The 57,671-nt window shown below is 37.2% G+C and carries 53 protein-coding genes and 5 pseudogenes; 11 read left to right on the top strand and 47 right to left on the bottom strand.

Features of this window, described 5'->3' with window-relative positions:
* Nucleotides 1-511: 511 nt before the first annotated feature.
* Nucleotides 512-1,405 (top strand): type II toxin-antitoxin system PemK/MazF family toxin, encoded by an 894-nt coding sequence (locus PPM_RS27850; protein WP_014600320.1) that lies wholly within the window; start codon nucleotides 512-514, stop codon nucleotides 1,403-1,405.
* Nucleotides 1,406-2,691: 1,286 nt separating this feature from the next.
* On the opposite strand, the gene PPM_RS29500 is transcribed toward PPM_RS27850, so the two are convergent.
* The 5 genes from PPM_RS29500 to PPM_RS27835 form a co-directional block, all read right to left on the bottom strand.
* Nucleotides 2,692-2,829, bottom strand: a complete 138-nt coding sequence (locus tag PPM_RS29500) for a hypothetical protein (protein ID WP_155252330.1) — start codon at nucleotides 2,827-2,829, stop codon at nucleotides 2,692-2,694.
* Entirely contained in the window at nucleotides 2,819-3,184 is a 366-nt protein-coding gene (locus tag PPM_RS27845) for a hypothetical protein (RefSeq protein ID WP_419185414.1), read from the bottom strand. Before PPM_RS27845 ends, PPM_RS29500 begins: the two co-directional genes overlap by 11 nt.
* A gap of 244 nt (nucleotides 3,185-3,428) precedes the next feature.
* Nucleotides 3,429-3,551, bottom strand: coding sequence for a hypothetical protein (locus PPM_RS30465; protein WP_268988055.1), 123 nt, complete (start codon nucleotides 3,549-3,551; stop codon nucleotides 3,429-3,431).
* Nucleotides 3,552-3,720: 169 nt separating this feature from the next.
* Nucleotides 3,721-3,984: a hypothetical protein gene (locus PPM_RS27840; RefSeq protein ID WP_231860500.1), complete on the bottom strand. Its 264-nt coding sequence runs from the start codon at nucleotides 3,982-3,984 to the stop codon at nucleotides 3,721-3,723.
* Nucleotides 3,985-4,616: 632 nt separating this feature from the next.
* Nucleotides 4,617-4,823: a zinc ribbon domain-containing protein gene (locus tag PPM_RS27835; RefSeq protein ID WP_014600317.1), complete on the bottom strand. Its 207-nt coding sequence runs from the start codon at nucleotides 4,821-4,823 to the stop codon at nucleotides 4,617-4,619.
* A 316-nt stretch (nucleotides 4,824-5,139) separates the two neighbouring features.
* Between PPM_RS27835 and PPM_RS27830 the strand changes: the two genes are divergently transcribed.
* Nucleotides 5,140-5,697, top strand: coding sequence for a DMT family transporter (locus PPM_RS27830; RefSeq protein ID WP_025674048.1), 558 nt, complete (start codon nucleotides 5,140-5,142; stop codon nucleotides 5,695-5,697).
* Nucleotides 5,698-6,216: 519 nt separating this feature from the next.
* Here the strand turns inward: PPM_RS27830 and PPM_RS27825 are convergent.
* From PPM_RS27825 to PPM_RS27805, 4 genes are all read right to left on the bottom strand, one after another.
* Nucleotides 6,217-6,639, bottom strand: coding sequence for a hypothetical protein (locus tag PPM_RS27825; RefSeq protein ID WP_043921470.1), 423 nt, complete (start codon nucleotides 6,637-6,639; stop codon nucleotides 6,217-6,219).
* Between the two features lie 465 nt (nucleotides 6,640-7,104).
* A complete protein-coding gene (locus PPM_RS27820; RefSeq protein WP_014600314.1) occupies nucleotides 7,105-7,524 on the bottom strand; it encodes a hypothetical protein in 420 nt (139 codons plus the stop codon).
* Between the two features lie 190 nt (nucleotides 7,525-7,714).
* On the bottom strand, nucleotides 7,715-7,948 hold the full coding sequence (locus tag PPM_RS27815; protein WP_014600313.1) for a hypothetical protein: 234 nt from the start codon (nucleotides 7,946-7,948) through the stop codon (nucleotides 7,715-7,717).
* Nucleotides 7,949-8,818: 870 nt separating this feature from the next.
* Complete coding sequence (locus PPM_RS27805; RefSeq protein WP_014600312.1) at nucleotides 8,819-9,700, bottom strand: hypothetical protein; 882 nt, start codon at nucleotides 9,698-9,700, stop codon at nucleotides 8,819-8,821.
* A gap of 452 nt (nucleotides 9,701-10,152) precedes the next feature.
* Between PPM_RS27805 and PPM_RS27800 the strand changes: the two genes are divergently transcribed.
* Together PPM_RS27800 and PPM_RS27795 are read left to right on the top strand one after the other, a co-directional pair.
* Nucleotides 10,153-10,482 carry a helix-turn-helix domain-containing protein gene (locus PPM_RS27800; protein ID WP_014600311.1) on the top strand — a complete coding sequence of 110 codons (330 nt, stop codon included), beginning with the start codon at nucleotides 10,153-10,155 and terminating at the stop codon, nucleotides 10,480-10,482.
* A 759-nt stretch (nucleotides 10,483-11,241) separates the two neighbouring features.
* Nucleotides 11,242-11,804: pseudogene (locus PPM_RS27795) on the top strand (IS3 family transposase); the annotation flags it as partial.
* 124 nt (nucleotides 11,805-11,928) lie between these two features.
* Here the strand turns inward: PPM_RS27795 and PPM_RS27790 are convergent.
* The 23 genes and pseudogenes from PPM_RS27790 to PPM_RS27690 form a co-directional block, all read right to left on the bottom strand.
* A complete protein-coding gene (locus tag PPM_RS27790; protein WP_014600309.1) occupies nucleotides 11,929-13,341 on the bottom strand; it encodes a helix-turn-helix domain-containing protein in 1,413 nt (470 codons plus the stop codon).
* Between the two features lie 160 nt (nucleotides 13,342-13,501).
* Nucleotides 13,502-13,783, bottom strand: coding sequence for a hypothetical protein (locus PPM_RS27785; RefSeq protein ID WP_014600308.1), 282 nt, complete (start codon nucleotides 13,781-13,783; stop codon nucleotides 13,502-13,504).
* 215 nt (nucleotides 13,784-13,998) lie between these two features.
* The gene (locus PPM_RS27780) at nucleotides 13,999-15,381 is read right to left on the bottom strand and encodes an SMI1/KNR4 family protein (RefSeq protein WP_014600307.1); all 1,383 of its coding nucleotides are present in this window, start codon (nucleotides 15,379-15,381) and stop codon (nucleotides 13,999-14,001) included.
* A 77-nt stretch (nucleotides 15,382-15,458) separates the two neighbouring features.
* Nucleotides 15,459-15,908 carry a NucA/NucB deoxyribonuclease domain-containing protein gene (locus PPM_RS27775; RefSeq protein ID WP_014600306.1) on the bottom strand — a complete coding sequence of 150 codons (450 nt, stop codon included), beginning with the start codon at nucleotides 15,906-15,908 and terminating at the stop codon, nucleotides 15,459-15,461.
* A gap of 799 nt (nucleotides 15,909-16,707) precedes the next feature.
* Nucleotides 16,708-17,010, bottom strand: coding sequence for a hypothetical protein (locus PPM_RS27770; RefSeq protein ID WP_014600305.1), 303 nt, complete (start codon nucleotides 17,008-17,010; stop codon nucleotides 16,708-16,710).
* 80 nt (nucleotides 17,011-17,090) lie between these two features.
* Nucleotides 17,091-18,278: a hypothetical protein gene (locus PPM_RS27765; RefSeq protein ID WP_014600304.1), complete on the bottom strand. Its 1,188-nt coding sequence runs from the start codon at nucleotides 18,276-18,278 to the stop codon at nucleotides 17,091-17,093.
* Between the two features lie 144 nt (nucleotides 18,279-18,422).
* Complete coding sequence (locus tag PPM_RS27760) at nucleotides 18,423-18,620, bottom strand: helix-turn-helix transcriptional regulator (RefSeq protein WP_025677264.1); 198 nt, start codon at nucleotides 18,618-18,620, stop codon at nucleotides 18,423-18,425.
* 873 nt (nucleotides 18,621-19,493) lie between these two features.
* Entirely contained in the window at nucleotides 19,494-19,907 is a 414-nt protein-coding gene (locus PPM_RS29010; protein WP_014600303.1) for a hypothetical protein, read from the bottom strand.
* A 135-nt stretch (nucleotides 19,908-20,042) separates the two neighbouring features.
* Nucleotides 20,043-20,264 (bottom strand): hypothetical protein, encoded by a 222-nt coding sequence (locus tag PPM_RS27750; protein WP_014600302.1) that lies wholly within the window; start codon nucleotides 20,262-20,264, stop codon nucleotides 20,043-20,045.
* A 110-nt stretch (nucleotides 20,265-20,374) separates the two neighbouring features.
* Nucleotides 20,375-20,797 carry an HNH endonuclease gene (locus PPM_RS27745; protein ID WP_148266433.1) on the bottom strand — a complete coding sequence of 141 codons (423 nt, stop codon included), beginning with the start codon at nucleotides 20,795-20,797 and terminating at the stop codon, nucleotides 20,375-20,377.
* Nucleotides 20,798-20,890: 93 nt separating this feature from the next.
* Nucleotides 20,891-21,025 carry a hypothetical protein gene (locus tag PPM_RS30460; RefSeq protein ID WP_014600300.1) on the bottom strand — a complete coding sequence of 45 codons (135 nt, stop codon included), beginning with the start codon at nucleotides 21,023-21,025 and terminating at the stop codon, nucleotides 20,891-20,893.
* 93 nt (nucleotides 21,026-21,118) lie between these two features.
* On the bottom strand, nucleotides 21,119-22,009 hold the full coding sequence (locus PPM_RS27740) for a hypothetical protein (RefSeq protein ID WP_014600299.1): 891 nt from the start codon (nucleotides 22,007-22,009) through the stop codon (nucleotides 21,119-21,121).
* Nucleotides 21,999-22,262, bottom strand: a pseudogene (locus tag PPM_RS27735) (hypothetical protein); the annotation flags it as partial. The pseudogene PPM_RS27735 and the gene PPM_RS27740, both read right to left, overlap by 11 nt.
* Before the next feature lie 235 nt (nucleotides 22,263-22,497).
* The gene (locus PPM_RS27730; RefSeq protein ID WP_014600298.1) at nucleotides 22,498-22,893 is read right to left on the bottom strand and encodes a hypothetical protein; all 396 of its coding nucleotides are present in this window, start codon (nucleotides 22,891-22,893) and stop codon (nucleotides 22,498-22,500) included.
* An 856-nt stretch (nucleotides 22,894-23,749) separates the two neighbouring features.
* A complete protein-coding gene (locus tag PPM_RS30455; RefSeq protein ID WP_268988042.1) occupies nucleotides 23,750-23,884 on the bottom strand; it encodes a hypothetical protein in 135 nt (44 codons plus the stop codon).
* Nucleotides 23,885-23,987: 103 nt separating this feature from the next.
* The gene (locus PPM_RS27725) at nucleotides 23,988-24,173 is read right to left on the bottom strand and encodes a hypothetical protein (protein WP_014600297.1); all 186 of its coding nucleotides are present in this window, start codon (nucleotides 24,171-24,173) and stop codon (nucleotides 23,988-23,990) included.
* Nucleotides 24,157-25,287 (bottom strand): hypothetical protein, encoded by a 1,131-nt coding sequence (locus PPM_RS27720; protein WP_014600296.1) that lies wholly within the window; start codon nucleotides 25,285-25,287, stop codon nucleotides 24,157-24,159. The genes PPM_RS27725 and PPM_RS27720 overlap by 17 nt, the downstream gene beginning before the upstream one ends.
* Before the next feature lie 619 nt (nucleotides 25,288-25,906).
* On the bottom strand, nucleotides 25,907-26,773 hold the full coding sequence (locus tag PPM_RS27715; protein WP_014600295.1) for a hypothetical protein: 867 nt from the start codon (nucleotides 26,771-26,773) through the stop codon (nucleotides 25,907-25,909).
* Between the two features lie 353 nt (nucleotides 26,774-27,126).
* Nucleotides 27,127-27,759, bottom strand: a complete 633-nt coding sequence (locus PPM_RS27710; RefSeq protein WP_025677253.1) for a hypothetical protein — start codon at nucleotides 27,757-27,759, stop codon at nucleotides 27,127-27,129.
* Between the two features lie 173 nt (nucleotides 27,760-27,932).
* The gene (locus tag PPM_RS27705) at nucleotides 27,933-29,111 is read right to left on the bottom strand and encodes a hypothetical protein (protein WP_014600293.1); all 1,179 of its coding nucleotides are present in this window, start codon (nucleotides 29,109-29,111) and stop codon (nucleotides 27,933-27,935) included.
* Between the two features lie 5 nt (nucleotides 29,112-29,116).
* The gene (locus PPM_RS27700) at nucleotides 29,117-29,776 is read right to left on the bottom strand and encodes a hypothetical protein (protein WP_014600292.1); all 660 of its coding nucleotides are present in this window, start codon (nucleotides 29,774-29,776) and stop codon (nucleotides 29,117-29,119) included.
* The gene (locus PPM_RS27695) at nucleotides 29,724-30,269 is read right to left on the bottom strand and encodes a hypothetical protein (protein WP_014600291.1); all 546 of its coding nucleotides are present in this window, start codon (nucleotides 30,267-30,269) and stop codon (nucleotides 29,724-29,726) included. The genes PPM_RS27700 and PPM_RS27695 overlap by 53 nt, the downstream gene beginning before the upstream one ends.
* An 85-nt stretch (nucleotides 30,270-30,354) precedes the next feature.
* Nucleotides 30,355-32,610 (bottom strand): ATP-binding protein, encoded by a 2,256-nt coding sequence (locus tag PPM_RS27690; protein ID WP_014600290.1) that lies wholly within the window; start codon nucleotides 32,608-32,610, stop codon nucleotides 30,355-30,357.
* 440 nt (nucleotides 32,611-33,050) lie between these two features.
* On the opposite strand from PPM_RS27690, the pseudogene PPM_RS30545 reads away from it, so the two are divergent.
* A pseudogene (locus tag PPM_RS30545) lies at nucleotides 33,051-33,509 on the top strand (restriction endonuclease).
* Nucleotides 33,510-33,642: 133 nt separating this feature from the next.
* Here PPM_RS30545 and PPM_RS30730 read toward each other — a convergent pair.
* From PPM_RS30730 to PPM_RS27670, 4 genes and pseudogenes are all read right to left on the bottom strand, one after another.
* A pseudogene (locus tag PPM_RS30730) lies at nucleotides 33,643-33,730 on the bottom strand (STAS/SEC14 domain-containing protein); the annotation flags it as partial.
* A gap of 92 nt (nucleotides 33,731-33,822) precedes the next feature.
* Nucleotides 33,823-34,041, bottom strand: coding sequence for a hypothetical protein (locus PPM_RS27680; RefSeq protein ID WP_014600288.1), 219 nt, complete (start codon nucleotides 34,039-34,041; stop codon nucleotides 33,823-33,825).
* 81 nt (nucleotides 34,042-34,122) lie between these two features.
* Nucleotides 34,123-34,663 (bottom strand): annotated as a pseudogene (locus PPM_RS27675) (site-specific integrase).
* A gap of 54 nt (nucleotides 34,664-34,717) precedes the next feature.
* Nucleotides 34,718-35,008 carry a hypothetical protein gene (locus PPM_RS27670; RefSeq protein ID WP_014600287.1) on the bottom strand — a complete coding sequence of 97 codons (291 nt, stop codon included), beginning with the start codon at nucleotides 35,006-35,008 and terminating at the stop codon, nucleotides 34,718-34,720.
* Nucleotides 35,009-35,822: 814 nt separating this feature from the next.
* Here PPM_RS27670 and PPM_RS27665 point away from each other — a divergent pair.
* Entirely contained in the window at nucleotides 35,823-36,350 is a 528-nt protein-coding gene (locus tag PPM_RS27665) for a hypothetical protein (protein WP_014600286.1), read from the top strand.
* Nucleotides 36,351-36,569: 219 nt separating this feature from the next.
* Here the strand turns inward: PPM_RS27665 and PPM_RS30340 are convergent, their stop codons facing one another.
* The 8 genes from PPM_RS30340 to PPM_RS27630 form a co-directional block, all read right to left on the bottom strand.
* A complete protein-coding gene (locus tag PPM_RS30340) occupies nucleotides 36,570-37,124 on the bottom strand; it encodes an ankyrin repeat domain-containing protein (RefSeq protein ID WP_230493823.1) in 555 nt (184 codons plus the stop codon).
* A complete protein-coding gene (locus PPM_RS30335; protein ID WP_230493822.1) occupies nucleotides 37,105-37,221 on the bottom strand; it encodes an ankyrin repeat domain-containing protein in 117 nt (38 codons plus the stop codon). Before PPM_RS30335 ends, PPM_RS30340 begins: the two co-directional genes overlap by 20 nt.
* Nucleotides 37,222-37,827: 606 nt before the next feature.
* Nucleotides 37,828-38,298 carry a hypothetical protein gene (locus tag PPM_RS27655; protein WP_014600284.1) on the bottom strand — a complete coding sequence of 157 codons (471 nt, stop codon included), beginning with the start codon at nucleotides 38,296-38,298 and terminating at the stop codon, nucleotides 37,828-37,830.
* Between the two features lie 684 nt (nucleotides 38,299-38,982).
* The gene (locus PPM_RS29495) at nucleotides 38,983-39,318 is read right to left on the bottom strand and encodes a hypothetical protein (RefSeq protein WP_014600283.1); all 336 of its coding nucleotides are present in this window, start codon (nucleotides 39,316-39,318) and stop codon (nucleotides 38,983-38,985) included.
* Nucleotides 39,319-39,715: 397 nt separating this feature from the next.
* Nucleotides 39,716-40,003: a hypothetical protein gene (locus PPM_RS27645; protein WP_173364610.1), complete on the bottom strand. Its 288-nt coding sequence runs from the start codon at nucleotides 40,001-40,003 to the stop codon at nucleotides 39,716-39,718.
* A 227-nt stretch (nucleotides 40,004-40,230) separates the two neighbouring features.
* Nucleotides 40,231-41,178 (bottom strand): DUF4046 domain-containing protein, encoded by a 948-nt coding sequence (locus PPM_RS28150; protein ID WP_014600282.1) that lies wholly within the window; start codon nucleotides 41,176-41,178, stop codon nucleotides 40,231-40,233.
* A gap of 312 nt (nucleotides 41,179-41,490) precedes the next feature.
* Entirely contained in the window at nucleotides 41,491-42,141 is a 651-nt protein-coding gene (locus tag PPM_RS29000; protein WP_014600281.1) for a hypothetical protein, read from the bottom strand.
* Between the two features lie 113 nt (nucleotides 42,142-42,254).
* On the bottom strand, nucleotides 42,255-43,346 hold the full coding sequence (locus tag PPM_RS27630; protein WP_014600280.1) for a hypothetical protein: 1,092 nt from the start codon (nucleotides 43,344-43,346) through the stop codon (nucleotides 42,255-42,257).
* Between the two features lie 892 nt (nucleotides 43,347-44,238).
* On the opposite strand from PPM_RS27630, the gene PPM_RS27625 reads away from it, so the two are divergent.
* Together PPM_RS27625 and PPM_RS27620 are read left to right on the top strand one after the other, a co-directional pair.
* Nucleotides 44,239-44,421, top strand: a complete 183-nt coding sequence (locus PPM_RS27625; protein WP_025677250.1) for a hypothetical protein — start codon at nucleotides 44,239-44,241, stop codon at nucleotides 44,419-44,421.
* 312 nt (nucleotides 44,422-44,733) lie between these two features.
* Entirely contained in the window at nucleotides 44,734-45,624 is an 891-nt protein-coding gene (locus tag PPM_RS27620) for a DNA ligase (RefSeq protein ID WP_014600278.1), read from the top strand.
* A gap of 815 nt (nucleotides 45,625-46,439) precedes the next feature.
* On the opposite strand, the gene PPM_RS27610 is transcribed toward PPM_RS27620, so the two are convergent.
* The gene (locus PPM_RS27610) at nucleotides 46,440-46,658 is read right to left on the bottom strand and encodes an aspartyl-phosphate phosphatase Spo0E family protein (RefSeq protein WP_014600277.1); all 219 of its coding nucleotides are present in this window, start codon (nucleotides 46,656-46,658) and stop codon (nucleotides 46,440-46,442) included.
* Between the two features lie 523 nt (nucleotides 46,659-47,181).
* Nucleotides 47,182-48,579: a helix-turn-helix domain-containing protein gene (locus PPM_RS27605; RefSeq protein WP_014600276.1), complete on the bottom strand. Its 1,398-nt coding sequence runs from the start codon at nucleotides 48,577-48,579 to the stop codon at nucleotides 47,182-47,184.
* A gap of 641 nt (nucleotides 48,580-49,220) precedes the next feature.
* On the opposite strand from PPM_RS27605, the gene PPM_RS27600 reads away from it, so the two are divergent.
* Nucleotides 49,221-49,667 carry an AbrB/MazE/SpoVT family DNA-binding domain-containing protein gene (locus PPM_RS27600; RefSeq protein ID WP_014600275.1) on the top strand — a complete coding sequence of 149 codons (447 nt, stop codon included), beginning with the start codon at nucleotides 49,221-49,223 and terminating at the stop codon, nucleotides 49,665-49,667.
* Between the two features lie 82 nt (nucleotides 49,668-49,749).
* Nucleotides 49,750-50,190 (top strand): AbrB/MazE/SpoVT family DNA-binding domain-containing protein, encoded by a 441-nt coding sequence (locus PPM_RS27595; RefSeq protein ID WP_014600274.1) that lies wholly within the window; start codon nucleotides 49,750-49,752, stop codon nucleotides 50,188-50,190.
* A 1,253-nt stretch (nucleotides 50,191-51,443) separates the two neighbouring features.
* On the opposite strand, the gene PPM_RS27590 is transcribed toward PPM_RS27595, so the two are convergent.
* The gene (locus tag PPM_RS27590) at nucleotides 51,444-56,807 is read right to left on the bottom strand and encodes an OmpL47-type beta-barrel domain-containing protein (RefSeq protein ID WP_014600272.1); all 5,364 of its coding nucleotides are present in this window, start codon (nucleotides 56,805-56,807) and stop codon (nucleotides 51,444-51,446) included.
* A gap of 277 nt (nucleotides 56,808-57,084) precedes the next feature.
* Here PPM_RS27590 and PPM_RS27585 point away from each other — a divergent pair, with 277 nt between their 5' ends.
* A complete protein-coding gene (locus PPM_RS27585; RefSeq protein WP_014600271.1) occupies nucleotides 57,085-57,657 on the top strand; it encodes a hypothetical protein in 573 nt (190 codons plus the stop codon).
* Nucleotides 57,658-57,671: the final 14 nt, after the last annotated feature.

Below are 57,671 nucleotides of genomic sequence, written 5' to 3'. Positions count from 1 at the left end.
AAGTCACTAAAAGTACGATTAAACTACTAAAGTAGGGAACTTTGTGTCGATGTACACGACAGTATATAGTTCCCGCCAAAATAACTTTCCAAAATTACTGCGAAAGTAAAAAAGTCTTTTTTTAACAGTACATTGGACATCAGTAAAGCCATATCTCACGAGATTTTCGAAAAATCTACTTTGCGGTATTTTTCATATGCACAGTGACAACAAGTAATAATTTGCACATTCCTGATATCATCCTTTTTGAAAGGTATAAACTTGTTGTCACTGTACAGCTAGCGCACTTTATCCAGCCAGCACAACATTTACCTGGTCACCGATCCCGGCGGGCCGTATCATGGACTGTAACCTTACCTTCTCATCTACAATTCCGTAAACAATCTGATAAGAACCTCATCTTACAGCTCAATGAAGATATTGATTTTAAACGTTCAAACTGACGAGAGGCTCAATTCATGGTATAATATACAAACTATCGTTCGTATGCAATATCGAAAGGTTGGAAATAATGGCAAAAATTTGGGAGCGTTTTAGAGATCGAGTTCGCGATCTGCCAAGTACTACGCAGACATTACTTATCGAGAAGTTCAGCCGTAATATGGTAGAAGAGCGCGAAAGGCTTTTAAACTCAGAAATTAAAGCAAGAGCATGGGATCAACATGCAAGGATAATAGAAATTGAATTGAATCAAGTAACCCAAGACCCCAAGACAAAGGTTTTTGCACAGCCTCTTGTCAAAGGCCAGGTTGTATTTGTGAATTTTATAGGGCTCGGCCAGGTTCTAGACGAACCGCACCCTGCTATTATTTGGGATTTCAACTCAACTCTGGGGCATGTTGTTGTCATTCCTTTGTCTAGTAAGAAAAAAATTGGCTTTGATAAATCAAGTATTGGTGTGATTAAAGGATTGAATCCTAATCCAAGTCATCCTCCAAAGGAAAGCCTTGTAAAAATAGGTCAAATGACAAGTGTATCAAGAAAAAGCATCAAGATTGTTCCTGATCAGACTCATGCCAAGGTTACGCCTTTATCCCTATCACCGTTACAATTATCTAAGGTAGAAGATATGTTCCGGTTACATTATCTGAAAGAAAAGCTTTTAAGAGATGTTATTTTTAACGTTCCACAATTAATCCCCATCAAGCTCAATGCTGGAGATCGTACTGCCCTTTACCGACCAGTAACACATGTAGTAATAGAAGATAAACTTTACTACAAATGTCATGACCATGTAACTATGCAATGTATCGATATGATCCAGCTGCCAGTGCCTTTAGGAGTTAGAAAGAAACTGTTAAGAGATCTCCTTTCTAATACAGAAGTAACATGGAAACCGGCTGAGGAAAGTATTCAGCAGGAAATTGCAAAGATTTCGCAGGCAGCTGCAACCAGTGCAGTTTAAGTCTCAGCCTTGATTTTTTGAAGAATTCGTTGACAGAATAAATATAAAGATGTAATATAATAATATAAGTTATAGCTCTAATTGAGACCCCGTCCGGGGCAAATCGCTGTAACATACGGTTCGTACATATGTCCGTCCGGACAGGCAAAAGACTCCCGATGATCACGGGAGTCTTTTGTTTTTAATTTTTGAATAATATTACTCTGTTTTTCGCGCAGCTCCGCAAAATCAATCGGGACATGCCACTGATTCCTCTTCCGGATTTAGTTGCGCTGCTGATCCGGCCATGAGCTGAAAAGCCAACCGGTATATCCCTGCTCCTCCTTATCCGGAAGATTCACCAATGTGCATGAGCATGATTACCTTCATCATTTCTTTATAAATTTCATCAATCTCCAGCCACTCTAGAATTCCCTTCTTTCCAAGTTGTATGAAGTATGAGTTTTCTTTCCTGGCAGAGGCATTTTGCTTATAATGTTTGGTTAAAATAAAGTGTTAGACTGGTGTCGTTGAATTACCGCAGGTTTTAAAGAGAAGAATCGTCAGCTATTAGAAAATAAGTAAAAGAAGCAGCGGCAGACCAAAGACTTGAAAAATAAAGTCTAAGACTGCCGCTGTTGTTATTCAACTAACCCAACGTACCACTGAGAATGACTATAGTGGCTAAAATGTCATATTCAGCTTGTTCAAACCTTCCTAGTTTTAAAAAGTGCCTTGCTCGTCGTAGTCGCCTATTTGCAACATTCAACATGCGTATATTCCAGTGAAGGTTCATCGATTACTCCCCCTTTGGAGAATTTGTGAACTATCATGCATAAATTTGACCGTATCTTTCCAGATATCACAACATTCTATGGGAAGGCCTACTAATATTCAACGCAGTATTAGCCTATCTTTAATATTTGTTTCTATGATATTCAAAAAATGGCTCCTGCTCCTGCAGATGCAGGAGCTGCTTTTTTCGTTCGCATCGATCATTCAGTTGGCGCGTCTCTGATCACGGACCAACGCCGAGAAAATCCAGTGATATTCTGGATTCTCCCGGCGTTGGTCTTGCTCACATAAACTGCCTGGTATTACAAGTACAAAGAATACACTACATTTTATTGAATAATAATTCATTGTGAGGTGTGGGAAATAGTTTTGCATAGAAGCTACCTATATAAAAATAAAAAGACCAGCTAAAAAGCTGGTCAAGGAAACTATAAATGCGTATGCCTGACTTATGCCCCACCAATATAACCTTGCATCTTTTTTTTCATTTCTTTCCCACACCTCCTGAAATATCAGAATCCACCGACATGGCCTTGAGTCGAAATTGTACCAGGAGATTGATGGTGTTCAAATGGAGCAAATGCTGATGCTCCAGACACCAGTACAAAACCAAAACTAACTGCTAAAAAGAAAACCATCTTATTTCTCATTTTTCCACACCTCCAGAAGCATACTTTGATACTGAACCAGTGTTTCAGGGTCTGCATGAACCCTGAAACGTTCTAACAAACCTGAGCAGTTGGAAATTAGTAGTACATTATTTATTTTAACGGATTTTTCAAAAGCGTGTATAAGACATTTAAAACCGTATGGGTATTTTTCTCTGAACAGATTGTACTTAGCGAGTTTGTACCAAAAACGAGCATATTCATCTGATAATACCTGCTGAGTGTAAATATCTGTAGCTTCGGGTTCACGGTATGCTGTGATATGAGATTCAAATCGGTCTAAAATATCGTCAATATCTAAATTGTAACCTACGGAAGCTAATACGTAAGCATCCAGAAGCCAAGCAAAGTCAATATGCCGAATGGCTTGGCGTGTCACAAGGCCGTATCTCCCAGCTTAAAAAGTTATTATAGGTAACGTTGGGATTTTAAATTTACTATTCGATTGGCCATAACATGAATATTTGTATTTTAAAGCAAATACCTGGATGGCCGTGAGCTGTTAAAAGATCCAGTTAGCTTAATAGCTTGTACCTTTACCATTATGGAAGCTTATCCCGTTAGTGTAAAGACCAACTGATTTAATAAATTCGAGAACTTACCCATGCACCAGTTGTTATTGCAATTGATGCCGCCATCAAAACAAATAAAATATAACCGGCTTTAGTTTTCACACTGCTTCGGTTATCTTTGATCAGCTTCATGTTACAACGCTCCTTGTCCCAGCAATTGTTCTCGAATCGATTCCTTCTAAATAATACCACGTATTGGCTCTAACCTGCCGTTACTTCAATGAAAAAAAGCAGCCCCTCTGAGCTGCCCTACTGCTAGTCACTTCAACAATAGGATGAGTTCATCCAAGGGCTACCTCATTTACCAAGTAATCCAACCACTTGTTCGTTTGTAACTGTGTAGGAGCTCGTATTTCTCACTACGCATCAGTCGTTTCATTTTTGTTCTATACAGACGATAATCATCTTTTCTTGCTACTTTACATTCTTTGTTGTAATGAACACTCTTGATTCCTTTACGGAAATCCTTAAGCTTCTCTCTTCTTGGATCTTTGAGCTTAATGTTGATCTCCAGACTACGTTGTTTCTCTTCTTCCCAGGACTGAATCTCTTCCCGTATAAACATCTTCATCCCCGTTGTGCCGGGTTAGATTTTGGCATTTGAAGCCATGGCCTTAGACACAACTAATAGAAGAAGACATTCGGATTAAACATTAAATCACCTCAAATTTTATTCACCCTTATTTTAACATATTTATGACTATCCTGCCCGTTAGCTTAATGGGGCGTTTGCCAGTCTAATACTTTATTTTCTTTAAACAGCATGTGTTTCGTTTCTAAATAATCGCTCGCGAGGGTAAAGCAAAAATTTGATTCCAACCATCGCTTGTGAGTTGTGACCCCGTTTATAGTTTTTATGACTCAAGTAGAGTTGGTGTTCTTATAGTCACCCTAGTCATTTTGATTTCAATTCTTCCAAGACTGAATTAGTTTGATTAGCCAAAAGACGTTATAAACACACTTACCCGTTATTTAAAGCAGGGATACATAGAGTTTTTATAAAAATTAACTGAAAATGGCATTCATACGTTAGTTGGAGAGTTAGCGATATCGGTAGTGGGATTCATCATAAAGGCGGGTATGGATGATCTTTCATTGAAGTGGGAAAATATTAAAAGCAAAATAATAAGATGCGATGTAAATTTTAAGGATGTCCCTGATGAATGGGTCAAGGAGTGGAGGACGCGCCTCCACAGCTTAACCAAAGAATAGGTCGAGAATATTTGATCCCATCGACGATTGCTTGTTGTAAAATTCGGAATAACCACAATTTTCGCAATAAACGACGACAAATTGGTTGTGCTGAATATCAAACATTTTAGAGAGGCCGGTGCCAGTCATGGCCACCTCTTTCGTCTTGGCGTTTCGGCTGCCGCATTTCACGCATCCCTTTTGTTCATTCATCACTAATTACCTCCATATTTGTGTTCGCGTTTTGTATTATAATACGGATCGTGTTCAGTCATGGTTGCAAAATAGGGGAATGGTTTTGTTACCCAGCCCTTATTTTCTTAGAATCCTTCGAAGGCTAGGTGTAGTTATGTCAAGGATTCACTGTATATATAAATAATAAAGAAAAATTTGAAAGAGTCTAATCCAGCCTGCATATGTTAAGAACAACCACTTACGATTAAAAATTTATGTTAATCCATCCGTTAAAGTAAATATAATGGGTAGACTGGACTGATTATAAAGCCAGTAGCATTATGAAATATGAATAATGCCAGCTCGTTATGAAATTGTATCCGTGATGCTCGTGATCCTTGGAATCTTTATTACGGCGACTCATGGCAATATCTCCTCTCTGCACGTTTCAGGAGAATCCTTGTTTTTGGCGATATTATCTGCTTTATGTTTTGCTGTTTATAGCATTCAATCACAACCGTTAATGGAAAAATTCGACACCCTAATCATGACAGCATGGGGGATGCTTCTAGGCGAAGGGATTTTATTCATTGTCTTTAAACCCTGGGAATTGAAGCGCACAATTAGTCTTAACGCATATGTTGCTCTGGGTGTCGTTATTTTATTTGGTACAATTCTGGCCTATATCTTATTTTTGGAGGGAATCAAGCGAATTGGTGCTACGAAAAGCAGTCTTTTAGCTTCGATTGAACCAGTAGTAGCCACGGTACTATCTGTTGTATGGTTGAACGATAAGTTTCAAATGATTGATTTATTGGGCTTTGTTCTGATTCTCTCAACAGTCTTTGTCATATCCAGAGTTGCAAAGCGTGAACCAGAAGTGCAGACGGATCAACTAAAGAAGGATACTTAGAGAAAATAGTCAGGGAGCCACTTCGACTCTCTGATATTTCCCTTGACCAAGTAGGAGCTTGCTTCCAAAAATGTCTTTCTCCTTGCGGTATAGTTCACTGCTCATGAACTTAAACTATTCTGCCAGTTAGCTTAATGAAACATCGTTAGTCTAATACTTTATTTTCTCAGTCTACAACTTTATTTTCCGAGTCTAACACTTTATGTTTGTTTCAAAACTATACATAACATCAAGCACACGATAGAGTTGATTATTCCATAAAATCATTTCTCCTTTCCTAGGAACAAAAGATAGTGCAACCAGGTCAAATTGTCCTCTTTACCATTTAATACAATTGCTAATTCAATTGCTTTCAATCTTCACCTCTCTGCTGCTCTAATTGGCTGAATATTTGCATTGAAGTATCTGATTCAATTTGATCCTTCATTACTTAGCTCTCTCAAGGTCCTTATATCGGCTACAAGCTAATAAAAAACACGCCCTACAAGGACGTGTCTAACAAAGGAAGCTAGTATTAGTTCATTTAGAGGTTTCGGGCTTTGAGCCAGCTACTCCCCATGTTTCCCCGTCAACTTTATAATCACCGCCCCTCCATTGAAGTATGTAGTCTCCAGAACGTAAACCATCGCTGAAACCTTGGTCGTTAGAATTCCAAGCCACTGTATCGTGAGGAGCGATTACTAAACTTTCGAAATATAGTTTGTTTGAACCGCTGTGAGTTAAACTTACCTTTACTGGATGATCAGAATGATTCTTCAAACAAAGTTTAACATGCCCCCAGCCTTTAGGGACACTAAACGCTTCTCTTACTGTTGCGCTTCCGCCCGATCTTTGAGAAATAATGTTGTTTCCGCTAGTTTTACTTGGTGAGGCTGAAGTTACACCTACTGTGGTAGCTATAGCTAAAGAAATAATAGACAACGAAAATATTTTTTTCTTCATGGTTTTCCACTCCTATTCTTGATATGGTCTACCCATTAGGGCCTAGTGAATACAATCTGGTGACCCTTTTCATATCTACTCTATATTCAACTGCCTAACTTTCTAGACAGAAACGTTAAGGATAATAAATGCGATTTTTGATGGTCAGAATACCACTTTTAAACTTTTTGAAACGCACAAATAGATCACTCTGAGCCCAGGGTGACCTATTTGTTAAACAGTTTTATACCAGACGATCTTATATAATTATAGTCGTCTAAGCCAAAAAATATACCATACGTATCAATAGAAATTATTTAGTCTACCTACGCTAAATAATGCTTTCCTAATAATTTAACAACACTTACTGTTGGAACCAACCTTTAACCTCTTTACTAAGCTATATGATCGAATAACCGTAGCCCCAACTATATAAAAAGCGGCAACCCTGGACGAGAAAATATTCGAATTTCAATTACGTTCTTATTATGTTGCATTAAGAATGAATTGTCCTTCTTCAGCTTTAATTTCAAAGAAGTACTTTGTATCTTTAATTAGGCCATCTAAATGCTTGCTAGTCCCAGGAGATACTTGGAATTCCTCAATAACAATATCCCCTTTTGCATCTTTAACTCTCAATAACACGTTTCGGTCACTATTTGCATCATTAATAATGGTCTTGTCCCAGAAAATAGTATCGTAATTAATTGAGTCATTACCATCAAATATTATAGGGTTCCATTCGTCTGTGGTGTCTTCAGCATCAATAACAGATGTTAATTTTGGCGAAAAATAATTATGGACAATTCCTACATTGAGATAAATCTGATAAGAACAAACAAAAACTATTGTTACAATTAGCACTAAACCAATAAAGCCAATTATCTTAGATTTCCCATTAACCATTTCTTGATTCCTCCTTGTTAATTGTGTTGTTAATCGTAAAAGGAGTGCAATTGCTCAAGAAGTTAATTTACTCTATCTTACATTATATACAACTTAGATAAATCCTTTTTTCAACGGAACTCATCTGCCCGTTAGCGTAATGAAGCACCCGCCAGTCTAATACTTTATTTTCTTTGGACACCCTACTGGGTTACATACCAGCGGAGTCCTCGTTCACCTCTATTCTAAATTCAAATTGATTCCGTATGTAATACGCTCCAGCAATCTTAACCGAATTAGGCGAAAACATTTCTATAGTGCCACCATAGTCTATAACCGATATAAAATCCTCGCCCAACGACTGAACAACATACACCTTTACCTGGCTTAATGCAGCTGCAAATAGTTCGACATCCGACTTTAACACTTTATATGTATGGTTCATGCAAATCACCTCAGATAGTTATTCTGCCATATGTGTGGTAATTCCTCACAAAAGAAAGCCCTACCAACCATAAGGTTAGCAGAGCTTTAGCTTTAAAATCCTCCTATGGTAACTTTATGCTGAATATTATGGTGATGGTTAAAGGCTTGATCCGGCACAGTAACAATCAACAAAAAATTAGCCGCAATGATTAATAACACCATTTTTTTGAACATTGTTTTCCCATACCCTTTAAATAAGATTGAAATACTAAGCTTTAGTTTCAGGAATTGTATGGGCTTGAAACGAACAAACAACCCCATATAGTTTATAAAACGACTCGGTACTATTGAGGTACATGTAAGCCACTGGCCGCCCATAAATTCAGTAAATAGAAGACAAAAAGGACACCCACTATAATTCCAACTATGCTTAATATTTTCTTTTTCATATTCATTAAACACCCAATCTTCAAGTGATCCGTATTTGTTGGACATATATCGTAAAGTTATGGGTGGCTAATTTAGGATGCATGAATGAAGTCGTGAAGACTTTGTATCGCAAGACCGCTTGAGTTAACATACCCTTTGTCGTCTTTGACATCCATCCGCCCCATCGGAATCAAATACTTGTTTACTACTCGCCACCGTTAATGTTATAGTTCGTTAGCGTACTCTTAACCATTATACCACAATATATGAGAATATTTGTGTGATTATATAATAATACTGGAAAATAATTCTTAGGTACCATTTTTCCAAATATAAACCCCCTCCATTGTGGAAGGGGTTGCAAGATGATTGGAATTAACTATTCGCTCCATGATTGTTAGGTTGAAAGCTATTCGCTCCATGATTGTTCGGAGCGACTAACGCTCCTATGTTGCTCACGCTACCGAGCAGAAACAAAGCTACTGCCATCATACATAATGCCTTTTTCATCTTTGAGCACCCTCCCCAAGATTTTATTGTTCAATACATTGTATGCTTCCAGTTGATCTTTAGTTGCATGAACACTAAAAGAAACAAATAGTGCATTGAGTTTTTTATAGCCTGTATCATCTTTAAGTTTATCAGACATTCCTAAAGCCTTGAGGGATATATTTAGTGCATAAGAATAATTTGCATTTTTGAGGTTATATAGAGCCATTAGATAGAGATGGTCTATATAATAACGTATATTGGCATCTGTTTCGTAGTTTCCGTCTAAGGAATCCAGAGTAGGTTGAAACTCTTTTAATGCCCAATCAACGTTATAGTCGTATTTTATAGCTGCCTCCAAGATCGTTATGATTCCCGGCAACAACTCTTCTTCTTCACTTTGATGTATAAAATGAACATATTCAGGAAGTGTATCCATCTTTCCTTCCAACAAGTCAAGAACGTATGTATTTGCTCGTGCAAGCTTCCTGAAATGAGCCACATCAGCTTGTCCATCCTTGTCCAATCCGTATATCCAGCCCAATTCAGTGTACTTTTCGATGCAATCTCTGGCTGCTGCGTAATCGCCCATCTTCTGTAAAGCAATACCTTTCATAACCATTGCATACCCAAAGTAGAAGACGATACTTCGTTTAAGTTTTTTGGTATCAATCTGCTGTTGACCCTTTGCTTGCCGAAGTTGGTTTTCTTCGTACAATCCTCTAATCGACGTATAAAGCTTGTCCGCAATATGCACCATAGCTTCCCAATCATCTAGCGAAAATTCTGCTTGTAACATGTCTGTCAAAAGGTTTATGTCAGTTATTGATTCTAAAACAGATGAATTTAACATATAGAACCTCCATATTACATTTTTAACCATGCTATAACATTTTTGAACATTGGTCAATTTCGCAAATAATTAGTTTGTCCAAATTTAGAATAGTTTGTTACTAGATTGTGAAATCTTACCTGTCTACCATACCAAGGTATGTACGTGTTCAGAGAACAAATAAATTTCTTCTTCTGTTTTTAAACGGTTTTCCATCATTAAACCTCCGAATTATAATGGAGCCTTTTTAGGTACTACCATCAAAAATAAGCCTACCTCTTTTTTACAACGTTCATTTTCGAGAAAATCAAATCACAAAACTAAATTGGGTAAAACATCATTTCTTTTGAAGATATTTACAGTATACATCATAAAACTTTTAGGGACAATAATTAAAAATTTTGAATCTTTTAGTGACTCCAATTCATTTGGTCTTTTGTCTACACTTTTTAATAAGAGGAGTAGATAACTATATGCAAACCATTTCCGAACAAATTGGTGCAATAATAAGAACCCTAAGGAAAGAAAAGGGATTAACACAGCAAACTCTCGCTGATGAAATTGGCTCATCGTTCTCATATATAGGCAGGGTTGAACGCGGAGAGGGAAACGTAACTATAGAAACCATTATTAAAATTGCTGCTGCCTTAAATATAGGATTTTTCGAATTAATGAGCTTAGGTGGAAAACAGGACAATGAGACTATATTAGCTTTACATGCATTCCTCTTAAATAAAAGTGAGAAAGAGCATAGAAAAGCCCTAAACATCCTGAAGGAAGTATTTGACGATAATAAGTTTTAGTACAATCGGCAACCTCACATTACTATAGGCTGCCAATTGTTATATAATGTCCCTGAAAATTGTTGCACTGTTTTTAGCGGTTTTCACCTTCTGGCCATTACTTAGGTGACCATTAAGCAATGTAACCAGAGGTTGGGTCGGCTTACTAGATGAATCCGCTTAAGTGGGCGTCATGTTAAAACTGGTTCCGCTGCTTTGATAACCAACCCGTTACTGAAAGGTGATCGTTCTGATCTATTTTAAAAAATATATTTGAGTTACAATAAAAGCCACAATACGAAACTATATCGCATTGTGGCTAAATGTTTAAATCCTGTTTAGTGAAGACGCTGTAACCTCTGTCTTCTTGATTTCTTTTCTGAATCCTCTACTCATGAACTTTTGTAGTTCCTCGGTGTGATCGTTGTCTTCTAGCAGGATGACCTCGTGTAATTCAAATAGCTATTACACGAAACGGTTGCGTCAATCCAGAAGCCAATCCGGTAGCTCACTGATCTGCTTCTTGTTAAGGAAAGAATACAGGCCCAGCTTTAACCCGGGTGCTGTCGTTCATCCCTGTTTTACGTTTGCTCTGCGACCAAAATCGCATAGCAAATCCGTACTCATCTAATGTCGTTAAGTAATTGCTCAGTGTCACCGTACTGATTCCCATCATTTCAGCGATATGTTCGAGGGAAAAAGTGGAACAAGCCTGATAAGTACGCCGGAGTGAAAACAGAAATGCAGCGTATTTTAATGATGAATTAAAGTGTCAAGAAGGGATACCGAGCCATGATCAGGGAAATTCGCAAAATGACTCCAATCAATCATAAGACAGTTCAGCGCTTAATGAAGGAGTTAGGGCTTCATTGTATGGTTCTTAGGAAGAAATTCCGTGCATACAAAGGAGCCGAAGGAAAAATAGCTCCAAATGTCTTGAAGAGAGATTTTAATGCGATGGTGCCTAATGAGAAATGGGTTACTGATGTGACGGATTCCACTTGTATAGACAAAAGATATATCTGTTTCCAATTATGGATCTATATAACCGTGAAATCATCAGCTATACCATTTTTCAGAAGACCGACTCTCTCTATGCTCTCTGAGAAAGGAGTCACACAAAGTATGTCACGCCGAGGAAACTGCCTGGATAACTCCGTGGTAGAGAATTCTTTGGAATCTTAAAGACGGAACTGCTGTATATTCAAGAATTCCAATCCATTGAACATATCATTCAAGAACTACATCAATATATTCACTACTACAACTATCGAAGACCCAAACAAAAGCTCAGAGGACTGTCGCCGGTAGAATACCGCATTCAGTCCTCTGTAGCAGCCTAAGTCTGTCTGTGTCTAACTTTTTAGGGTTAATTCAATTAAGGTCAGGGGCGTTTAAAATCCTCCATGTTGTACTTGAGGCTCTATACCATGCGAGTGAATAGGTACATTAACAATTAACAAAAAGCTAGCTGCGACGATCAACAGTGCCATTTTTTTTAACATTGTTCATCCACACCTTTTCAAAAAGATTTAAAAAATTTGCTTTGGTTTCAGGAGTAGCATGTTCTCGAAAATGTAAAAATAGCCCCATACAATTTATGAAATAAGTCTCATTATTTAGTGTATGATAACTTACCATTGAATACATCAAATGTTTAAAGCCATCATCGTAAGAATTTCTATGTAAATAATAATGAGCCAACTCGTAACCACACCATGCAAAATAATCTGGCACCACTTGTTGAGTATACATATCACTTGGTGAGTGTTGCGATAATGTTACAATGTCTGCTTCAAAGCGTTTAATTATGTGATTAACATCAATGTCATATCGGTTAGCCGCTATCATAATATTCAGCAGTTGGATGACCTTATCTTCTTGAGTTGTATCCCCCGCTGTATCGATGTATTCAATATATTCTTGCAGCACCATTATGTCTCCGGATAAAAGCTTATTGACAATAATATTAGCTTTTGCCCAGTGCTTAAACAAGCCAATCCAGTGCTGAGTATCTTTGTCTGTCTCTTTAACCCAATCTAAATTAGCATAGGCGTATGTATATTGTAGAGCTTGGTGGTAATCGCCTTGTGCTTCGTAGACACCTGCACACAATAAGTCAGCATAAGCAATATATCCAAATAGCGGACCTCTTGTTCTCTTTTCAATATCTCGTGACACACGTTTTTCTTGGTGTTTTAAACTATACTGGATTTCCGCTTTAGCTCTCATCTGTCTTGCCATTTCGTTTACCTTATCCCATTTCCGCAGAGACCTATACACGTTAGCTAAATCCTTCAACGCGTCAAGCTGGTCTATTTCATCTAGGCGTTCCACGAAGGGTTCAAATAGTGTAGCAGCCTTGAGATTCTCGCTTTGATCATCTCCGATTTGAATCGTGAATTTACGATATTGACAGACTGCCAAGCGTTCAGAATGTTGATATCTCTCTGCTTCAGCTACCCCCTCATAGAGCAGCAATGCAGCCTCATGTCGTCCCTTCGCCAACAATCCTTCTGCAACTTCGAATAGCTTGGGTGAATACAGTAGATTGTCCATGATGGCTCCCACCACTCGACGGATCGCATCCAACCTATCCAACTCCGCACACCGAAACAAAAACGGCTCGATTCGCCTCATATTCGGGGGGTGGTCGATGATGAAGTTTTCTATAAATAGATCGTAAAACTCCCCTTCTGGCAAACCCATAGCCTCAGTGATTCGGTCAAGTTGGTTAACTGACATAGACTTATTCCCTGACACAATAGCACTTATTATTCCCCTATTCATGCCTGAAAGTTGTCCGAATTGCGCTAAGCTCAACCCTTTTTGTTGTAAGTATCTATCTAATTCTGCTCGAATCGTAGGTGTATGTTCCATGCCATAGCCACCCTTCGCATAAATATTCCAGTATTTTATAATCAATTACTATTTTTGTCCAATAATAAACTAGTTGTCAATAACTTTTTTTGCGAAACATGTGAAGAATCAGCGTTTGTCATAGTATCAATTCTTGTAATAAAAAAATACCCTGCTAGACTTAATCCAACAGGGTGCTACTTTTCAGCTTATAGAGACTTTGATTGACTGCACGAATCCAATGCTCTTTGTCCTTTACTTGCCCCGAGGCTGCTTTTGTATATGCGACAAGTTCACCAACAATATTACTTTGTGGAGCTCCTATGTTTAATGTTACTCTCATAAATTCTAGCCGTTTAATGAATGGGTCAGCAGCTTCTTTATTAAGAGCGTAAATGGCCTTATTGACAAGCTTTTCGATTTCTTGAAATTCTTCGAAAGTTAAAATTCTTTTAGTATCCATCCTTCCACCCTCTTCAAGTAAATTCTGAATATCTTTCGGCCACTTGGGCAACAGTCGCTTTTCTATATTAGTTTCAAACCAGGTTGAGGCTATCTTCTTTTCCCAGTCCCCAAACTTCCGGTAATCTGTAATACTAAACCCTTTTTAAAATAGACTACATAAAAATACATTAACACTACTTCATAATGTGAAGAATCATCACTACCCTTACCCATTCAGCCTTGCATCACATAATTGTGATAAATGAGCCTCTCTTCTTCACTCATTTCTCCACTGATGCTATAGCTTATTTTTCTTTGTAATATGTCCTTTGTTAGTAGAAATACTTCAAACTCCGCTGTTATAAATTCAATCGAAGTTAAATCACAAAACACTTTGTAGTCACTATCGCCACTTTTGCTTATCCGTAGATCTTTAAGATTTATGAGAGTCTTCAGAAATTGTAAATCATTCAATGGCACATATAAGAGATCCAGTTCTACCAATTGTGAGAGACGGCCGATAGGATCAAGATTCTCAGATCGAATGTGAGATAAATCCAATATCTTTATCTTTTTACAGTCAACCAACGGACCTAAGTCTGCAATCTTTAGGTTTGCCAGCGATACCTCCTGTAAATTAGCAAGGTGCGGTAGCAAGTGAATATCTTGTACATTTGTCTTTCCGATAAAAAGACGTTTTAGATTCTGTATGGGTAATAAAGTGGATAAATCTGAAAACGGCGTTTTGGCTAAAAAAAGCTCCGTTAATTCCGTCAATTGGGAAAGAGGAGTGAAATCCGTTATATTTAATCCACTTGCTACTAGCTTTCTTAGATGGCGAAAACCAGTTAGAGGGAAAAGATCTGTTATATTCGATTTCAGTAAATTTAATGATTTAATCTTGGCCAGATCAGTGAAGGAGTCGGGTTGTCTGCCCACATTTTCAGTAATAGCTGACTTCCATTCTTCAGTCAAGGTGTTCCAGTACAAATTAAACTCCTCTTTCGTACCTTCTATAGAAGTTATCAAAGGAATAACTTCTTTAAGGTCATTAAAGAAATGTCCTTCCTTCCTCCATGCAATATAGAAATCCCCTTCTTCGTCAGGTTCAACCGTACAATTCCCGTTCTCAAATTGCATAAGGACAAAGTCTAAAAAAACGTCAAAACTACGACTGATCACAAAAAGTTCCTCTTCATCTCGACCAAAGTTGATGATTTGTCCTAATGTACCCAGTTTATCTGGAGCAAAATCGATACCGATATAATTGCCCCCGTGGTCAAAAGCGATTGGAAGCCAGTTTGCATGATAAGACTGTTCCTTGATCGTGTCCTTTTCAAAAGAAATTACGCCGTTGCTTACATGCTCAACATACTGCTGATTGTCTCTCCAGTGCCGTAACATTTCCTCAATCGATAAGCACTGTAACCCGAGGAATATACCTACTGTTCCTTTCTCACCATTATGTACAGAGTAGAATTGCTTAAAGGAAGCGGGCAAAGAATATCCGATCTCTGCTTCCAACATCGCAAGAACCTCAGACTTAACTGGTTCATTCATCCAGTCATGAGCATTTGGGAAATATTCCTGAAGTTTTGTTATAAACGAATGACTCATATATTCGAATTTCCTCCTTGAATTTTTGAGGCTGTGCTTTGGGATCGGTTCAGGTTTTAGGTTAGCGGGGATTATTACTATTTAATGATAAACTCAATCTTTGTTCCGTCCGGATAGTCATCCAGCTTGTGACCTACCCATGATCCAGCCCCACGGTTATCCTTTGGTGATATGTATCTAATGTCCGCTCCATCTCCGCCTTCGGCACACATCGCCATAGGCCATTCATCTCGGTCTTTGCCCTTGCGTGTGGGTACACCTTTAAGTGATAGTTCACGGTTATGATCAGCTCCGTCACGATCAATGGTGCATGTATTGGAATGTCCGGCTGCTATGGCATCCTTGATGTGCTGCGCTGTTTCCGGGTACTTTGCTGAGGGAAACTCAAGTTTTACAGTTTCTGCTGATACTTGGGTAGCTTGTGAAACAACAGTCGCTGTTTTGCTGGGTGTACTTTCTATCTGCTGCTGCACATTGCAACCTGCTAATAGGGCTGTAGCCAGTATGGAAATTATCCATCTAAACATATATATTCCTCCCTTTACGTAAAAACACCCCACCGGCTTGAGCCAGCAGGGTGCTACCGATGCTTTCGGATTATAATGATAGTATATAATGTTTGGGTTATTCTGTAAATAATTTATTTTTATAATATACTAATGACCTCCGCTATAACGCTCCAAGTACCTTGACTTGTCACTTGGATTCTCTCTACTACGACAAAAAAGGCCGTATCATCATCAGGTAACTACAATATTTAAATTATTACAGGCACAAGGAGAAGCTGGGCTCGCCATAAAATCCAACTGCCAACCCACTATTTCTGATAATAAAATTTAGATTTTAAAATATAAAATGTATTAGTAAACAATTATTTCAACTTACATTAGTATAAAAAATATAAAAAACACCATCTTATCTCTTTAAAATAAGATGGTGTTTTTTTTGAATACTACTTTATTTGGCACTTTAGTCACCCTTTTTGATAAAGGGTGACTAGGAAGCTCTGTTATTTTATTATTTAGCTCTGTTTTTTACAATTTGATGCTCTTTAATAAACAGACTACAATGCCTTCATATAATGACAATGAATTCTATCTAAGTGTAAGGATAATTACAGCTAAAATCACAAATAATACTATTATCAAAAAAAAACACAAGTTTTTAAGACCATTTTTGTCATTTTGTAAATGAATTCTTCTGTTAACTTCATTTTAATAGACCTCCAAAACCGAAGAGATCCTAGTCACTACAATAATATATCATACCTTGATAAAAATGTATATATTATTGTCCTTATCTTTAATCTACAAGGACTTCTGCAAATTACTCTGGTATTAGAGCATCTCTAAAATTCTGATTGTCCTGCATAAATTTTCTTTGGGCTAAAACTTTATTTATGATATTTATAAAATCATATGTCATTTTGGATTCAGCAAAGTATTTACCCTTAACAAGATCACCTTTTAGCTTATCTAAGTTGTTACTTGAAAATTCCCAAAGCAATCCTTCAAAAGAATCGGAAATTTCGATTTGTCCTCTACCGTTGACCTCAGTAATTTCATCAGACCTTAAAGTCATAACAACTTCACCCTGACGAGTTATTCTATAAGGATATTCTATGGGCATCTAGCTATTTCCCTCCTTATGTATGGAAGACAGACTTCAGTGTAGTTCTATTCAAAGAAACCCGATTAGTTTTGTTTTCATTAGACATCAAACGCATAAGGAATTATCTTATCAAGAAAATCCTTTTTAAAAAAATGGAAATTTGCTAGATCCTTTCGTAAAAATTCCACGAACTCATTTACATTCGAGGATTTCAAACGGCTAGGTGGACATGGTGGGTATTTATACTTCTCTGCATCTTTTTTATTATAATTTGAGATTTTCAAGTAAACCACGTTTTCATTTTCCCTTCCTCCTTTATCCAAATATTCGATTATCCACCGAACTGCCGTCTGTTCACCTTCCTCTAATTTAACAACTTCTACTAGATTATTGGCTATTACATCACTTATGAAAGTGTTCAGCTTATCGGAGTCCCAGTACCCAATTTTCACAAAGTAAATAAATCTTACAAATTGAAGAACATTAGAGTCTTTAATAATCAAAGCTTGAGAGGATGGTCGACTTCTAGTTGTAAGTATCTCACCATCTTTTTTATATGATGCTAGCCTTTTAAAAAACCAACCACCATTTTCCCTATAGTATTTGTCAAAGTTATTTCTACTATTAATTGAAATATCGAAGGTTAAATCGAGAATGAATAATTCAACATCATCAATATCCATCATACCGTTTTTCAAGCTATACAATATTTCCTCACGTTCATTAATTAGTGAAGACATCTTTTTTTTCGAAAACAATTCTGTAAAAGGTATTGTAATATCAACGTCATGAATATAATTTCGGTTACACTTTTCACCATCACTATCATAAGTGGGTACCCAATCAAAACAATGCATTCCAATTTGAATATCGATTGTATTTAAGTTTAACTGATCTATAATAAGTCCTGGAGACCCGGCATAATATTTAAAGAGTGGTGCTGCCAAATTCTTGCTGTAGCTTAAATATTCATCCTTTTTGTAGATATCATTATTAACCGCGCTTCTTATATCCACTAGTATTTGTCTAATGATAGTAGCAGCATTTACCTTACATTTTCCAAGTTCAAAACGATAGCTGGAGAAGTATTCAGACCGCGCTAGCTCCTTTGTCTTCGCTGAACGAAAGCACCATTGAGTAGAACAAATATCAAAGTCCAAACCATATTTACCTCGTAGAACAGACTGCATTCCTTCCTCTATTAATTTTCTATTATTTTCATCTATAGCAAATTCATCTACAACGCTTTCAATATTCTGTTCTATGTTAAATAGATATTCGCTCATAAAACCTCACCTTTATATACATTAAAATCTATACATTATCGCATCCCTTAACCCCTCTATAAACTCTATATTGCCTGTAACGTGTCTAAAATTCAGATGTAATGTTGCCATTAAAGACTCCTTATGCGTTTTTTGGGTCTCAAACTAATTTGTGTCACAGGAAAATTCGTCTATACACACCGGGCTCGTTCTAAGAATCTTTGCAATTTTTAAGCCAGTCACTACGGAAGGCATTTGCTGCCCTTTCTCTATATACTGATAGCTGCGTAAACTGATTTCGGCGTATTCAGCAACCTGAGCTTGTGTTTTATTATTTCTAAGTCTCGCTTCTTTTAACTTCATACTTTTTCATATCCACCTTCTCCTACATATTTAAGCTCTCTGATACCAAACTTATTTCTTAGCTCAGCCCCGAGTCTTTGTTCTTTAAGGGAAACAGTAGTGTATTTTCAGTTCTGTTCCTGTTAACAGAAAAAGGTAACCCCGGGTTTTCCCCGTTTAATACTACTCCTCAATTTCATTATAGTCCATTTTGTCCCTGTAGCCACTAGGTAAGAAACTTGGCTAAACTCACTTTTATAAGATGAGGAAACGCATTGAGTAGTCGATGAATATATCAAGCTGCGTAAGGCTATTTAAATCATACTATCACATAAAAGAATTACGTACTGCTCTTGGCTCTTTAATCATAACAAGCACTTTCTCTTTTTTTGCTTTAAAATCAAAAAGATCAGCGTATTTACGCCACTCTCATAAAGTCTTTAATTAGTTTATATTAAGGTCTGCACATACTAAAACCCTCATTCGTGGCGAGGGCTCACTATATGCTGCTCTCAAACAATGGATATAAACAAGCGCTATCATATTGTGTCTCCAATTTTACATAAGGTATTTCCTACTCCTACTTCCAAATTAAGAGATATATTCTTGGATCTAAATCTAAGAAACCATAACCATAACGCATGGCGTTCTGAAAAGTCCCTTGATGGAGGGGCTTTTTCTATTTTGCAGCATTATATATTTCCACATCTGCGCCGGAGTTTGTACGATCCCGTGGGGGGTGTGAAGCGTAGGCCAGAAACGTAGAGAGCCTTAGCCGGGGGATTTTGCCCGGTTTAGGCGCTTCCTAGTTATCGGGCCTAAGAACTCCAGCGGCGCGTAGCAGGTCTTAGGTGGCGATTTTGGCCTCCTTAGACCTGCTAGCGTGAAGAATAGTTACTGATCATCGGTTTCTTCAGTCAATCTAGGATTAGGGTGATCTACATCCATAATCCAAGTTTTCCCTTTCTTTACCGCCTTTACTTTTCCGGTTGCGCACATGTTTTTTACGGTACCAGGTGATTTATATTTCCATTTCTCGGCGGCTTCCTCCACACCCATAATACGTATAAGGACATTATCTTCAATAATTTCCGTCATGAGGTCAAACAATATCATTTCTTCCTCACCAAACTTATGAGCATGAGCCCTTAGATCCTCATGTATACAATGAAATGCTTCCTCTGGATCACGCCCATAAAGCTCCATGTACTTTGTAAATGCAATTTCCTTTTGTCCTTTATCCAACACTTTGCTGAACAAGACGTTTGCAATAGCAAACACTCTCTTGAGTTTTGTTTCACGATCCATAACTTCTCCTTGTTGAACCTGAGGCGGTTATTTTTTATGGGTATTCGGATTTTGTAGTGGAAATTCTCGTTTCAATTTCCAGGAGATTGGTGAGCATTTTCGTCGTACTGTGCAATTAGCAGTTACTTCGTCCATTTATCTAAAATCAACCAATTCCCGAGCCTCGTGAACTGTCAGCACCATTCTCGATCTTTTAGTGCCAAAATCCACGCGATATCCTGCATCGTACGAGTATTTCTTTATTTCGAACTCTTTGTATTTCTCAATCACTTCCACGTAATCCGCATCTGGATTTAAACAATGTTCGCAGATATCCCCTTCGAAAAACGCATTACACGGCAGGCATGTCTTAGGCATAATAACCAATCCTTTCTTCCGCTTTATGATCAACTATACATCTTGTTATAGAACAATAATAGATTTCAACAATGGACCATTACACCATATAATCCGAAGAGTCTTTTTATTTATGTTGATTTTGGTTTCATCTGGTCATGCCGATCAGGAGTAGACTTTTCTATAATGAGATTAAGATATTTTTCCTCACCACGTTTCCGGGCATTAATGGCAACTATTCTTTCACTGTGATAACCTAGGTTAATTTGCTTATCCTTAAACCCGATGTGAGCTGTCCATTTCTGCCGTTGCTCGTTGAACCGAACTCCTTTCACTCCACTCTTATTATCTTTATGCAACTTGGCTTTAAGAGCCGATTTATGTGTACCATCAACAGCATCTGTTTTTATATGGTTGGCAGCGCCCTTGTTTCGTTTGGCGACTCGCTTGCATCCACAACTCTTATAGACTACAGTTCTTAAACTACCACCAGGAACGTATGTAGTCTCACCACGTGTACACAAACGATTCCTATATTCTTGTCCCGTTATCAAGCTTTTGATCGCTCAACCGGACAACCGTCAGAACATCGAAGACCTGGTCAGTTAAATCAATGCGTTTTGGTATGTTGAACGGGCCTCCTTAGATTAGAAAAGTCTTCGCTGGTACTCTTCACCAACAGATGCATCGTTATAATTAACATAAAGTCCATCCAATTCTATGCCTGTAAATACAGCATCGGTTACAAGAGCGTATTGTTTTCCTTCGAATGTTACGTTCATTTCAATTCATCCTTTCTCCCTGCATGGTAACTTTCAAAGTCCAGATTAAGCAACTTACTAGGCATTATTAAATAGGCAGTACCTTCTATTTGATCAATCTTTAAGATACAGGACTTTTGTAGGGAACTCTTCGCCTGTAGCAAACACGACAGCCTCTACAGCATGTTCTAAGCACTCAAACATCTCTACTGTGTAAAATTCCGGGTCCAATTCAAGCTCTGCGTACAGAACCTCTTTTACGAGGTCATAGAAAACCTCATCTGTCTGAACTCTTAACTTTGAGGAGTACGAATTTTCAATTAACGATTTTACATATTCGGCTACATCGTTCCTAACGTCACGCATCTTATTGACCATGATTTCTGCATTTGCAGATAGGTCAATGGATGGTGTTTTTGAAAGCAGCACAGCTCTAGAAAAGACGTTGGAAACATCGTCATATTTCTTACAAGTCCATCTGCTTTTTCTTCTATGTCGCAGCTTATCATAACTGCTAAGCTCGTAGTCAAGGAGCGAAGAAACGCTCCCGTCCGTCCATTCAATAGTTGTATACTCGTCAGCAAACGATCCGAGCTTAATGCTTGAAAGTACCTCGTGAGCGGCAGCTACAGACCCTCCAAATTTGATGGTGATGTTGAATTGATCCCACCCCCATCGTTTACTTGGGTCTGGATCTTCTGAAACAGTAATGATCCGACCCGAAGTTGGAGTTATGAACTCCACTTCTTTAAGATAGGTAATTTTTCCGCCGTCTTCATACTCAGCCTGAGCCGTGGAGTAACTTACCTGAGCTGGAGCCCAATTATAGTCAAACTCGCCTGGGCTAGCATTGTTGGCTTCAAGATAACGGAGAAAATCAGTCATGTTCCCGTCAAGTGCGTTTTGAATCACGTCCTCTGACGGAAGGCTATCAAATACCCCCGCGATTTTCGCGAAAGACTGATACGCAAACACTGTACGAACAACATTAACTTTATTTTTCATTTTCTTCTCCTTGTGCCCGGCTTCTTGGTGAACCTGCGGCGATTTTTTCTATTATTAAGATGTATGAACTGACGGCGTTTGCCGTAATAGGCTTCATAGTAGCCTCTTCATCTAAGCGAAACACTTTCTCACCATATGAGCCCTTGTAATCGCAGTTCATAAAGCTACGATCCAGTTTATATACTGGATGGGTACCGATGATTTTAGCCATCCAAGTACGTGTTTCGCGGCTGTCAGCAGACAATTCCCACTCTACTTTTGAAGCAGCCGTTTAGAGGTTTGACCAGGCCAAACGCAAGGCTTCAGCAAAGTATTGTTTTGGACTCCCCCAAATTTCACTGCACTTTGTCTAGCAAATCCCTAAGCAGCAGTTATGATGTTCATTTTAACAACACCTCCATTAAATTTAATATGTAACTTATCGCCCACACCTATAGTGATATAGATGTGGACTAAGATCACAGATTAAGTACAAAGCGAACCTATGTTTATTGAATAGTTCTCCACCACCCATTGAATACTGTTTCCGCTTCTGTTGTTTCAGAATCATATTGATTCATTTCACCTTCGTTTAAGCCCATTTCAAGAAAACTAGAAACATACCAAATATTGAATTTGTCCAGTTCGCGTTCTTTACCATCAAACCACCAATATTCAATGGCTTGACCGTTAATATCAAGTCTAGGAGCAGTTCTCTCTCTATCCACGATAATAACCTTAACCCCCTCTCTCAAAGGATAGTTAGGTTCACCTTCGAATCCATCCGTTGTATATAATATGTTGTTATCCGAAGAGGAACACTTATATAATCTTCCATTCTGAACGTTACTATATACTTCCCGATCCCAGGAATCCGTCCCAAGGAACTCAACTTTAATAATCATTTTAAAACTCCTTCTTTTATGTATGACATGCGATATCGCATTTCCTATATATAATATAGCACGTGCGATATCGCATGTCAACGATATTAGAATAAAAAAATATCACCCTTTTTTATGCTATTCATCACCATATAGTTCCTGCAACGATTCTAGTAACCTAACTAAAGCATCGGTTTCTTCGCCCACTACAAGCTAAGACACATGCCTGTTTCGTTTCTCCTAAGCCCATTGGAAACCAGGGTACCACTAGTATAAAGTCGAACATTCTCTTCGTTCATAAAAAAGCTCTGGATAATACAATCCGATTTAAACGACCTAAGTGCATCGCTAAAAAACGTATTTTTTGAGTTTCTGTTTCAGAAAGTAATTCTTATTCCTCCCTTTCTTACCCATCCTTATGTATAAAGTGTAAGAACATGTTTAAAAATCAATCATTACAGGAATATATGTTCCCATTTTCGCAGAAAAAAACACCCTCAGATAAGAGGGGATCATACGTTCCTATGTTATATTATAACATCTCATAACACCGCTTAGGAAACAAATTTGTTAATAAATACACTTTTATCTGGGGCTATTCTTTCTAGTTGTGACTTAACCTGAAGTTCATTTTGAGGACCTTAGTAGCTGCATTGAGGCCCTTCTTCTAATGGATGCAATGCAATTGTCATAAAAGAATAAAAACACGCCCTGCAAGGACGTGTCTGATCAAGGGGAAAACTCTATGGTGTACCTTTAGTCTAACCATTGTACTAAGTATTTATACAACTTAAATGGTCCCTGCTTATTTCCCTTAAGTTATAGATTTTTCATGTTTACTAGCTCTCCAATTTATAGATATAGAATAATCACTGCGCTATCTATCCTTTCGCTTTGTTTTTTCAAGTATATCTTTTCTTTTTGCACGACGCGCTTCTATAATCTCCCTTTGAGTTAAATCCTTAAGAGGGACTGGTTTGGGCCAAAAAGGCACGATTTTTTTGTCTCTCATCCTATTCTCATCCTTTATTAAATTGATTGAATAGTAGAAAGTGTGCCCTAAATTTATCTCAAATAAACAAAAAAGCCCTTGGTTTTCAAGGGCTCTGTGGTCTTTATTTTGTTAATTTAACAAGTTGCTCGATATCTTGCTCCGTAACGGAAGTTCGCTGACCGATCTGCTTAAGCACTTGCTCACGTTGCTTACGGCGTTTTGCAATAATATTTTGTTGGGTTAAATCTTCAACTAATTTAACAGTTACAACACCGGAATCCATTGTGTAGCTAATTTGCTTCGACATCTTGGCCAACCTCCTTTTCAGAAATGAGTCGTTGTCGTTTTTGAAGAGTTAAGCAGAAAACATGCATAACTCTACGAATCTGTCTTGACTCTATTATATCATTTCCTAGTAACAGAGACAAGGAACGTTCGTCATCATCATCGAAGTGAAAACACCACACCCAGATTTCCCCTTCCAGCATGGTCATTCGAAAAGCCACAATATTTCTTTCTGGATAGGGTTTATTATGATGGGCTTGCTCCCTATCATCTTTCGCAGCAACAACGGCTGCAAAATTTACATCGGTGTCCAAATTGAGGTCACGGCTATTTCCTGAAGTACCCTTGTCTAAAATTAGTTTGAGTGTATTCCCTTCTTTGCGGTAGAGTGAGAAGCCGCAAACGAAATCCATGTCCGTAAGGCTGAATCTATCGTTAATATACCGATATAGATTCTCATTCACTTTCTTAATGATTCCAATAAGGTAAGATACAGCATTTTCAGATTTAACTAATTCTTCTTCTAGCCACCTAATGGCCTCTTCCTTTTCGTCAATTGTGAATTTTAGTTCACTAATAGTATTCTGCATAAAGTCATGCTGACTTTTTGAATAAGCAGCAATATATGCTACGCTCGACGGATCGCTGTTATTTTGGCTGAACACTGCGTTTACGATGTCATACAAACCTTCAAAAGTGAAATCGCTTTTGTTAACAAACTGCGCCCAAGTTTTTTCATATTCCTTTGGACGTCTTGACTTATATGCTTCAACATGAAATTCTGGTTGACCGATTGTTGCCATCCTTTCTATGTAAGAGCGGACATATAGATAGTAAAACATGAGGACTAAAAGCAATGTTCCGACAATACACAACCAGATTGGCCAATGACCATAGTTACCCGCAACCAAACCAGCAATGACAGGACCAATGATCGGCAATGATGCCCACTTTACAGCTTTTAAAACATTCATATACCTGAAATAGCCGAAAAAGACTTTAATCGGTCCTAGCCAAGCATTTAGACGCCAAGACTGTCCAGATTGGGTTCTCATTGTAGTAAGAACTGGGTCAAGTGTAACTTTAATCTCGTTTAGGTAACTGTGATAATTCGCTTTAACTTGTTTAACTACCATTTCTTTCACCTCGATATTCTCTCTATTGAATCATTGTGAAATACTTCCTACCTTACATGATACCTCACGCTCCCTTCATTTGATATTAAGTAAAGCCAACATGGCTTTGATTGTTTTTGAAAGAACGATATCCGGCCATTAATTTAAAAAATGGATAATTGAAAAAAAAAAAAACACTTTCCCGAAATGCAAAAAAATTCTGTAATAGATTACAGTTTTGCACTTAAGAAAAGTGTATGTTACGAGATACAGTAGCAGTTAAGTCGCATGACACTGCTCAAAGATAAATTAGTTATGTCCTGATTATAAAATAGTGCTGGTTCTATGTAAAGACACACGTAAAGGTGTTACAGGAGAGTTTGCACATTAAGTTAGGATAAGTGCAACTTCTTAAGCAGCAGCTGATACTTTCTTAAGTATAAGCTACTTTATGTTGATCAAAAGACTAATTAATTTGTTATAAAGCCTAGATGGCTTCAAAAAGAACACTGCGCTACATTCTTTCCGAACGTCCTAAACTAACAGAAATTATGTTTACTCTTCTGTTGTTGCCTCAAATCAAGTCCTCCCCCTCCACTGGTTGAACTAATTTGAAAATTAACCCCATTCAAATTCAAGATTATGTTTTCTTGTAGCTATAAGCTTTCAAATACTCATCCTCAGTGTAAATTTTTACGAAATTTGAAGATGGTATATTTAAATTTGGTCGAAGATATGAGTAAATATCCCTTAGAGTTTGGTGAAAAAATCCCTCATAAATATTTGATAGCGTCTCGTTTATCAGCCATTTTCTTTTCGTAATATCGATTTCTTCTTGATCTAAATATAAGAGCTCTGACTTATTTATAAAAGTCCAATCTATGTAATCGTTTATAGGAACAATAAACTTGATTACGTAGCATTTATTATTTCTTTCCCAATTGTAAACCAAATTGGGTAATTTAAGTAAAATAGATAAGTTTAATAAGAATTCCGGTCTTTTGTTAACATAACCACCGTAAGTTAGCACATTATCATAAGAGAAAAAGCCGTTTACTTGGTGATCTTCATATAGTTTATAAGCGATGTTTTGAAGTTGTAGCTCATTAGTATCAGTCGAAAATGCGTTAAATTCACGACTAATATCATATGTATTACTTTTATAATTAAAGCTTCTTTGTATTAAATCAAACGTTATCCCAAATTCCTTCAAATAATGCTTGAAAGGCGTATCCAAAGAAATTGCTTGTTGAAGATTTATCAAGCCGTATTTTTTTAGAGAAGTACAATTATCGTTATTGGTGGTCACATGAAGAGAAGTTAGCCATAAATCATTTTCAAGTAGATTACTTTCATCGATCTGAAATTCTTTGAGAAAGTGATCTGCAGAAAACTCGTGTGAATTAAGCAAAATATAGTCTTCGATATCTCCTTTACCCTGTTTTGTAAATTGGCTAAGTGAAAATAGACTATTCTCATAAGTTGTAATATCGTATTCAAGTTTCATTTTAATAGCAGTTTCCTCTCTAATATGACCCTTCTCTATATAGACATTTCGTAGCTTGGCTACAATTAGTGTTAATCGTCTGTTAAAGGTAATTAAGCTCGTTTACCATTTACGACGAATGATAAATAGTTCTAACGTTATGTGATTTTTGGGTCGAATAAAACTTAGACTTTCCGTTTTATGATCCTTTCAAGGTTTTAGAACCGTGCCTGCCTTTCTAGTCCACAGGGGTTCTCGACAATTTCGCCCTCACATACAAACTCTATGAGACTCGACATTGTTTAAAAATGATGTTGGATCATAGTAATCAGAAAACATAATTTATCATTTTTACTATAATAACTTCATAACAATTATTGAAATGAATTTCGTATCATTTTGCGTCGTGCTTCACCATATTGAGTACGTGCACTCTTCAATCTGGAAGCCATAGCTTTAATATTTTCGTCACTAACACCTAAAATGTTTTGAAGCTTATCCTTATGAGGATACGAAACATAACTTTTAAGGCAGTCATCTAAACTCTGGGTGCCAATTTTTTTACAAAAAGTTGAATAACTATAGCGAATCAAATTCCAGTAATACAACTTATTCCACACTGCTTTTTTGTTGCGGGGAACATCATGAAATAATGCCATCCAAGATTGATAATAATTAATATATAAATATTCGTTTATCTCATTATTTATTTTGCCCTCAATCTCTTTAAATTCTTTCTCCAAGCGGCAGAATACTTCATATTCCTCTTTCTTAACCCAGCAAATTGCAGTCTCAAGCATCCCTGAACTAGTATAATCGTATCTGTATTCTACATAATTTTTATTACATTCCAGGCAATTTAAACTAACCCTTTCCTCACTTCTATTCCAGTCATCCGCTTTTACTATCCTTGATACGAAACCCAGCCCACACGGGCAGGGTTTACTATCTTCTTTCACAATCTCCCAACTCACATTATCACCTTCAATATATATTCTTTTGTTCATAAGTTTTTTTATCCAAATACAAATTTAGTAAGGAACCACATTTATCCTTTTAAAGACTAAACCACATAATTTAATACCATTACATTGGATTTATTGTCACTATACCTTGGATCAATTTTAAAATAACTTTTAAATGATAAATAAAAATCAATTGAATTTTAAATAAGTATAAGTTAATCATTTTCCTTTAAAAGTTGGTCATATAAATAATAAATAGGATACTCTCTAAACGAATCTTGGACATTTTTTTCTAGCTTTTTATATGAATAGTTTGCCTCCTGCTTATTTTTCAATAAAACATTTACACTAAAATGAAGACTCGTATAATTAATAAAATCAAATTGAAATTTTAAATCTATTAATAAAGCAAGATCACTTTCACTTAGTTTATTTGTTTTTCTTTCCCGAATTTGCATTTCATTAATTGTAACTATAGCTTCTTCAAGAGATTTAGGTTTGTACGTTGCGCTTTCGTGATATTTTTTTAGTACAAATTCTGCGACATCTAAATAGTCAACTTTGTTTGTGAGATCAAACGCTCTAATACAGTTTAGATAAAATCTGTTTGTCACTTCACTTGCAAGTTCAATTAAAAAAGGATCAAAATGATTAAATGATTCCTTAACGATATCAAAATTAATATTTAAAGAATATGCAAGCGATTCTAAATCTAATAATACATAGGGACTATGTGGAGCCGACTCTTTTGTGATGTTATTTGTAATGACAGTTGTTGAAAAAATCTCATTGAAAACCTCTTTAGCAAAAAGGTTTACTATCTTTTTCTTTTTAGTATGGCAATAATACAATACAACCATCTTATTACCTATTTTATAATTAAAAAAAGTCGAAGCATGTCTATTGGGGATGTTTAATTTTTCAATTTTGTTATACAAATAAAAGTCAACTAAATATTTTAACTGATCAAATATATCTTCGTTTTGTTCTCTTTGTTCAATTAAAGTATCTTCTGGAATGTTTAAATCAATAAAAACTTTTTGTACATCAAGCATTAACTTATATCGTTCATCTATATTTTTTACATACTCTTCAATATCTGATCCATTCACAAATCCCCTTTTCTCGCCATCCCACGGTACTTCAAGGCTTAAAAGAATACTTTTCATAAACTTTAATGTTTTTAGTTGCAATGTAAGTGATTTGAAATTAGTTAGATTAAAGGTTAGCTTTTTTGTTCCGCGCTTATGGGTTAAGATTAAAGTATCTTCAAAGTTGCGAGTAATACATTCTTCATCTTCAGTTGTTTTCACATTAAATTGGTATGTATCACCGGATACTGTTAAGATCTCCTGGTTTTGAGCTCCTATCTTTTGAATTCTTCCTAATTGCAAAGGGACTAGGATATTATAGGTCTCATCTTTTCCGTATAAAAAAAGTCATGTTCATAAACATTACTGGTCGAATGGTTATCAGGATTAAACGTTAGGCTTCTAAGCTCATATTCTTGGTATGGAATACTGTTAGACCTATCTCGTTCTACTAAATTTAAAGGTTGTTTTTGTTGTTCATTAAGAAACCTTACACAAATAGTTCTTAAATCACTTTCCTCCAGAGCACGAAGTTCAATAGATTTAGATCCTTGCTTTTTCTTTTGGTCATATAATCTAATGATGTTAGACAATTCTTGAGGAAGCAATTGTTTATAAAAAATCTTAGAATTCATGTTCCCAGAATTATCTAGATTCAATTCAACAACAAAAAAGAGCACACCGCTCTGTTTATAATAGTTTTTAATGTGCTTTAATGAAAGTGGAAATGTACGAGTATTCCCAGACAATCGAGATACTTCCTTACCTTTGATCTGAACTTGTACTTTTCCTAAAAAAGCTTCTACCTTTTCCGTGTGGTCTATAAAAACAGTTATATCACCATCGAACGAGACTCCTTTATCTCCTTCTTTAATATCCGCAACAAGCCCTGAATATGGGCGGTTTGACTCAGTTTTAACTGCATCTACTGCTAATCTTTCTATTTGATTTGAATTTAATTTCCCCATGATTTTGTCGTCCTTCATTCATGTTTTTCTTTGCTCTCCAATTTTTTGGGTGATCAGGCTGGCCAGGATTCGGCTGATTTTTAATCAGAACCCAAATGCTCCCCATTTTTACTGCCTTTTCTTCTTGCTCAAGTTTCAACCGACATAAGTCCTTTATATAAGAAGGCTTAAGGCCCCACTTTTCTGAGGCCTCTTTTATGTCCATTATCTGTTTTAAAGGGTTTAGTTTCCATGAATTAATAGTGTTTATTTCTACTTCGATCTGTTCTTGATTAGCAACTATCTTCTTTAATCTCTGCGCTCGCCAGTTCTTTGGATGATCAGGTTGGCTCGGGTTCGGTTGATTTTTAATCAGAACCCAAGTATTACCCAATTTTATTGCCTTCCCCTCATGCTCAAGCTTCAATCGGCATAAGTCTTTTATATAAGAAGGCTTAAGGCCCCACTTTTCTGAGGCCTCTTTTATGTCCATTATTAGTTTTAAAGGGTTCATTTCGTCACCTTAAATTCTTATACTTTCTCTAAATATAAGCGATTGTGCTTATGGTTGTCTAGAAATAGTATAAAAACCCAGTGAGTTATATATCACCACGGTATATTATATCATGTGCCATTTGCTTGATAGGAGCATCCCAGCGATGTAAAGGATTTATCACCAATTTATCGCTCACTTTCTCTCTAATATCTGTGTTAACCAGATTGATTTTTCCTTTCCATTTCGTTAACTCAAGATCCACTTTTTCCTCATAATAATTCTGAGCCAAGATATTATTCATTACCTGATTTCGAATTTCCTGCTCTGCTCTATCTTGGAATTCCTTTGCAAGAACCTCGTCTGTAGGAATAACTTTGCCAACACCTTGATGTTTCATTTTATTCTCCAGCCATTTTATAAATTCCGGCGTTGTCATAGAGTTTAGCTCTACGCGATTGTATTGCAACCATTCCTTCCACTCCCAAGAAAGATAATCGGCCACTGGACGTCTACTATCATTTTGAAAAGTTTCGATTTGTAAGCCTAATTCAATGGCCTCTTCTGGATCAAGTCCTAGATTAATTACCTTTACTTTTCGCTCTGGTCGTGCAAGTGTGGCCTCCTGCAGAGTTTCAAAAATTTTTGTTCCCGCAGCGTCGGCATCATGCACACAAAAGAATTGAATTTCTTCTTCTGTTTCTCCTAGAAGATCGAAAAGATCTTTTACCGCCCTTGAAGCATAACCTTTGGACGATAGTAAAGCACAGTCATATTTTTCTGGAAATCCAACATCTCGTAAACTCGCAAAATAACCTTCTTTTTCTATAAAAATTATCTTATTAAATGTCCATGTTGGACGATTGTAATTTTGAACGGCGATCGTACCAAGTGGAATTTCTTCTCCAGTATGTGGATGATATAGTGTTCCTCGTGGATCTCGATACATTGACGGAATATCCCCGTGTTCAGCTTCATATTGAGTTAAAATGGAGCAAAAATAATTGTAATTCGGCTGTTTACCATTAAATGCTTCCATGATATATGGCCTGATCGCATAATAGAGTTGCCGTTGACTAAAAATAAACTTCCCATTCCCACTCGTCTTTGTTATTGCAGCAGGCAAATTTTTCAATACAATTTCTCTTTCTGTAAGTCCACCAGAAATTTCGATTTGATTCAGTTTTTTGGCTTTTGATACTGCCCTTTTTATCGTCGTTTCAATCACACTTGACAATGGCCGAAAATCTGGAGCTTTTCCATCGCTTGTTATTGGCATATATGGCGTTATAATGTTCAGAAAAAATTGGGCTGGTCTACATTTGACGTCAATATACAAACCACCACTCCAAATGATTGTTGAAGCTTGTTTAGTTGCAACTTTAACATCTGTCGTCACGGGCGATTTATTAACGCATATTGTTATCGAAGATTGGAGGTTCATTGGTTCACCTTTTTTTATGCCAACCCAAGCCTCAACAACGACTGGAATGTTTGCATCATATAGACCACGAGCAGACTCTATTGAAAACTCCCCTGCTTTTTTAAAATGCTCCAAGTTTGTGTAACAATCCCCGACCTCACCCAATGACTTGGCAGAAGGTGGTTTAATAGCTTCCCGTAACAACCTTAGCATATGTTCCGCATCACCAAAAGTTAATTGCTGTGTACTTGTAAGTAATCCATTGAAATCATTATGTAGACGGTTTACTATTTTTTCTGAGATTTTGGCACCTGCAAATAATGAAACAAAGCTTTTAATAGGCATGTCTGCCGCATTAACTAGTTCAAAAAACGCTTCAGAAGTGTACCAATGGGGTGAAGATTGCCCATTATATAATGATCCTTTGCTAGAAAAATTTATTGCTAATTCTCCCCAATTAAGTGTTCCCTCGTCAACATGCATACCTAATTTTACAAGAATTGAAGTGCCCATATGATCATCATTTCTAACAAACTCGACCTTACTTGTTCCATCATCTTGAGGCAATATATGATAGGTTTTCCCTCTAGTAGTTACAGTGAGGCTTCCGCCCGTTGCTATAACAGCGCCAGTGACAACTCTCAATCCATTTCCAAGCGCCCCACGACTTGGCAATCGTACTAATTTTGAAGAGATCATAGGACGATTTATAGAAAAATACTCATGTAGCCAGTCCGGATCTATTCCTATCCCATAGTCAGATACACGGAAACTATAATTGTCTACAAGTTCAAGCTTACAATCCCCAGTAGCATCTAATGAATTATCTACCAATTCTTTCACTACTAACAAAGGAATGAATTCCCGGTGAACTCCTGCCTTCTGGCAAAGAGTTTCTATGTTTCTAAATAGCTTCCAGTCTTCTCTTACTAATTGCATACAACATCCTCCGATCACTATTATAACAAGCGATATCGCTTGTCATAAATTTATCATAAGCGATATCGCTTGTCAAAAAGAAATCAATAACGTTAATTCATATGGACGATTGTTTGATTAACAGTCTATAATTATTTCATTGTAAAGGAGCGTTTATATCAGAATCATCAAATAAACTCGACTTTTATTATTAAGTTCAAGTGAAAGGAGCACCTATTTTGCATCTGATTGCAGGAATAGAGGTCAAAGCACTTATCGTAGGCTTTTTAATAGTTGGGCTAGTTTGGGCATTAAACCAACGTCTACAGGCTGGTAAACTTGCGAAACATCCCATCGTAATTAGATTTGTTGGTCGCTTACCGCATAGTAGATTAATAAATAACAATATTGAGCCTAGTGAGATCCTTGAATTACAAGATGAACTAGCACGATATGATAGAATGTATCTAACATGGACAATAAGACAGGCTATCTCCTTTGTTATTTCAAGAGAAAATGAATCTAAAGACAGAGAAAATCACATGACAATAACCGATATAGATCAGTTAGGAGGTCTCGAATTTGAATTTTTCCTTAAAAAACTTTTTGAACGAAAGGGGTATCAAGTTGAATTGACAAAGGGATCTGGAGATCAAGGTGTTGATCTCATCTTGTATCAAGGAAGACGGAGAATTGCAGTACAAGCAAAGCGCTATTCTCCTTCTCAACGAGTTGGAGTTACTGCGGTTCAGGAGGTTTGTACGGGCAAAATATTTTATGAGTGAAATGAAGCATATGTTATAACTAGCTCTTATTATACCGCCCAGGCATCTGTTCTCGCTAAAAAAGTGGGTGTCAGCCTCATCAATCAAGACCAACTAATACGGTTGCTAAATGATAATTATAGTTCCCCTTTATAATTACTAAATATAATTTGATGAGAACTTTCTCTTTTTGTAAGGCTCTTATTCTGTTGGATAAGATTTTATTACAATTGCAACATTGCGAGCATAAAAAAACAGTTGATTGAGAGCAACTGCTTCAATGAAGGTTTTATATTGGATATTCATTCAACCAAATAAATGCTTTCTCATAAATTATCAAAAAATTTTACGGATTCTTTTGTATTGGAATCGGAAAGAGCAGCCGTGTTCCGCATGCTCGGTCTTCTGCTCGTGGCCGTGGCCGCTGCGGAGCTGCACAGAATACAACATAATATTCAAACGGTGTTCATTATATTTGTTCAATATACATGGTTTTGTAGCTTACTTTGTAGTTTTCACTACGTGCTTCAAAAATGAAATTTACACCATATTGAAGACGTTCAATCTTGTCCGCTACTTCTTCCCGATTCTCTCGGATTGCCACTTTATATTCCCGATCGAGGTATTTTGCAAGCTCAGGTAGTTCCTCGATTGTAATACCGGCCTCTTCTAAAATGTTTTGAATCAATTCATCGTCTCCAAAAATGAACGGTTGTTCGTTGTGTTTTTAAATTACTAATTTAAATTTATTGAGCATAGAATTATCCTCCTATAAATGAAACCCACTTATCGCTTGATCAATAATATCTTGGTTAATCCCTATGTATCTCATGGTGATGGGCGGCGCTGAATGATTGAATATCTGCTGAAGAAGAGCAACGTCTTTGTACCGCTTATAAAAGTGATAGCCAGGTTTTCCGTAACGTATGCGTACCGATTTCAGCCAACCCAACCTCCACAGCTGCGCGGTTTAGAATACGATAGGCTTGTACACGATCAATGTTCCTACCGGTCTTCCTGGATGGAAATAATGGCTGATCGTCCCTCTTGCCCTTGATATAATCGTTAATAATCTCTCTTAGCTCGGCATTTATGGGGAACCGTTTTTTCTTGCTGGTCTTTTTCTCCCGAATTACAATATGAGATTTATTTCTTACATCCCGGACCAATAAAGGAATCAAATCACTTATTCGCAGTCCAACGTTAATCCCCATTACCATAAGAAACCAATCGCGCTCAGAACGACTTCGGAGAACTGTCTTCATCTCCTCTAACTTCGTTACGCTCCGAATCGGTTGTACAAATTCCATCAGAATCGCCTCCGTTAGTATATACGGATTAACGAACTAATGTACTCATCATATTCAATTTGTTGCAATAAGCTCTTCACCTGTAATCATAAAAGAATTGATAAGGCGAAGTATAAAGTTAAACTGACAACGCTCAGTTTTAAAGAATTCGTTGAAGAATTTTCTCCAAAACCAGTAATCTGAACTGCCCTTTTCAAGATATGGATTATTTATTTGTGCATAATCTGGAAAATCATTTATACCTCTTTTAAAATCGTCCCAAGCTATTTTGTGGGGATTTTCCTTCAAAAACTGATATTTTTCTTCATCAAATTTGTAAACTTTTAAATTGTTTTTTATTCTCATATACTTAATCCCCTTTAAGAACCGATTTATTCAATATGTTACTTGAGGTTTTGAACAGACTTCTGAAGATTCAAAACAAAGGATTTTGCAAAATCATTCGCTGCCGGTTCAGTTTCTAGTACATCGATAAATTGACGAATGGGAGTATATATCTCCTCAGTGACTTTATAAACTAGGTGTACTTAAAATTGACCTTCTTTACTTTCAATCATGATTTTTGCTTCCCAAATTTTATGCACGCTTATTATTCATAATGAACCGATTTATTCAAACTGTGTTCATGATTTATAGTACTGCCACTTAGAGTTAAGCGCTAGCACGTTCCAAGTGCGCCTGCCAACTAATCTTCTACCCATAATGCTAAGTTTTCTAGCTTCACAGTTGAGCATATACTGCTATTTTTTAATGTGAGACTTAGGAACAAGGTTATACATCGATTTAGATTACAACCTTTGTCCATATTTGCTAAAAATAAGAAGAGAATTTACAATTAGAAGAACTATCTTTCGTTTTTTATACAAGAAGTAATTCAAAAATAATAATGAGAAGACCATTCAAGGAGGGAATTAAATGGGTTTTTTAATCTTTGTACCACAGTTTTTATTCCAGGTGTTTACCATTGTTGTCGCTTTAGTTGTATATGATAGATTTTTCAAAAGAAAATAAATGGACAAGACACCTGCGCTAAACGCCGGGCTTTATACATATGACGACTAAGCAATGCGTTAATGCTGTATGGCAAAAACAAGATAACCCAATCAATCCATGGGTATTCCATACGGAATCTATTATAGTTCGATAGGAGGAAAAATTCATGAAAAAAATTTACTTAGTTTCATCAGTCTTGGTTTTAGGTTTAATTGGGGGAGCTATTGCCGTGCCCTGTGCGATCCTTGCAGATTCTGATGGTGCTGTAACTGATTCTGCAGCATCGAATGCGGCGACTCAAGGCGCTGTTATAACAACTACTGGTGACCATGTAATCACTCCGCAAAGAGCAAGTGATGTTTTTAATGACATGTTCGACAATGAGAAGAACCCAGTATCACGCTTTGTATTAGATCCTGGATACGGGCATCTTAAAATTTTTGCGAAAAACACTGGTGATTCAACCATTACTTTTAGCCTGGTGCATACAGACAGTGGAAAACAATATATTGTTAAGACGATTGGCGCTCATAAAAAATTGCTCTGGGATAGTGTAAATTCTTTTTCACTAGGGCTGCGCTCAGGAAATTATGAAATACAATGGAGAGCTAACGGCGACATAGTGCATGTCACAACATGGGGTGTGTCAGAAACTGATTCTCCCAAAGTAACGCCTCAAAGGAATAGATTCTAAGATCCCTAAGTTTTTATGGAGGAAGATATAATTCATCTGAACACAGCATGTTCTTCTCTTACAGAAGATTTAACGGGAATAATCGGGTTGTGTCATAGAAATGTGCTGAGGATTGGCAAGTGCCCATTGCACCGCCAGCCCGCTTAATCTGGCAAGATCAGTGCATCCAGCATTTTACGGTAATTGGCATCCCAGTTTCCCCGGCCGTTATTAAGTATTTCATGAGCCCACCCGCCCTGTGATTCGGATAACCTCTCCCTGCACCGTTTTCGCGTGTCCTGAAGCAGGGACGAGAACATCCCATAGCTCCTGGTGCTTTGCGGGCCATGAGGCTGCCGTTACCATGATGGGAGAGATTCCATCATGTTTCTCCAGTTTCGCTATAGGCTCATCATCAAATTGCCGGTATAGCTCCAGGAGAGCATTTTCAGTTTCCTCCACCTGATCTTTATTGTAATTTGTTCTGACGAATTCAAAATCCTTGGCAATTCGCCGCACGGATTCCTTCATCCCCGGCGTGATTGCAGCTCCGGCATCCAGCATAATTCCCGAGATTTCTGCCATGTGAACTATATTGATATTCCGGCATTGTAATAATCCTTTGGCGAGAGGTGTGTTTTTCTGCTTATTTTCTGCATGGACATTTGCACCGCGGATCACCAGATCCCGCACTGCTTTGGTCCGGTAAGAAGCTGCTGCTGAGTGCAGCGGTGTCTCATTCTGGTAATCAAGAGCTTCCAGATCCGCGCCTAGCTCAAGGAGTAAGAAGAGCATTTCCGGACCAGGTTGCAGCTTGGGCATGAATAGGGGTGCGCTTATAGTTGTCGGCAGCGTTGATGTCAGCCCCCTTCTCCACAAGCCAGCGAACCATTTCATCCGGTATTTGCCGGAAGCTGAGGGCGGTACCTTTGCTGTAACCCCCTCGGGCATCCCATTAGCATAGCTCAAATACCTTTTTTAAGGCAGATATATCATTCGTTTTAACCAGATCATATCAAAATTGGCGGGTAATGTTTTTTTCTTTTTACCCATATCATTTTTCCGCTCCCTTATAAATAGATAAATAGCAGATAACTTCTTGCAAGTTTAACATACAGGTGAATTGAACTCTAATTAATGCAGGAAGAGACTTTCTGATCTGACGAAGTGTACAACTTTAAAGGCAAACCCTCTTGCTATCTATACCAGGAGCTTAAATGACCTTTATATACCTCTTCAACATTATTTACGGCCAGAAGCTTCACCAGGCATCCAAAGGTTGACGGTCGGTGTTCAGGATATCGATCCGGCTTAGCTCGACGATCTTGGCGAAGGCAGCTTTGTCAAATTTGTTATGTTCTAAGCGATCCGCATAGTGGGCCAATTTCTTTACACAATTGAATTAAGTATCGATAAACCTTCAACTTCATTTCATTAAGGTAGTTCTAACTTTATAATTTAGTATCTAATGCACTTAATTACCGTTCAATAATTTAAGTTAATTCCTCTCAACAAAATACCTATTTGTCATATACCACGCTTTACCTTCCACAGTATTAACTTGCCCTTTATTTCTGTCTAAGAAAACAATTTCGCCACAACTTCTGCAGCCCCATTTACTCCTCTTAAACGTTGATTTAGCGACATAGGATTCCCCACATTTACACTCCACCTGAATCAATGTCTCATACTGACTATAAGCATTTTTCAACTGTTCATTTTCCTTGTTTGTCGTTATTTGATTCACTGATAAATGTTCCCTTTGCTCACTAAATTCATTATGTACCTTAAAGTCTGCTACAAGCTCCGGATTTAATCCAAAATATTCTTTGCCAACTGACGTCACGAATTTACTGCCTATTCTATAAGATTCCATCCAATCCTGTATTTGTTTGTTGGACAATGCAATAGATCCTTTGATTCCACTATTTAACGTGTATGTCATTACGAAAGGCTCAACTAAACGCATATGTTATTCTGCTCCTTTTACTCTAATAAAGTCAATTATACTATAATAGTAAACAAAATAGACATGCTTAGCCCCCCACTAAGTTCAACTAGTTTTGACATAAGAAATTTATATCTTTGCTGATTCGTTTCTTCATAAATATATGGATCAGAATATAATAGGCATGTGGGACTGTCGGTCTTTTATTAGGCAGCATAAATGCTCACCGTATATAGTTATGAACTTAACCAACTATATTTATGAAAATAATATAGAGCCATTAATGACATTTGCCTCTTTGATTTGGCTCACAGATAACGCTCCGTGAATAAGCGTTAAATTAACTCCATTGCTGGGCGCATTCTCCCAGCGTAGTCAATCTAGTTATCGGTGAGAGTAGCGTTCCAGAGGGGTACATACTGCCTCTTATGTGGGTGCTCTTCCCGCCTTAGAGCTACTGTTCTCCCAATAGAATACTTATCTTGCCTGCTCATCGCTCCGCTGCCGGTTAGTCACCGATCCCGAAAGGCTACTCCGAAATGTTCGTCGAATTAAAGCAAGCCAACTGCGGGATCTGATGTAAGGCCTTAGAAACACGAAAATTTGAATGTGTTGTCAAACTCCAGCAACCCAAAAAAATGACGCTTCCGGTTTCCCAGAAACGTCTTTCTTCATTTTGATCACCCGTAAAGAACTCCTAACTGATTAATTCATCTTATTTCGATCCCTGTTAGTCCACCTTTTGATAACAATAATTAAGAAAGTAAAAAGCGCTACAAAAAAAACAATACCCACTATTACTATAAGCAGGGCAGTAGTCATACTAAAAGCTCCTTCCTTGTCACGCATATTTTCCTGAAGGCTTCTGAAGATCTGCACATTGATATTGTACAATAATTGTAAATGGAGTGAGGGGAAATACTTTGCTGAAGAGGCTGAAAAGTCCCATTTTTCTTTTTTGGGTAATCTTTTTGTTATTCTTAACTTGGCGTATTGCCTATAAACCATCCCATTATTTATATGATTGGTTGATGGGTTCATACGCCATCTGCTTGGCTGGTCGGACTATGCCAGAATAATCAGAGGACCCGTGTTATAACTGTGTGATTAGAGAACTAATTATGCTTAGGATCTCTTTTGGAGTTATCCTAACTTTAATTTTCTCACACGAAACATGGTGACATAAATCGCTTATTCTAATTGGAGAATCCCAATTCCTATCTTACAGCGGGGGAGCTTTTATAGAGCTCAGAAAACGGTACTACCCCTGAATCAGTCACGAGACACCCTTGCTTCTTTATAATGATGCTACTATGTATCCCGCTTCGTTTTATAGTGGCCGAATGACAAGTTATTAAATCGGAATTTAAATGCTACCAATCAGTGATAAACTTCCCGTATCACGCTTGTAAAGTATCCTTCACTTTTGATGCTTTATTCAAGCGAAATATGAGAAGTGATCACGCATAAACTGAGTTAACGCATCGTTTAAATTCCTATGCTGTTTCATATATTGGAACAGGAGGGATGGGTTGAGCACGGTTTTGGAGTCATCGATACTAACGGTCCAGGATGGCGGCTCCTCAGAGTTATAACTAAATTCACTAACGATGCCGTAAGCTATACCTAGCTGGTCGATCGTCTCATGTAAAATCTTATGGATTACGCCAGTCACTTGATCAATATCACTCCGTTTCAGGGCCTTCTCCTCATTCCAATCGCTCATTGGTTAATAACCTCCTCATACATTCATGATTAATCCAAACAGGATTATAACAAAGCATCTGTTGGCTTGATATATACAGAAGCAGTGTGGACATTCTTTAAAACAAGACGAGTCTTTTTTCGAAGACATAAAAAGACACAAACACATTTCACTGTTTTAATTATACTCCCGTTAGCTAAAAACATTAATCGACTGATTCCTAGACCATCAAGAAGTAAAGTAAACACTCATTCAATGTTTTTCCAAGTGCTTCTATTCCATATGTTTCTAATAGTGGATTCATGCACTTTGTATTTAACAGCAAGACTCTTTCTAGTCTTTTCACTATTATTTATCTTATACATTTCTCTTATTACCCTTATATCGTTTGGAAGCAATTTTCTTTTAGGAGCTCTTAAGACACGAAGGTTGCGCATATCTTTCATGGGTTCATTATATAAAAACTCCAACAGAGCTGCACAGTTTCTTTTGAATTTCACCTTAAATAAATATGCTAGCCCAGTCTTGTCAAATAAGTCTCTGTGAATTTTTTCAATCACCTCTGACTTGCTCCATTTTAGTTCATGAAAAAAGTCTAAAAATCCTTCTTTAATGTCTTGGTCAGACCAAAGATCAATAGAAACCCTTTTAAACTCCCATATACGAAAATTATGATAAGGAAAAACTACCTTTAAATACTCAAAATAATAGTCTGGATCATTATCAATATCACCATTGGTTTTATTCTGATTAAGTCTTCTATAAGCTGCCACAAACCTAGATAATCCTGCTTCTCTTTCACCATTAATCAAATCGGTTCTTGATAGATTATTTTTTTTGTAATATTGGATGCTGGCATTCTTTATGTTATTAATATTATCCCAAGTACCAGACGGGACTGTCTTCAATTCCCAAGGCTCAACTCTCCATTCAGGAAAAGCGATAGTAACCGCCTTATATGGATTACTTGATAAAAAATTTGAGAAGGGGGTGGATAGTTTGTATTTGAAAATAAAGTTTGCGTTTAATTTACTTATCAGTTCTTCTCTATCGAACTTTAAGCGTTCAGTCACTAAGTATCGAAAGCAAACCTTAAAAATTTGAATTGATTCCTCTTCAGATTCCCATGTATAGTTTGGAAATCTATTTGTCCTACCACTCAAGATACTTTTGTATATTTCTATTATGGTTTGCATACTTTCCCCACCATTTCCTATAAATCTTCATTATTTAGTCCTTAACAGTAACTTGACTTAGATTTAAGAACTTCCGAATTAAAATCTGAACATATTATAAAGTGATTCAGTTAAATCCAGTAGATATCACTATTGCCTTCCAAGCTTAAATGATCAAATTAAATTGATCAAACTATAAACACACTGGGTGGAATTTAGATTGCAGTGTTGGAAAACCCATAAGGTGACAGGTTCCGTTCAGATAAACATAGAACAAACAATAAAAAAGGCGTGATGCGATATAAAAATCACTTCACGCCTACCTTTATCATGTTAATTAGAGGAAGAATCATCATTTAGACCCTTTATCCATCTTGTTAAATCATTTAACGCATCTTTATAGGTTGACTCCAGTTCTTGTGCAAACAGATCGCCGTGAGGCTCACGCACCAATCTTTGATATGCCAATATGGAGAGTGACTTTTTAATAATAAGAAGTTCTTTCCTTTCTCTTACATCGAATCTAAGTAATAATTTTTGTTTTTTGCCAAAGTAAGTATCAGTGGGAATTTCAAGCGCATAAAGGGCTTCCGTCAGATTGAATTTATTAAGTTCAAATCGAGCATGAAGAACCTCACGAAACCCTTGGCTTTCCAATGTTAGCCATATGCTATCTGAATTTTCTAGATTCATCGTGTATCCATTCATGAGCGGAAAATCATTTGCTCCCAAGGTTATAGAATAATCTTTTAGAGCCATCATTGTCACGCTCTCAGCTGCCCATTGAATTGCTTGTAGGTCGGAATTTTTAAATTTGTATTCAATTGGGAGTATAACAGATTCATGCCCTTGCATTATCTTTGAGCGTACCTTCTTCTTCTTTATATAATCCTGCACATTAGATACTTGATTTAGTTTTAGTGTACGGTCAATGCCCCCACCATCTATACTCAACCAGCTCGCCATTTTTTGAGTCAACATCATTTTCACATCCTCAAATTTTTTAAAAAATTAAATCTATTAAAGAAATTGAAGGTTAAATATTCTTTAAGATTTATATCGTCATTATCCATCTTTCTTTAAATGGCAAGACACGATCAAGTTTCGTATTCATAGTCCCCAGATTTCCAAAGTACTTCTTTTTTTACACCGTAGTCCTTTGGCTCACCGGCATCGGGAAACACAGATAGCGTACAATTGAGGCATTCAGCTGCTGTTGTGTTCCACCATGCTCCCAAAAAGTTTCCTTCTTGATCAATTTCATGATCACTTACAGTGCTGACTAACAGTGTTTCTTCATTGCATACATAACATGTCTCAAGTTTGAGATCATGTACTGTTCTAACAATCGCTTTTGCTTTTGCTTTTATGTCCAATAAATCGTAATTCCACCTAGGTATCCTATAACAAGCAAGACCATAAGACTTAAAAAAAGCAATACGTTTATAATCAACTACTCCTGAACAACCAGCAGATATAATTTCATTTATAGGGTCAAACTCGACCTCCTCGTATTTCCAATACTTTTCCAAATCTCCATATTGAGTTGTTTTCAAAACCTTAACAAGTAAAGGTAAGATATTTTGAGAAATAAACTGATCTAATTCTGTAATTTTTAGAATGTAAATCCCTTTATGCCATGCCTTATTCCTCAATGTATTAAGATCTTTCAAAGTATTTTTATAGTCGGTAATTGTCTTTACGACGATAGGTACAGAACCATCAGTCCTTTTGGATAAAGTACAAACTCTGTCTAGAGCTACAGCAAACTCAGCAGTGTTGTCCTGTTTAATATCCACGTCTCCACTATTTAATAGTACCTTTAATATTTCAGATGAATCTTTACCATTAAGCATAATCTTGTTTGCTAAGTTAACATGAACCCTCCTAAGAATGTCTTTTAAGAATAATTCAAAAAAATGGTGGAAATGAAAAATGGTCTGCATATATTGCTCTTGATAGTCAACATTTTCACAAAGCCTATCTATTTGATCCATACTAATATCATAGAACGGGTCAGAGGGTGTGACACACATACTACTTACCAATCTTTTTTTACTACAGATATAGTAAGTGTTGAAATAAGCCTTGAGAGCTAATCTCAATGAAGCTAATGCCGCCTTAGTAACATGTTCACGCTTCTTTACTCCTTCTGCATGCACTCCATGGGTTTTCTCTAGTTTAAACATGTTTTTATAGTCTCCTTCTATCTGTTTAACTGAAATATTTATATTCGAATTATTTAAAAGGGACGTCGCTAACAATGAGGTTTTAATGAATTGGCTCAATTGCCCTTTTCAATCGTATGAAGTTCTGACATAGTCATCGAAATTGGGGGCGCTAACGAAGTGTTTAATGCAAGAGAAGCAGAACGGCTAGTAGTCTCATTTTTCAGAAAGACTCCAATCCCACTTGGTATAAGAATTTTAGCAAACTACATAAATGTGATTTGAGGTTTATTTAAACAATTATCCCTTGATTTCTCCAGAATCAAAGAAAATGCTCTTTAGTCGGTACCACTCAATTCGGAGATGGGGTTATGGATCACTCTATGAGTTTACACATAAAGTGTATCATGAAGGGTCTGGATCACAAAATAGTTTCGGAGATTTTTTATAAAAGAGAACTTAACGAATGGAGTGCCTTTTATTATATTAAAATATTTAGCGATAGATAAGGGTTTGATGTGATCCCTCCCTTTTCCTCTGCTCCAAACCGTACGCCACACGTGTATGTGCTGCACTATAAAAATGGAGCACTCTGAAGAGGCTCGCCTTACGACTTAGTTCCCACTTAACGGTTTTAAAAAGTTCCGAAGTTAATCAGGCATGCCATTCAGTGTAGCCTTATGAGTTCTTGGCCTTTGTTCACTTTGTTGAGCGGTAACACAGGTATTTATGATTTATCCGTTTGGAGAATCGATGCGTTTGCTTATTACCAACCCGGGAGTTTACCCTGTCTCTTGTCTCAGTCAAGACTCGTCTGAATGGTATACTTCGCCTCGTTTGTCCAAATCTGTTTTGAGATTTTCGACCTCCATGCTACACTTAGATAAAGTGAACATTGAAAGGGGAAACCCTAATGCAGGAAAAGCCAAACTCACTACCATGTGATATTAAGGTTTTAGAAAATGCAGAGCAGCTGTTAGAAACTTTGAAAGCTCAAGGTAAAGAGGTTATACACTTAGAATACAACGATCTCAGTCAATCAGGCTGGTTCAACCCCTTTACTGGTGAGTCAGGTTCCTTTACAAAGAAAGCATAGAGAATGGAAAAGCCCACCATCCTAATATCCCACGATAAAAAGGTGATGGGCTTTTCCATTCTCTGACTACTACATCTCCTCTGTCAGTCACTCAACTTCTGCAAATCATCACTTTCTCAACCGATTGACTTTCCTAGTTACGCACCCTTCTTTAAAACCTGCCCGCAGCAGAAGCTGGAGGGATTAACAATAAGGGTCTACATAAGATGCACACAAGTAAGTTGTATTGTATATAATTCTCAATTTATCCTGTGATTCCATATATCCTTTAATGCACTCCCATGATAAGTTCATTGTGGAGGGTATTGTATAATGTTAAACCAGTCAATAAAACCAATGCTGCTACATCCCTTGCAGCCAAATCAAATAAAGAAGTGGAATACTAATAGTTTGAAATGGGATGGCTTTAGATCATTAATTCATTATGACAATGGTAAAGTGCGAGCTTTTACGAGACATGGTACAGAAATAACTTCACGGTTTCCGGAGTTAGCTTATATAAAGCTTCCTATTAAAACAGCGATCCTAGATGGGGAGTGTATAGTATTCGATTTAACACAGCCTACAGATCAACCTCCGAAATATTGGTGGGACGATGCGATGACCAGGTTTAATACAAAGAAAGAGTCCGCAGTAAAGCAAATAGCGACAGAATTAAAAGCGCACTTTCCACTGTGGGATATCTTATATTTAAATGGAACACCCATGCTGAAGAAGAGTTTTATGGAGCGCAGAGAGACATTATCATCAGTAGTAAAAGCATCAGAGACCTTATCTGTTACTCCACTTTATGAAGATGGAAAAAAACTATTTTTGAAAGCAAAAGAGTTAGGGTTAGAAGGAATCGTCCAGTATAGTCCAGAAGCCTCCATTCAATTAGGTACCCGATCTAAAAATATGGTTAAAGTAAAGGCTTATCAGTACGTAATCTGTCAAATTGCTTCCATAAGGCTTAAAGGTGGATTTGGCTGGGGGTTAACCATAAATGGCCGGTACGCAGGTGTACTTGAATTTCCCCCTAACTCTGATGTTATTCGTGCGTTTAATCACATTTCCAAGCAGCTCATTCGTACTGAAAATAAAGGTTGGAGGTATCTTGATCCCATAATTAGCTGTAAAGTTAAATTTCAATGTTTTACAAAAGACGGGAAACTTCGGTCTCCCAAATTCGAGGAATTTTGTACACCTACTCTTATTGATTAATAAATTAATGATGCATCATTAGTACACTAGGTATGACTTCTCTTACACCGCTGTACCGGAAGCAATCAGTAAAACCCAAAATTGTAGCTCTAGCTTAAGACTCTGCATGGTTTCAGAAAGGAAAATATGTGTCATTTGTGACTATATAGATATGATTCTTATAGATATTTAAGAATACAGCTCCCATATGAGTAGGAGACTGTATTCTTTATACCCTGGTTCCCATTTTGAAATTTCTGAATTCATCAGAGTAAATTGTTCTACTTTGTTAACTACAACAATTGAATAAAATCCTCTAATCTACCTACAATCGACTCCCAAGCATTTTAGGAGAAGTAAGACCTCAGCTTTAATCCTTACTTTTAATTCTTTCTGAATTAAATGTTACATAGACCAATTCCACAACTGAAAGACCTACTATTACTGAAGTAGGCAGTTTATGTAGGTAGAAAATGTCGAGAGATAAATATACTAGTAAACCAGGCACCATTATAATATCAATCAATAATAGTTTTTCTTTTCTCATTTCATTAAAAAAACGTTTCATACATTCCTCCAAGAAAGTTGATCAAACTCATATGTTAGGTACTCCCCTCTATGCACCTTCTTAACCTATAATATTACATTTTAAAAAATATAGCATTCCCGTAACTCACCTATAAAAAAACAAGTACGACATTTATCAAGCGTAATTGCACTCCGACTTCAAAACCCTCGATGATATCTTCAATTGTCCACTTGAACAATATATGATGTATATAATAACGGCCCCTGAGGAGAATAGCCTTAAAGCTTTAATTATAAAAAATCTTCAGTTATTGTATTTCGTGATAATTTAAAGTTTTTTCTGCACACGAAAGAGTTACTAATTTCTTCTTTAGTTGTGAGATACGATTGTGTTCATTTATCAGTTCATCCAAAAACATAGACTGTTCAAGTACACAAGCATGACTAAGACCATACAGTTCAGTTAGCTCATATAATCGTTTTCGAGCATCTTCTAGCTCTTGATCCAATACTATAGCAGAATCCATATCTCATTCCCTCCTAATGTATCTCATTTTAGGGTTGAATGTGGAAAAAGCTAAACAAATTTTAACAGTCAGAAAACAAAAAAATTTATTTAATAAAAATTTATTTGCTTGAATTAAAAAGAGCTTTATGAACTGGTAATAAGATAACTAGAAGATCTCAATTTATTACATATTATGACATGAGTTTGTATTATACTCACAAAAAATGCATTTTATATAACAATAAATTACGTTATGTAATAAGCTGTTTATTTTTGCATAGGGGGTGCTTGAAAAAATGATTGTTTGACTCGTCTAAATTTACTTAACTCTTTACATCTTTAATACTTATTTGCAAATTAGATTGGTTACAAAATCATTTTTCTAAATTAGTCCACGTCATAAGATCATTATTGAAACATCAAAAAAGACCAGCTTTTTAAGCTGGTCACTACCTAATTATGCTCCACCAATGTGTTCTTGAAGTTGGACCAGGTACTGAGTCGCAGTAGCCTGAACTGGCAGGGCAAATACCAGAACAAGACTACTCGTCATCAAAAACAAAGCCATCTTTTTCATCATTTGTCTCCCACACCTCCTGATAAATAAAATGGTATTGGGCCAGTGTTTCAGGAGCTGCATACTCTCTGAAACGGTCAAACAGGCCTGCACAATTAGCAATAAGTCGTGCATGATTAATTGTACCAGCTTTTTCTAATGAATGTATTAAACATTTAAACCCATACGGATATCTGCCTTTATTCAGACTGTATTTAGCCAACTTGTACCAAAATCGTGCGTACTGTTGAGGCAAAAATTGTTGTGAGTACATGTCTGAAGAAGATGATTCTTGATACGCTGCTATTTTAGATTCAAAACGCTGGAGTATATAGTCCACATCCACATTGTATCGGTTGGCTGCTTCAATCACGTTAAGAAGCTCTGCAAAAATGTGTTCTTCTCCAGCCATATAATCTACGTAATCCGGTAGAACACTCACATCTCCAGACATTAATCTGTTTACGTATGTATTGATTTTCGCCCAGTGTTGAAATTTACCAATCCAAAGCAGTGTATCAGGGTCCTTCTCTTTTACCCAACTTAAATCGGTATAGTTATTTAGATGCTTTAATGCCAGTTTGTGATTTCCTTTTGCATCACATGCATTAGCACACATTAATTCAGCGTACGCTATGTATACGAATAAAGGTCTACTTAAATTTTTATGTGATTCCTGTTCTTTACGTTCAGAATTATGAACTAAATCATAGTAGGCTTTACCCATTCGTCCCATCTGTTCAGAATACTTATAAACCTTGTCCCATTTACTCAATGATCTGAATACATTCGATAAATCTTTTAAGGCATCAAGTTGATCAACTTCGCTTAGCCGATTCACAAATGTTTCAAATTTAGTAGCAGCGTCAAGGTTCCGATTTCGATCTTTTCCTATAGCAAGTTGGAATAAGCGATATTGTGACATAGCAAGTCGTTCTGAGTGCTGATGCTTTTCACTCTCTGCAACATTTTCGAATAGATAAGCAGCAGCTTCTTTATATCCATTTTTCAACGACTCTTCGGCTAGATCAAATAGTTGAGACAAATAAGTGGGATTGTCTAGCAGCATTCCTACCACTTTTTTTAAGCAATCCAATCTATTAAGTTTTATACATCTATACAAGAAAGGACTTATTCTTTTCCAATTAGTAGGTTTGTCTAACACACACTCGTTAACGTAGATATCAAAAAAATGGTCAGGGGGTAAGTTCATTCCTTTTGTAATGAGATCCAATTGGAGAGCCGAAATAATGCGATTGCCGGTTACTATGCCACTTACAGTTCCAGGATTCATGCCTGCAATAAGCGCAAAACCGGTCATGGTCAATCCTTCTCTTTTTAAGTGTTTTCCTAATTCTGCTCTAATCGTAGGTGTGATTTCCATGAATAAACCACCCTTTCAGCGATCTTATATGATACACATAACAATAAAAATTAGAATTGGTAAACATATATTATAATTAGGGTTTTTATATATTCATAATAATACCATCTTTTGGTACAAAATCAATACTTCTGTCTTGTTTCTTTATTTTTGAATTTAGAAGAAATCTTCAGGATGCTTTAGGCAAAAATGACAAGACTATTAAGCTTTACAGGTCGCTTCGTAATTCCCAAAGAGATCTAATACTTCTACGCATGATTCGTTAGAAATCTTTATAGATGAACAAACGCGTGTAATACTTTGCAGGTATTTTGGACATCCCTGTAGTTTTTCTGTGAATCGAATGATAACTTAACTTCTAACAAAGGTGCATTGATATGTAGTAGTTGGATATATACACTTATGATCCTTTATATGAATAAATAGTTTTACAACTTAAGGAGGTTATGGCTCCATTGCTTTCAGATTTATATAAGAAAGATCCCAATGCCACACAATCTCTGTATATGCCAATATGTTTAGTAATTCACAAGCTCATATAAACCAGTTAAGCAATAAACTGCGTTTGTTGAAAAGGATGTAGTAGTTTCCTTCCTACAATTTTAAATAACTCACATAAGATCAAAAAGGAGGATAATATTTTGAAGACCACTGGTATGAGTCGTCCCTTAGATTCACTAGGTAGGATAGTTATTCCGAAGGAGATTCGGTTAACAATGGGAATCGATGCTGGAGACTCTTTAGAATTTTTTATAGATCCTGAGGCATGCTTATTGAGTGTAAGTAAATATAATGGTGTGTCCTGTAAAATGTGCAATTCAATCGAAGAGCTTACCTACTTCAAGAATTCATTTCTCTGTAAGAATTGTATACAAGAATTAAAAGAAAACAATAGTGATTATAAAATCCCAATCCCTGTTGTTAGGAAAACTAAAAGTAAAGAAAAAAGACCGTCTATTCCACTAGATCAACAATTAGAAAAACTTAGAGAACTCATACGTGAGAACCCAAATGCAAAGCAGAATGAATATGCTCAGCAGCTTGAGGTATCGCAAAGTCGAATATCAATGTTAAAGAAGTTATTATAGTAATTTGATACAATCGTTTTTTAATTTTATATCTTAAATCTACTAATGTTTCATAACTTCATTTTAATAAGGAGATTTTAATTTGAAAAATACTGGTATGGTTCGTCCACTTGACTATTTAGGCCGAATGGTTATTCCAAAGGAAATACGCTTCTCACTAAACATTGACGCTGGAGACAAAATAGAATTTTTTATAGATGTTGAAACTAAATTAATGATTGTTCAGAAATATTGTGGTGTCTCTTGTAAAATGTGCAATTCTCCTGATGAACTAAGCTATTTTAAAGGTTCACTATTATGTAAAACCTGCATGTTCGATTTAAAAGAAAACATTGGTGTTAATAAAATCCCTATAGCTAAAGAAATGAAAAATATAGAAAAGAGAGCATACAAAACGTCAGAGCAAATGTTAGAGCAACTAAGAGAACTTATTCGCAAGTACCCAAATGCCAAGCTACGAGATTATGCTAAATGGCTTGAGGTATCTAATGGCCGTGTATCACAACTGAAGAAACTATTATAGGTGGATAAAATTTCCATCAAAACTTACATCTTTGTATTCCTTGTACGTTTTCCCCTGAAACGTTTGTTCTTGTAAGCAAGCTTCAATAATTTTTCGTATAGTTCGAAACCCTCCTACTGGAGGGTTTTTGCATGATAAAAAGTTGACATTGCCAGGGAGATGAGTAAAATGACCGTTTAAACATTTTATTGTTTCTTTTTGTGAATTTTTCATATAGTGAAATATTTATTTTTGGACCGTTTTGCGAAAAGTCTTCTAGTCGACAATATGCCAAGCTGGTATTTGCTATAGTTCCAATAAGAAAAAACTACCGGATTATCCCAGCAGCCTTATAACATCATTTTCATCATGCATAGTTGTTTATCAACAGCTTTGGCTAAATGATATCTAGTAATCGTTCAAATTCTTCTGGCGTAAGTGGATCATGGACCATATAGCCATTGTCATAGTCATTTTCGGCAAGTAAATACTGTCCTGAGGTTAAATCTGCTTTGATCTCCAAAACACAATAAATACCATTAAGATGAAAATCGAATTCTCCAACAGATTCACCTAGATATGTTTGAAGTGTCTCGACAATGTTTGGTTCTAGAAACTCTCTTTATAGTACTCCGGTTTCCCTTGCTGATCTTCGTTTATAGATCTTACAAAAACCCTTCATTTCTAATCTTTCTATTGTTAACATCCAAAAACCCCCTCCTAAACATATTGTTATCTGAACTAATTACTTTTAATAGAGTAAAGACTGAAAAAAACAGAAAAAACGTGAAAAAGTGCCCATGAATAAAGATTAAATTGAGGTAAGAAAGAACCCGTTATGAGTAATGGCAATACTTAAGACAAAAGTTATTCTTACATTCCTAAAATTTCTAGTTATAAGTGATACTTTCTTGCTTTATAACTGAGACTTTTTACGTTTTTTTGGATTATAACTGAGACTTATCCGCCAACAATAACATAACCACACCCTAATATAATCACTCGTCATTCTATCACTGTGAAGAGAAATGAGAACCAGTAGATTCCTTTTAGCTACTGGTTCTACCTGAACCGCAACAGCGACACAACATCCGTTTGAGTAAACTGTAGGCGATCTGCCCGGCTAAAAAAGTCTCAGACATATACCAAAAAAAGTATAGCCAAATTCGCCTCATGTATTACCGTAACTCATACCCTAAGCATTCCAGGAATTTCAGTTTTATTTTTTCGTATATAACAAAAAAAGGGGCTAGTAAGCCCCTCTTTCGTTTCGTTTATCTTTTTTCAAGCATGTTAAATATCATTTCAGCTGCTTCCGCTCGAGTAATGCTTTGTTTAGGACGGAAACTCCCGTCCGGATAGCCTTGAACTAAATTGTCTTGGGTAAGTCCAAGAACATCTTCTCTCGCCCATTCTACAATATTAGATGTGTCAGTGTAAATATTATTATTCACTTCTGAAGTAGCCTTCACAACATTATTAACCATTTTGGCCGCCTGCTCCCGCTTAATGAGCTGGTCTGGTGCAAAAACTGTACTACTAAATCCACGAGCAACTTGACTCTTTATTGCACTTTTGAGTGGATCAATGTACCACGCAGTAGGGTTAATATCTTTGAAACTTAACGATACTTCCGGTTCCTGCGATAATTTCAATGATCTAACAAGCATTGAAGTAAACTCAACACGTGTTACAGGCCTGTTCGGTTCAAACGTTGTTTCGTTGACTCCTTTCAAAATCCCATTATCGGCAAGCTCATTTATCTTGTCTTTATTAAAGGTCTTGTCAATGTCGTCGAAGCGATTTTTCTTCCTCTCCGTTGAAGTTACGATTGAATTAGATTGGCTTGGTTTTTCTATATTAGGCTTCACTGTCTTAGTTACGCTTTCTCCACCTTCAGCAGTTGATGCCTTTTTCTTTAATGTCTTCGTCTCTAGTTTTTTGGGTTCACTTCTCTTTCCTGATTCATTTTCCGTCCAAATTAAAAATTCATAGTTGGTATTAGCTGTGAGTCCATCCCAGTTAAATTCCCGAGCCTTCCCTCTATAAATCTCGTTTCCTTTATAAGAAATGGCAAAAATTTCGTTTGGACGATCAAATATCCAAGAGAATTGAATTGAATATCTGTCCGGTTTTAGACTGACCGTATAATCAGCATTTGGAACCGTACTTACTGTCACACTTGATGTTGGGCCGCTTCCGGAGCTGTTTACTGGTTCTAAACGTATCTCGTAGTTTTTCCCACTTTCAAGCCCCGAGAAAGTAAAAGTTGAATCGGTAGTCTCTCCGATATATTGATCCCCCACATAGACTTTTGTACTGTCAGAACCAGGAGCAGGCTTCCATCCAATCGTCACGGAATCCTCTGTAACGTCAATGACTTTCACATCATCAAGTGAGAGTGCTCCAGGAATCAAGCGATGGGTATAGCTATTACTCTGTCCAACGCCGGTTGAGTTTTCTGAACGTGCAGAAAAGTGATAAATCACGCCCGGCTGAAGTTGATCAAATGTTACCTCATGGTTCGCCGTTTGTTGTTCACGACCGTCTTCATTTATGGATACATGATACGCATGTGCGCTCTGTACGCCGTCCCAGGTGAAGGTAACTGTTGTTGCAGTATGAGACTTTACCCGCAGTAATGGCGCTGAAGGTAGGGTAAGCAGCTGTTGCTCTACTGGCTGTCCAAAGCCACCTGCATTACCGCTCTGAACTGAATAGGTATATTGGGTACCAGGCTCCAATCCATCCACGCTTAGTCTCGTATCTGAAACGACATAGGTATGATCATTGATCTTAACTTTGTATTTGGAAGCTCCATGTTGCGGCTTCCAATTCAATACAGCTGATTGTTCCCCGATCTGCTCTACCTTCAGGTCTGTAGGCTGCTGCGGCAAAGTAATTGACTGTATGACCTGTTCCTTTCCGCTTCCGCTACGGTTAAAAGGCCGTATCCGTAGCTCTGCAATAGTCCCTGGAGGAAGAGATGTAAACTCAAATTGCTGAGTATCCGCAGATAGTGGAATTTCAGGACCACCGTTTACACGGGCATTATACCCCTCTGCTCCCTTCGTTGGAAGCCAGTCCGTCATTAGAGAATATACGTCCGCTGTAACGGTTCTAAAATTCTGCACCTGAGCTGGTAGGGTAATGGCCTTATATTCGCTATATCCTCCCAATCCGGTGTCATTTTCAGCTGCTACTCGGTACAGATATTCCGTTCCTGGCTGAACCCCTAAATCTTCATATTCCAAATACACGTCTTTATACACGCTCGTTGCATCGCGGTCCAGCTGATAGTAAGTTGCCGTCGAAACTGTGTTCCAGCGAAGCCGGATACGATCCTCTTCTGCCTGTATAGACGTAAAATCAGTAGCTCGATCTGGAAGGCTTAGATAAGAACTATGTGTTTGAACGCCTTCGCCCGTTGGATTTACAGCGAAAACCGATACATCATAGATGATGCCAGGCTGAAGGTTATCTATCTGTTCATATACAGAACCGGTTACGGTAGCTCTAAAATCGGTAAGTTTGGTTTCCTGATTCACGGCGCTAATGTTGTAGTACGTGGCCGACTGAACGCTATCAAAGCTTATCCGCGCCTTGCTCGGATCTCTAATTTCCTTATCGACCCGGATATTCGTTACAGCACCGGGAAGTGTCAGAACATGAACCTTATTACTATACGGGCTCGTTCCTACATAATTGCGTGCCTGAACAACATAGTCATATTCAGTACCCTCTTCGAGAGAATCGTCTGTAAATGTATTTTGCGGATAAGAAACAGTCGATGTATTTCCAGTTGTCATATTGGTCAATACATACTCATAACCGTCTGTTAAAGTTTGCCCATTAGGTAGAGACCACTCAAATTGTACCTCTCTTTCCCTTACGGAAAGTACCTTTAATGTAGGCGCTTCTGGAGGATACTGAACACGTAAGTAAGATGTCGTTTCTTCCTTAACATTTCCAACATTATCGGAGGCTTTTGCATGCAAATACCACTCACCTTCCTTGGGAATTGAGATGGTTACTGAGTCACTTGTGGCCATATCCCAATCCGTAGGCGATGAAGAACTTTGAGACACTTTATAAAATCTCTTATTGGGGGCTATACCGGCTATAGAATCAGTATATTTAATGTCTACCTTTACAGCGGACTTTTCCCAATCGCGTTCCCTTGGGGTAAATTGAATATTAGGTGGTATTTTATCCACCTTGGTTATGTCTTGAACTTCATAACTCCTATTGCCTGCCTGGTCTACTGCCCTTGCAGTTATAATTGAGCTCCCGTTTGCCGTGATTAATCCATGATCCCCATCTTGATAGGGCCCATCGTTTATGCGGTACTCATAATGAACTTCCGATAAATCGTCTCTACTGCCTGAAATTTGGAATGTAACATCATCGGTCGTGTAGACACTCGAAGACACGCTAATAGTCGGTTTTGTAGGCAGCGTCTTGTCAATCCTCAAGAGCTTGGTAGTTTCTTGTGATAGATTGCCAGCCTTATCTACAGCCCGCGCATAAATCATCGTTTGTCCCTCTAATGGAATGGAGAACTGTTGATCGTAATCTTTCCACGTCCCTTCTTCTCCGATCTTGTATTGATTTTTCAAGAATCCACTTAAGGTATCCTCAGCATTCGTCATTGAAACCTGAATATCATCATTAGACCATTCACCAGAACTGAGCTGGATAACAGGTTTGGTGGGTGGGGTTTTATCTACCCTCAAGGGCTCCATGACCTCGTCACCAATATTTCCGGCTTTATCTAATGTTCGTGCATATATCTTTACATTTTCTACTCCTACAGAGATAGGAGCTACATAATCTGACCAGTTGCCGCTTTCACCAATTTTATACTGGCTCTTCAATACGTCGCTGCTGCCAGCGTCTACTCCATCGGTGATTGTAACCATGATATCTTTATTTGTCCACTCTTTTGTGCTTACCGATATAGCTGGTTTGCTTGGGGGTTGACGATCAATTTTAGCATCAGCAGTTACCACATTACTGATATTGGTTGCCAGATCGATAGAACGAGCAAAAATGGTTGTGCGACCTTCTTGTGTGATGCTAAAAGGCTCAGTATAGTCAAGCCAGTTGCCGTTACCAATGCGATATTGTGTTTTTTGAACCCCACTGAGGTTATCTTGACCACTGGATAGGGTCACCAATATATCCTTGTTTGTATAATTAAGATCACTCAACGTAATTGTTGGGGTTGTCGGAGGTGTTTTATCAATATTTGAATTCGCCTCTGTTACTTGACTGATATTGCCTGCACGGTCAATTGTACGGGCGTAAATCTTAACGTTTTCTTGAGAGACAATCACAGGACCAACATAGTCTACCCAAGCGCCATCACCGATTTTATATTGGCTCTTGAGGACACCGCTGCCCCCTGAATCATGACCGTCTTGTACCGTGAACTGCTTATCATTACTTGCCCAATTGATATTGTTAACCAAAATATTAGGTCGATCCGGTGCGATATTATCAATCAACACATCTTTTGAAACTTCCTGGCTAACATTGCCTACGTTATCTATGGATCTCGCGTAGACAGTGCTTTGACCATTTTGATTAATATGGAAGACTCCATAATAATCTTGCCAACCCTGATTTACGGCCCCCTCGATTCGATATTGGGTACGTGATATACCCGAAAAATCATCACTGCCCGCCTCAAGTGAAATAGCATAGTCCGTACTATTTCCTGTGACCTGAATCTTGGGCGGATTTGGTGCCGTTTTATCTATTCGGACAATGGCAGAAGATAAGTCACTTTTTTGATTTTTAAGGTCCACCGTTCTTGCATAGATCGTATTATTCCCGTGACCATCAACTGTAAATGGACCCGTATAGCGCTGGAATGCGCCACCATTCAAGCTGTATTCATAGTAATTTAGACCTTCAGGAGCAACGTCACCATCTATCCATACATTGACTGGATCTTTAACCCAACCAATGCTTGTTTGTCCGGCAGATCCCACATTTATTTGTGGCGCGTTAGGCAAATACCTGGATTTTGGAATAATCCGTACACCAAATTGTGTGATAGATGCTGCTCCGCCATAGATCTGAGAACCATAAGATGAGAGGTATCGGAAATTCTTCAAGTCTATATTTTCCGTGATCTCTATCCATTTATCCTGATAATCTTCATTATAGTAGAGGTTTCTAGCGACTTTCCAAGTGTTATAGTTGGTACCGTTTGGCTGCCAGCTATTAGAACCAGCAGAATTAGAAACGTAAATGATATTATTTGCAAAATTACCGGAAACAAAGACAAATACCCGGTAATCATCTGACTTTATCGAAGCTCCCAAATCAATGAAACGATGTATGGGTTCTCCGACACCACATTGGTACCGATTGCTACCTGAGTCACTATATACATTAGTAGCTCCTCTACCAAGTGTAGCGTTCCAAGCACCCCAATTGTCACCAGCCTGTGTTCCAAGGTTATTAGAACAACCAGGACCACCTATGATCTCAGCTTCAGGTGTGACAGTTGCAGCCAATGCAGCTACAGGGAACATAGGAATTGTGGTAAATAAGAGCATTAAAGCTAACAATCCACTTGCCCATTTGCTATGCATTCGGTACTTTTTTAAATTTTGTGTTTCCATTTACTTCTCCTTCCATGTATTTTGTTTTCAAAGAGTTTTGCAATCTCGCTTTTGTAAAATAGAAAAAGCACCTCAAACAAAGGCAAAATTGCCTAAGTTTGAGGTGCTTCCCCAGTTAACGAGTATGCATTTGTGGCTATTATACTTGGTTCTAAATGGGATGTAAACTAACTCACTGTTTTTGAATTCTGTACACATTCTTATAAAATACACGCCAAACTACTACAAGAAGCCAATATATTTTATAATGGTTAAAAAAAATGTGATGGTGATTAAATTGAACAAAGATTATTTGGTAGATATATCTGAGGAGTTAGGCTTTACATCCGATACCTTATACTTAATGAATATTTCGAAAAGATCCGTTGAAGAAATGTCATTTAAGATTGTAGAGACAAGTTTAAGCTTTCTACATCACCAGGGGGCTAGTTCATTCGGTAAAATTATTACTATGTTTGATGGATATAATGATATAAAAGATGAGGTTTACGAGATAAAGGAGGTCAGAAAATGGGTGAAAGGATTATTTCAACGTTACCCTTACTTCCTTTATTTTATAAATTATAGTTTGGATTCACACATTACATTGCTTTCATGCGTTAGTGATATTGCAGCGGTTTATACAGGGGGGGAAACATTATCACCTAAAGAATACGAAACACTGGGGATCAATCCCTTAATTGATATTGAACCTAAACAATGGACAATCATTTTGTCAGAAGATCTCTACTTACAAATGAAGAAGGCACTTATTGATTATGGACAGCATATGAATGACTTCATAGGAGCTGCTGAGACGATCAAAATGATTAATGCAGTTACTACCAACAAAGTTGGGTCCAAAAAATAACATGAATATTGCAA

The sequence above is a fragment of the Paenibacillus polymyxa M1 genome, from assembly GCF_000237325.1.
Lineage (GTDB): Bacteria > Bacillota > Bacilli > Paenibacillales > Paenibacillaceae > Paenibacillus > Paenibacillus polymyxa_C.
The sequence above is the reverse complement of the archived record's forward strand: the minus strand, read 5'-3'. Positions and strand labels throughout refer to the sequence as shown.

Excerpts from the sequence above, each read along its gene's own strand:
- PPM_RS30340 (WP_230493823.1), bottom strand. The coding sequence starts at position 37,124 with ATGCTCTTCTTACTCCTTGAGCTAGGCGCGGATCTGGAAGCTCTTGAT.
- PPM_RS27665 (WP_014600286.1), top strand. The coding sequence starts at position 35,823 with ATGAAAAAAATTTACTTAGTTTCATCAGTCTTGGTTTTAGGTTTAATT.
- PPM_RS27700 (WP_014600292.1), bottom strand. The coding sequence starts at position 29,776 with ATGGGGAAATTAAATTCAAATCAAATAGAAAGATTAGCAGTAGATGCA.
- PPM_RS27645 (WP_173364610.1), bottom strand. The coding sequence starts at position 40,003 with ATGAGCGATTGGAATGAGGAGAAGGCCCTGAAACGGAGTGATATTGAT.
- PPM_RS27770 (WP_014600305.1), bottom strand. The coding sequence starts at position 17,010 with ATGCCCATAGAATATCCTTATAGAATAACTCGTCAGGGTGAAGTTGTT.
- PPM_RS27740 (WP_014600299.1), bottom strand. The coding sequence starts at position 22,009 with ATGAAAAATAAAGTTAATGTTGTTCGTACAGTGTTTGCGTATCAGTCT.
- PPM_RS28150 (WP_014600282.1), bottom strand. The coding sequence starts at position 41,178 with ATGCAAACCATAATAGAAATATACAAAAGTATCTTGAGTGGTAGGACA.
- PPM_RS27730 (WP_014600298.1), bottom strand. The coding sequence starts at position 22,893 with ATGATTATTAAAGTTGAGTTCCTTGGGACGGATTCCTGGGATCGGGAA.
- PPM_RS27840 (WP_231860500.1), bottom strand. The coding sequence starts at position 3,984 with ATGTTTATACGGGAAGAGATTCAGTCCTGGGAAGAAGAGAAACAACGT.
- PPM_RS27695 (WP_014600291.1), bottom strand. The coding sequence starts at position 30,269 with ATGAACCCTTTAAAACTAATAATGGACATAAAAGAGGCCTCAGAAAAG.
- PPM_RS30460 (WP_014600300.1), bottom strand. The coding sequence starts at position 21,025 with ATGAACGTAACATTCGAAGGAAAACAATACGCTCTTGTAACCGATGCT.
- PPM_RS27605 (WP_014600276.1), bottom strand. The coding sequence starts at position 48,579 with ATGGAAATCACACCTACGATTAGAGCAGAATTAGGAAAACACTTAAAA.
- PPM_RS29000 (WP_014600281.1), bottom strand. The coding sequence starts at position 42,141 with ATGATGTTGACTCAAAAAATGGCGAGCTGGTTGAGTATAGATGGTGGG.
- PPM_RS27750 (WP_014600302.1), bottom strand. The coding sequence starts at position 20,264 with ATGCCTAAGACATGCCTGCCGTGTAATGCGTTTTTCGAAGGGGATATC.
- PPM_RS27610 (WP_014600277.1), bottom strand. The coding sequence starts at position 46,658 with ATGGATTCTGCTATAGTATTGGATCAAGAGCTAGAAGATGCTCGAAAA.
- PPM_RS27630 (WP_014600280.1), bottom strand. The coding sequence starts at position 43,346 with ATGTTTAAACTAGAGAAAACCCATGGAGTGCATGCAGAAGGAGTAAAG.
- PPM_RS29500 (WP_155252330.1), bottom strand. The coding sequence starts at position 2,829 with ATGAGAAATAAGATGGTTTTCTTTTTAGCAGTTAGTTTTGGTTTTGTA.
- PPM_RS27765 (WP_014600304.1), bottom strand. The coding sequence starts at position 18,278 with ATGAGCGAATATCTATTTAACATAGAACAGAATATTGAAAGCGTTGTA.
- PPM_RS27715 (WP_014600295.1), bottom strand. The coding sequence starts at position 26,773 with ATGAAACTTGAATACGATATTACAACTTATGAGAATAGTCTATTTTCA.
- PPM_RS29010 (WP_014600303.1), bottom strand. The coding sequence starts at position 19,907 with ATGGATCGTGAAACAAAACTCAAGAGAGTGTTTGCTATTGCAAACGTC.
- PPM_RS27620 (WP_014600278.1), top strand. The coding sequence starts at position 44,734 with ATGTTAAACCAGTCAATAAAACCAATGCTGCTACATCCCTTGCAGCCA.
- PPM_RS27805 (WP_014600312.1), bottom strand. The coding sequence starts at position 9,700 with ATGTTAAATTCATCTGTTTTAGAATCAATAACTGACATAAACCTTTTG.
- PPM_RS27725 (WP_014600297.1), bottom strand. The coding sequence starts at position 24,173 with ATGTCGAAGCAAATTAGCTACACAATGGATTCCGGTGTTGTAACTGTT.
- PPM_RS27830 (WP_025674048.1), top strand. The coding sequence starts at position 5,140 with ATGCCAGCTCGTTATGAAATTGTATCCGTGATGCTCGTGATCCTTGGA.
- PPM_RS27690 (WP_014600290.1), bottom strand. The coding sequence starts at position 32,610 with ATGCAATTAGTAAGAGAAGACTGGAAGCTATTTAGAAACATAGAAACT.
- PPM_RS27785 (WP_014600308.1), bottom strand. The coding sequence starts at position 13,783 with ATGGATACTAAAAGAATTTTAACTTTCGAAGAATTTCAAGAAATCGAA.
- PPM_RS30335 (WP_230493822.1), bottom strand. The coding sequence starts at position 37,221 with ATGGTTCGCTGGCTTGTGGAGAAGGGGGCTGACATCAACGCTGCCGAC.
- PPM_RS27780 (WP_014600307.1), bottom strand. The coding sequence starts at position 15,381 with ATGAGTCATTCGTTTATAACAAAACTTCAGGAATATTTCCCAAATGCT.
- PPM_RS27590 (WP_014600272.1), bottom strand. The coding sequence starts at position 56,807 with ATGGAAACACAAAATTTAAAAAAGTACCGAATGCATAGCAAATGGGCA.
- PPM_RS30455 (WP_268988042.1), bottom strand. The coding sequence starts at position 23,884 with ATGAGAGACAAAAAAATCGTGCCTTTTTGGCCCAAACCAGTCCCTCTT.
- PPM_RS27790 (WP_014600309.1), bottom strand. The coding sequence starts at position 13,341 with ATGGAACATACACCTACGATTCGAGCAGAATTAGATAGATACTTACAA.
- PPM_RS27825 (WP_043921470.1), bottom strand. The coding sequence starts at position 6,639 with ATGAAGAAAAAAATATTTTCGTTGTCTATTATTTCTTTAGCTATAGCT.
- PPM_RS29495 (WP_014600283.1), bottom strand. The coding sequence starts at position 39,318 with ATGAACCCATCAACCAATCATATAAATAATGGGATGGTTTATAGGCAA.
- PPM_RS27820 (WP_014600314.1), bottom strand. The coding sequence starts at position 7,524 with ATGGTTAATGGGAAATCTAAGATAATTGGCTTTATTGGTTTAGTGCTA.
- PPM_RS27655 (WP_014600284.1), bottom strand. The coding sequence starts at position 38,298 with ATGCGTTTAGTTGAGCCTTTCGTAATGACATACACGTTAAATAGTGGA.
- PPM_RS27720 (WP_014600296.1), bottom strand. The coding sequence starts at position 25,287 with ATGGTAGTTAAACAAGTTAAAGCGAATTATCACAGTTACCTAAACGAG.
- PPM_RS27775 (WP_014600306.1), bottom strand. The coding sequence starts at position 15,908 with ATGTTTAGATGGATAATTTCCATACTGGCTACAGCCCTATTAGCAGGT.
- PPM_RS27850 (WP_014600320.1), top strand. The coding sequence starts at position 512 with ATGGCAAAAATTTGGGAGCGTTTTAGAGATCGAGTTCGCGATCTGCCA.
- PPM_RS27800 (WP_014600311.1), top strand. The coding sequence starts at position 10,153 with ATGCAAACCATTTCCGAACAAATTGGTGCAATAATAAGAACCCTAAGG.
- PPM_RS27815 (WP_014600313.1), bottom strand. The coding sequence starts at position 7,948 with ATGAACCATACATATAAAGTGTTAAAGTCGGATGTCGAACTATTTGCA.
- PPM_RS27625 (WP_025677250.1), top strand. The coding sequence starts at position 44,239 with ATGCAGGAAAAGCCAAACTCACTACCATGTGATATTAAGGTTTTAGAA.
- PPM_RS30465 (WP_268988055.1), bottom strand. The coding sequence starts at position 3,551 with ATGAAGCTGATCAAAGATAACCGAAGCAGTGTGAAAACTAAAGCCGGT.
- PPM_RS27835 (WP_014600317.1), bottom strand. The coding sequence starts at position 4,823 with ATGAATGAACAAAAGGGATGCGTGAAATGCGGCAGCCGAAACGCCAAG.
- PPM_RS27710 (WP_025677253.1), bottom strand. The coding sequence starts at position 27,759 with ATGAACAAAAGAATATATATTGAAGGTGATAATGTGAGTTGGGAGATT.
- PPM_RS27670 (WP_014600287.1), bottom strand. The coding sequence starts at position 35,008 with ATGAGAATAAAAAACAATTTAAAAGTTTACAAATTTGATGAAGAAAAA.
- PPM_RS27760 (WP_025677264.1), bottom strand. The coding sequence starts at position 18,620 with ATGAAGTTAAAAGAAGCGAGACTTAGAAATAATAAAACACAAGCTCAG.